Source organism: Clostridium sp. CAG:265 (assembly GCF_000436575.1).
Classification (GTDB): Bacteria; Bacillota; Clostridia; order Clostridiales; family Clostridiaceae; genus Clostridium; species Clostridium lentum.
Map to the genome: position 1 here is coordinate 1 of NZ_FR886594.1, position 52,702 is coordinate 52,702.

The following is a 52,702-nucleotide window of genomic DNA, read 5'->3' on the forward strand; positions in this document are numbered from 1 at the left end:
TTCAGCCATCGAAAATTTTATACTTTCCTGTACTTTAAAAAAAGGACCCTTACGAGTCCTAAACATATTTACGCATGTGCTTTAGAGCTGTTTTCTCCAATCTTGAAACTTGTGCTTGTGAAATACCTATTTCATCTGCTACTTCCATCTGAGTCTTGCCATTAAAAAAACGTAAGGTTAAAATTAATTTTTCCCTATTATTTAACTTTTTCATTGCCTCTCTTATGGATATATTCTCTAGCCAGCTATCATCACTATTCTTAGAATCACTAATTTGATCCATTACATATATAGCATCTCCACCATCATGATAAATAGGTTCAAACAAAGATACTGGATCTTGAATTGCATCTAATGCAAAAACAACTTCCTCTCTAGGAATATTGAGCTCCTTAGCAATTTGCGACATAGTAGGTTCTTGATTATTATCCTTCACTAAACGATCTCTTACTAATAATGCTTTATAAGCAATATCTCTTAATGATCTGCTTACTCTTATAGCATTATTATCTCTAAGATATCTTCTGATTTCACCTATTATCATTGGAACTGCATATGTAGAAAATTTTACATTTTGCTCTAAATCAAAATTATCTATAGCCTTCATTAAGCCTATACATCCCACTTGAAATAAGTCATCTACATTTTCTCCCCTGTTATTAAATCTTTGAATAACACTTAATACTAATCGTAGGTTTCCTTGGATAAAAGTTTCTCTTGCCTTTTTGTCGCCTTCTCTCATCTTAATAATTAACTCTTTTTTTTCCTTTATTACAGGTAATTTTGAAGTATTAACTCCACAAATTTCGACTTTGTTAATGATCAAAATCATCAACTCCTTATGAAGTAATAACATACTGCATTTAAAATTATTCCCTGCATAAAGTTCTTTTATACTAAATTTATTTTAAATCATCTTATTTATTTCTTTTTTAAGTCTACTTATTATCTTTTTTTCTAATCTAGAAATATATGATTGAGAAATACCTAACATATCCGCCACTTCTTTTTGTGTCTTTTCTCGCTTGCCATTAAGTCCAAATCTTAAGCGAACAATTTCCTTTTCTCTCTCATTTAAATTTTTAAGAGCTAAAAATAATAACTGCTTATCTACTTCATCTTCAATTAAATTGTATACAGTATCATTATCTGTTCCTAATATATCTGATAATAATAGTTCATTACCATCCCAATCTATATTTAAAGGTTCATAAAATGATACCTCAGCTTTAATTTTACTATTTCTTCTTAAATACATCAAAATTTCATTTTCAATACATCTTGAAGCATATGTGGCAAGCTTTATCTTTTTTTCAGGATTAAAAGTATTTACAGCCTTTATTAGTCCAATTGTTCCTACAGAAATTAAATCCTCCACGCCAACTCCTGTATTTTCAAACTTTCTAGCTATATATACTACAAGTCTAAGATTTCTTTCTATAAGTATATCTCTTACACCTTCTTTTCCATTTATAAGTTCCTGTACTAATTCTTCTTCCTCGTCCTTTTTTAATGGTGGAGGTAAGGAATCATTTCCTCCTACATAATATACCTTCTTTGAAAATATATTCAACTTAGCAAATATCCTATTTATAAATAAAATCAGTTTTCTCATAAACCCTCCTAAATAATTCCTCTTGATAGTAATACTTGATAATCATTTTCTTTACTTAATGTAGTTTTACAACCACAAACTATCGCATCTATTTCTCTCCAAGCAGAATCATCTTTTCCCTTAATCTTGATAAAGTCACTTCTAAATCCATGTAAGATATCACTACTATCTATGGTCTTATATCTTATAAAATACTCATCTTCTTTCTTTAATTCAAGCTGTAATAAGTATTCATCTTCAATTAAAATGCATGGTAAATTAGTAATTGGTTCTCTTAATTCATTTCCTGTATCTAAAAATCCTTTAAGCATTAATATTTTTTCATCATTTTTAATATAAATATCATAAATAAAGTTATCTATCACTGCACGTTCTTTAATAGTGTCATAAACCCTTATAGCTATAACCCCTACAAATAAAAGAGAAATCATGACCCATCTAATAGAATAATTTGATGTATTCATCCCTCCAGATATTGTATATGTACTGGATGATAATAAACTTATAAACATTACTCCGCACATTGTAAATGATAGCATAAAAAACATTACTGTAGCTTTAAATATATTTCTTAAAACTTTTTCTTTAAGCGATAATACTATCATAACTATAGCAAAAATCACCTTTAAAAAAGCATTACTCAAAACTACTGAATCTACAATAGGTGTCAAACCATATATTCCTCCAATAATGGCCGCAATATAAATTCCACCTTTTCTATATTTTAATCGTAACAATCGTAAAGTAACTAGTATTAGGAATAAGTCAATAATAGCATTTTCTATAAACACAACATCTAAATATACTTCCATATAACCTCCTCCTATGCATTAAATTATACATTCATACCAAAAATTTTTTTGTCATAAATGATACGATAATTCAAAATTTTACTCAACCTTTTTTTACATATACTCCATAAAAAAATCATAATATTTTAAAGCAATAAAAAAACTGCCACTTTTGTGACAGTTTCTCTTATTATACTACTTTCTTGATCTTAAGAAGCTTGGTATATTAACGCTTTCTCTATCTAAATCAAGTAATGGATCAATTTTTTCAGTATTTACTTCTTCTTTAAGCTTTACAGTTTGCTCAATCTTATGTTCTATCTTTTGTTCTGGTGTTGATAAAACACTCTTGTCGCTATCATCTTCAAAACCAGTGGCAATTACTGTTAATCTAATTTCATCATTTAAAGTTTCATCAATAACAGCACCAAAAATTATGTTTGCATCCATATCTGCTGCTTCTCTAACAATTTCTGCAGCTTCATATACTTCGATAGCTCCTAAATCAACTCCACCTGTAAAGTTAATAATAACGCCTGTTGCACCATCTATTGATGTTTCTAGAAGTGGTGATGATATAGCTTGTCTAACTGCATCTTGTGCTTTGTTATCACCTTTACCATATCCAACTCCCATATGAGCTAAACCTTTGTTTTTCATTACCGTTTCAATATCCGCAAAATCGGCATTTACTACCCCAGGAATAGTAATTAAGTCAGAAATAGCTTGAACACCTTGTCTTAAAACATCATCAGCTAATCTAAATGAATCTAAAAGAGTAGTTTTCTTATCAGCCATAGATAATAATCTTTCATTAGGAATTATAACTAAGGTATCAACTTTTTGCTTTAAATTTTCAATTCCCATTTCAGCATGTCTCATTCTTCTCTTTCCTTCAAATGGGAAAGGTTTAGTTACTACACCTACTGTTAATATGTTCATTGATTTTGCTACTTCAGCTACTACTGGTGCTGCACCTGTACCTGTTCCACCGCCCATTCCAGCAGTTATGAATACCATGTTTGCACCTTTAATTGCTTCAGAAATTTCATCTCTACTTTCTTCAGCTGCTTTCTTACCTATTTCTGGATTAGCACCAGCTCCTAATCCTCTTGTTAATTTTTCTCCAATTTGAATCTTCGTATTAGCTTGAGATAATAATAAAGCTTGCTTATCTGTATTCACCACAATAAATTCTACATTCTTTAAGCCTTCTAAAATCATTCTATTAACGGCATTACCACCGCCACCACCGCAACCAATAACTTTTATATTAGTTAACTCTTGCATATCTAATTCAAAATCTAACAAAATAAACTCCTCCTTTAAAATCTCTCTATTTGTAACTTTAATATTCTCATATTACTCTCTTGATTATCTCACAATCCCTCAATTTTCATATAATACATAACAATATAAAATATAGTATATTCTATATTTTACAACATTTTTGCCTTATTTAACAATAGCAAAAATACTAATTATATTAGAATTTTGTAATCAAATCGAAACTTTTGTAAAATATAGGTAAAATATATTATTTTTATAACTTATTAAACTTTACATAATTACTACTATATTGTCGTAATTATGTAGTATCGCTTTATACCTAATATATAATACCATAAATAAATTAAAAATTTAATACTATAATGCCTTTGACTATATTTTTTTATTATAAATAATTATTCCACAAAAATCAAAATTTTCCTTTCTATATATATTTGCTGATTAATTTAAAAGACCAAAATGGCTATGGACATGGCCACTTCGTAGTATTAATTTGACAGTTTTAAATCTTGAAATCCATTGATATACTTAAATTTACAACTAAAAAATTTTATACTTTTCTAACCGTTAAAAAAAGATGCACGAAATGCATCTTTCATATGTTATAACATTAATAATCTTTTTAAAGTTTCTCCATCAACTGCATATGTCATTGCTGTATCTTGAGAAATAACACCTCTCTTACATAGTTCAGCAAGAGACATATCCATGGTTCTCATACCATATTTATTTCCTGTTTGTACAGCTGATTCTATTTGTTGAGTTTTACCTTCTCTAATTAAATTTTGTATTCCTGGAGTAGTAACCATTATCTCCATAGAAGGTACACGTCCATTTCCATCAATAGTTTCCACTAACTGTTGGGATACTACTGCCTTAAGTACAGAAGCTAATTGTATTTTAATTTGTTGTTGTTGATGTGGTGGAAAAACATCAATTATCCTATCAATTGTCTTTGCTGCTCCAATTGTATGCAATGTTGAAAATACTAAATGTCCTGTTTCTGCTGCTGTAATTGCTACAGATATAGTTTCAAAATCTCTCATCTCTCCAACTAAAATTACATCAGGATCTTCTCTTAAAACTGCTCTTAAAGCACTTTGATAGCTTTTTGTATCTTTACCTATTTCTCTTTGATTTACTATACACTTATTGTGCTTATGAAGATATTCTATTGGATCTTCTAAAGTTACTATATGACCTTGTCTTGTATTATTGATTTCATTTATCATAGCAGCTAAAGTAGTACTCTTCCCTGATCCTGTTGGTCCAGTTACTAAAACTAATCCTCTTTGTTCCTTCACAATTTCTTTTAATGTGCCAGGAAGTTTTAATTCATCTATTGTAGGAGCTTTTGCTGCTATTACTCTTATAGCTATGGCGTCACTATTCCTTTGCTTAAATACATTTACTCTGAATCTTCCTATACCTGGTAATGAATAAGAAGTATCAAACTCTCCATTTGCTACATATTCATCATAGCTATCATTTAATATTTCCTTAGCAAATATCTCTATATAATCAGGCAATAATTTCTCGCTACCTATTTGATTAAATTTACCATTAACCCTAATTGTAGGAGGTAACGCAACAGTTAAATGTAAATCTGATGCACCTAGCTCGATTGTTTTTATTAATAAATCTTTTAATAAGTACATTATTATTCCTCCTAATGTAAAAAACATATTCTATTCTATTATTTTATTTCATTCATCTTATAAATTCAACATATTTTAGCAAAAATATACAAAAATGCTATTTAGGGTATAACTCTTTCTTTAACTTTTTTAAAGCTTTCTTCTCTATTCTAGAAACATATGATCTAGAAATTCCTAACATTCCTGCAATCTCTCTTTGTGTTTTACATTTACCATCCTTTAAACCATATCTCATTTTTAAAATTTCACCTTCTCGTTCAGTAAGAGCACTATTTATCTTATTGTAAAGAGCTTTTATCTGTAGCTTCATTTCAACTTTATCTATAACTGAATCCTTTTCACTACTTAATACATCTATTAAACTAATTTCATTACCTTCCTTATCCACACCTATAGGATCCTGCAGGAAAGTTTCACTTTTCTGCTTCTTATTATTTCTAAAAAGCATTAAAATCTCATTTTCTATACACCTTGATGCGTAAGTTGCTAGTCTAGTTCCTTTTGATACATCAAATGAATCAATTGCCTTTATAAGTCCTACAGTACCTATAGAAATCAACTCATCTATATCTTTATTTGGAATTTGATATTTTTTCACAATATGTGCCACTAATCTAAGATTTCTTTCAATCAATATACTCTTAGCTTTCTTATCCCCTGTTTTTAAAAGCTGTAAATATTTTTCCTCTTCTTTTTCATCTAAAGGTTTTGGAAAGGTATTGTTTCCAGATATATATCCTGTTAAGAATATATTACTGCATAAAAACTCCATGAAATTTGATAATAATATCACTTAGAGTTCCTCCTAATAGTGCTTATTATATCATATGAAGCTATACTAAAATATTGCTTATAATAACTAAATTATTTTATCAAAGAATTAATTATATCCCTAAATATAGGAGCTCCTGTATTTCCTCCTCCCAGCTCTCTACCATCAGGATGAGTTTCTCCTATATTAGGTGCCACAACAACTAAAGTATACTTCTCTCCATTATATTCAAAATATCCTGCAAACCATCCATGATTAGTACCTCCTCCTTCTCCTGTTGATGTTCCTGTTTTACCACCTTCATTTATACCTTCCACCCTAGCCTCATAACCTGTTCCTAACCATATGACATCACTCATACTTTTTTGTACTATTTCACTGGTTGTTGTACTAAAAACCCGTCTACTCTCACTTTCTTCCTCAGAAATTAAATTGCCATCATTATCAACAATACTTTCTATTATATATGGCTTAATATATACTCCATCATTTATCACAGCATTAATGGCACCAGCTATTTGTAGTGGTGTAACTGTAACACATTGTCCTATTGAGAAATTGGAAACTCCTTCTTCTAAAGTTGGTTTTGTACCTACTGCCTCATCTTTATTTTTACCACTTAACCCTAATACTTTTTGATATAATCCTAGTTTTTCAGTATATCTAACCATATTATCATATCCCACCATGGTACCTAATTGTGCAAAAATATCATTACAAGATATCTGCAATGCTTCATCAACACTCAATGGTCCATGAGCATATGATTCTCCATTTTTACTGCATATTAAACCAATACAAGAATAAACATCATTGCTATCAGTAAGTCCCATATCAAGAACTATAGCTTCTGTTAAGATCTTAAATATTGAACCTGGCTCGTAACCTATGCTACCTATAGCTAAATCAACATTAGCCATTTTATCATCCTTTTGCACCAATGCTCTTATTTTTCCTGTATCACTCTCTAGAAGCACCACACCTACATTTTCTAAAAAACTATAACTTTCATCATTTAATACATCCTTGATTTTTTCACTCCACTCTTTGTTTATTGTAAGCTGAATATTCTTATTGCCAGAGGTATCACTTTTATTGGTAAGTTCATAGATAGATTTATCATTTAATGAATATTCACCTTCTTCATATTTATTATCCTTTATACAGTTATAAACTTTTTCTTGTAATGAACCTTCAGAAATTTCACTTTCTTCAACTGTTGCCATTATATCCTCTATCTTACCTGCTTCACTAGCCTTTCTTTCAGTATATACATAAGTATAAATTCCTTTAATGCTTTTTAATTTATTAATTTTTTCATAGCTTTCGTAAGTAAGATAATAATACAACTTTCCACTTGAACTCATAACATCTGTATAGGAAAAGTCCCCATATTCTGATTTCATTATAAAATTTAAAGCTAGTAAATCTTCAATAGTATCCTCATAGTTATTTAATCTAAAGGGTTTGGAATCAATAACTAAAACATATTTTTCACTATCATTCACTAAGCTTTCGCCATTGGTATCAAATACCGAATATCTACTCCCATTAAATATTTCTGTTTGATAGTTTTTAAGTTCTCCTTGCACTAACTTTGTAGGATGTACTTGAATATAATATAGTCTTAAAATAAGCATAAAAAGTAAAGCAAAAAATACTATAGCTATAATCTTGCTTCTATATATTATACTTTTCTTAAAAAACAAAAAAACCATCTCCTTCAGCTAAATTCTAGCCTTTGGAAATGGTTTCTATACAATTATTTTAATATATCTCTAATTTTAGCCATTAAAATATCTATTGCCACATAATTATGTCCACCTTCTGGAATAATTATATCTGCATATCTTTTAGTTGGTTCTGTAAACTCCATATGCATTGGTCTAACCATAGTTAAATATTGATCTATAACTGATTCAACTGTTCTTCCTCTTTCATCAATATCCCTTACTAATCTTCGTAATATTCTTATATCTGCATCAGTATCCACATATACCTTAATATCTAAAAGGTTTCTTATTCTTTCATCTTCTAAGATTAAGATACCTTCAACAATTATTATTTCCCTTGGTTCTACAGTTGTAGTATCTTTTGCTCTATTATGAACAGTAAAATCATATCTTGGCTTTTCTATTGATTTGCCCTTAATTAGTTTTTGTAAGTGTTCTACTAAGAGATCATTATCAAAAGCCATTGGATGATCATAATTAGTTTTAACTCTTTCTTCCATTGATAAATTACTTTGATCTTTATAGTACATATCCTGTTGTATCATTGTGATACGCTCATTTGAAAAATTAGAATATAATGCATCTGCAATGGTACTCTTGCCTGAACCTGTCCCTCCAGTAATACCAATTAAAATAGGCTTTTTCATTTATATGATCCTCCTTAGTTATTGTTTATATTAATTGTATTATTTGCTTTTACAAGCATATCATTTACTTTTAATGGCTCACTTACCTTTACCTTAAACATCATATGTGCTCTATTAGCTACGTCCGTTTTCTTATTTTTATCTAAATCATACATATCTTCTAACTTGATTTTGAAATAAGGTACATCTGGTCTAAGTACTTCCACCTCATCACCTTCAAACACTCTATTTTTTTGAAGTATTGTAGCAGTTTTAGTTTCAGCATCATACTCTTTAACCATTCCCACTATTTCATAATCTCTAACATATGATGAATCTTCATAGTTTTGTTCACCGTTTATACCTAAGTAGAATCCTGTATGATATGGTCTATGGCTTACTTTTTTAAGCATATCCATCCATTCTTCTTTAAATCTATAAGCACTTGGGTTGTCCCAGTAACTATCTAATGCTTCCCTATAAGCCTTAACTACAGAAGCAACATAAAACTCACTCTTCATTCTTCCTTCTATTTTAAATGAATATATTCCACTTTTAACTAGCTCAGGAATATAGTGAATCATACATAAATCCTTTGCATTCATTATATATGTACCATTATCATCTTCTACCACTGGATAATATTCACCTGGTCTTGTTTCTTCAACTAAATGATACTTATATCTACATACATTCCCACAAATTCCTTTGTTAGCATCTCTTTTAATCATATAATTAGATATTAAACATCTTCCTGAATAAGCTACACACATTGATCCATGTACGAATGCTTCAATATCACATTCTTTTGGAATCTTAGATGTAATTTCATTTATTTCTTTAAAAGTTAACTCTCTAGCTAATACTATTCTTTTTATCCCTAAGTCATACCAAAACTTTGTTGCTTTCCAGTTTACTGTATTTGCTTGAGTACTTAAATGTATTTCAAGATCTGGTGCTGCTTCTTTACAAATTGCAATTAATGCTGGATCTGCTACAAGAACTGCATCTACACCAATTTCATATAATCCTTTTATGTATTCTTCTGCACCATTTAAGTCATGATTTCTTGCAAAAACATTTAAAGTAACATATACTTTTCTTCCTCTATCATGACAATACTTGATTCCTTCAAGCATTTCTTCATTGCTAAAGTTATTAGAAAATGCTCTTAAATTTAGCTTTGCTCCACCTAAATATACAGCATCTGCACCATAATCGATTGCTATCTTTAATTTTTCTAAATTACCAGCTGGAGCTAGTATTTCCGGTTTTCTCATTAAGTTACCTCCTCTTTGTTACAGCTATGCCATCTCCCATAGGAATAACTGATGTAATTAGATTTTCATCTTCTGAAACTAATTCTAAATATTTTCTCATTCTCTTCACAATTGTAATTTTTCTTCTCTTCACAAGTTCATCACTTGCAACCATCCCTCTAAATAACACATTATCTGCTATTATTATTCCATCTTCCTTTAATAATCTTAAGCAATGGGGTAAAAAGTGATTATAATGTCCTTTTCCAGCATCCATGAATATTAAATCATATGGTTCATCTAAAGATTCTAAAATTTCTAAACAATCTCCTTCTTTAATTTCTATCTTACTTTCTAAATTAAAGCTCTTGATATTTTCCTTTGCTAACTTAATCATTTCTTCACTTCTCTCCACAGTTGTAATATGTGGAGAAGTACCTGCTGCTTTATACATCTTTATGGCAGAATAACCTATAGCAGTTCCTAATTCAAGAATTCTTATGGGCTTTTTCATACTCACCATAAATTCTAAAAACTTTATTGTCTCTTTTTGAGCTATAGGAACGCCTTTTTCCTTAGCAAACTCTTCCAACTCATTGAACTTACCTGTACTATCTGGTATTAAACTTCTAATATATTCTTCCATATAATCATATGTTATTCCACTCATCATATTCCTCCATTAATATCCTAATTCTTCTTTCCTTCTTAGGAAATCATCATAATTATCAGTAAAATAGTGTGTATTTTCACTTTCTAAAAGATAATAAAGATAATCAGTTTCCTTTGGCTTTAAAGCTGCCATTAATGATGCTCTGCCCGGATTTGAAATAGGACCTATAGGAAGTCCATAATACATGTATGTGTTATAAGGAGAATCAATCTCTAAATACTTTTCATACATCTTTTCAATGTGATATCCATACGAATATATCACTGTTGCATCTATTTGAAGAGGCATTCCTATTGCAATTCTGTTATATATTACCGAAGAAATAAAACTTCTTTCACTATCAACTACTGCTTCTTTTTCAATTATAGAAGCAACATTAACTTTTTTTTCAATTTCCTCTTCTGGTATTGATATATTTAAATCTTCAACAATTTCCTGCCAAACTTTCTCAAATCTATTAAGCATTGTCTTTATTATAAAATCTGCATTTTCATTTTTATTAAAACTATATGTATCTGGAAATAAAAATCCTTCAAGGTTATATCTTTTATTAGGATTATTGCTTATATACTTAGGCAACTCATAATTTTTTACTGAATCAATAAATTCTTTGCTATTGCATATATTATTTTCCTCTAATTTTTCTGCAATATCATCAATTGTATATCCTTCTGGAATAGTTATGTATACTTTATCTTTATTTGAATCTGTTAAAAGGTTGACAAATTCATTTAATGTCATACTTTTATTTAATTTATATGTTCCTTCCAAAACCTCTGGTTTTATTCCACATATCTTCAAATATAATTTTACTAAAAACTTATTTTTTATTTTACCTTCTTCTGATAATTTATCAAGAATTCCATAAAAACTATCACCTTCAGCTACCTCAACAATTTCTTCATTGTTTATTTTAAGTGGTGTATCTACTATCTTAAAACATTGCCAAATGGTAATTATGATTATCATTATTACAAAAATTCTTGCAACTCTGATAATTCTTTTATTTTTTTTCATAAATACCCCCTATATATAATTAGTGAATAGCCTTATGACTATTCACTATTATAAACCTTATTGATGAATTTTAAAAGTTTTTTAGCTGATTTTCGATATTATTTTTTTCCTCTACTAATCATTCTCTTTCTTTCAGCAGCATCTAAGTATCTCTTTCTTATTCTGATGCTTTCTGGAGTTACTTCCACTAATTCATCATTTCCTATAAATTCTATTGATTGCTCTAAAGTCATTGGAGTAATTGGAACTAACTTAACTGCATCATCTGATCCTGAAGCTCTAGTATTTGTAAGTTTCTTTCCTTTACAAACATTTATATCTAAATCATCAGCTCTTGAACATTCACCAACAACCATACCTTGGTATACTGGAGTTCCTGGAGTTATGAATAATCTTCCTCTTTCTTGTGCATTGAACAATCCATAAGCAATTGCATCCCCTTGTTCAAATGATACTATTGAACCTCTACTTCTAGATTCTATCTCTCCTTTATATGGAGCATATCCTTCAAACACATGGTTCATGATCCCATTACCTTTTGTATCAGTCATAAATTCATTTCTAAATCCTATAAGTCCTCTTGCTGGAATACTAAATTCAAGTCTTGTATATCCATTAACAGCTGATGTCATATTAACCATCTCACCTTTTCTAGGACCCATTTTTTCCATTACAGCTCCCATGAATTCTTCTGGTACATCAATTGTTAAGTGTTCTATTGGTTCAACCTTCTTACCATTTTCTTCTTTAAAAATAACAGATGGTTTAGAAACTTGTAATTCAAATCCTTCTCTTCTCATTGTTTCAATAAGTACTGATAAGTGAAGTTCCCCTCTTCCTGAAACTTCGAAACAGTCTGGAGTTATTTCTTTAACTCTTAAACTTACATTAGTTTCTAATTCCTTCATTAATCTATCTCTTAAGTGTCTTGAAGTTACAAATTCACCTTCTTTACCAGCGAAAGGTGAGTCATTAACCATGAAGTTCATGCTCAGAGTTGGCTCATCAATCTTGATGAATGGTAAAGCTTCTGGATTTTGAGCATCTGCTATAGTTTCACCTATGTTAGCATCTAAAACACCACTTACAGCTATGATATCTCCAAGTCCTGCTTCTTCAACTTCTTCTCTCTTTAATCCATTATATCCAAATACAGCTGTAATTCTATAATTTGATTTAGTCCCATCTTGTCTTACCAATGCAACACTTTGGTTTTTCTTTACCGTACCTCTATGTATCTTACCTATAGCTATCTTTCCAACATATTCACTGCTATCTAATGTTGTAACTAACATTTGGAAAGGTCCATCTATTTCACCTTTAGGTGGTTCAACATGGTCTACTATTGTTTTAAATAGTGGTTCCATATCTTCATTCGTATCTTCAACATTAAATCTTGCAAATCCTTCTCTAGCTGATGCATATATTATTGGGAAGTCTAATTGTTCATCATCTGCTCCTAATTCTAAGAATAAATCAAATACTTCATCAATAACATTTTCAGGTCTTGCATTTGGCTTATCAATTTTGTTTATTACAACTATTGGTTTTAATTTTAATTCTAATGCCTTCTTAAGAACGAATTTAGTTTGTGGCATTGGGCCTTCATATGAATCAACAACTAATAAAACTGAGTCAACCATTTTAAGTACACGTTCAACTTCTCCACCGAAATCAGCATGTCCTGGTGTATCAACAATGTTAATCTTTATGTCATTGTACATAACTGCTGTATTTTTAGAAAGTATTGTTATTCCTCTTTCCTTTTCTAAGTCGTTAGAGTCCATTACTCTCTCATCCATCTTTTCGTTTGTTCTGAAAACATGACTTGCCTTAAACATAGCATCAACTAAAGTAGTCTTACCATGGTCAACGTGGGCTATTATTGCTATATTTCTAATATCATTTCTAGTAACTAATTCCATTTACTTTCCTCCAATTAATTTAAATCAGTAATTTTATTCTTACTATGTAAACCTATAAATATTTTACCCAAAAATAAAATTGGATACACAAGTACCCAATTTAAAATCTCTTAGATATTTTACTATCATATAGTATTCTTGTCAACTAAGTGTTAAATTTCCATGATTATTGGTAAAATCATAGGCTTTCTCTTAGTTTTTTCATATAGGAATGATCTTAGTTCATCCCTAACTGTTGATTTTAAAGTAGACCAGTCAGTTATTTTTTGCTCTTCACATTTAGCAAAGACATTTCTAACTATATCTCTTGCTTCATCCATTAATTTTTCTGATTCTCTTACATATACAAAACCTCTTGAAATAATATCTGGACCTGCAATTATAGCTTTATTTTCTTTTGATAACGTCACAACAACTGTCAATATCCCATCTTGAGATAAATGTTTTCTATCTCGAATAACTATATTTCCAACATCTCCAACACCAAGACCATCTACAAATATTTGTCCCGAAATTACAGAACCACTCTTCTTAATGCTATTTCTTGTAACTTCAATAACATCACCAATTTCAGGTATTAATATATTTGACTTTGGCACTCCAATACTATTAGCTAATTCACCATGTTGTTTAAGATGTCTATATTCTCCATGAACCGGAATAAAATACTTTGGTCTAACTAAAGTTTGCATTAATTTTAATTCTTCTTGACAAGCATGCCCTGATACATGTACCGCTTCTGAAGAACCATAAACAACTTCAGCACCTTTCTTAAATAACTGATCAATAACTCTAGATACTAATTTTTCATTTCCTGGAATAGGAGTAGCTGAAATAATAATTGTATCTCCTGAAACTATATTGACTTTTCTATGCTCAGAAGTAGCCATTCTCGCTAATGCTGACATAGGCTCTCCTTGACTTCCTGTTGTAATAATAACTATCTCATCATTATTATATTTGTTAATTTGATCAATACTTACTAAGTTTTCTTTTTCGATTTTAATATACCCAAGCTCTATAGCTACTTGTACTATATTCTCCATACTTCTGCCTGAAACAGCTACCTTTCTTCCATACATAGCTGCAGCATCAATTATTTGTTGTATTCTATGAATATTAGATGCAAATGTTGCAACAATAATTCTTCCTTTACTCTTACCAAAAATACGACAAAGACTTTCTCCAACTATTTTTTCAGACATAGTATATCCTGGCCTTTCTACATTAGTGGAATCTGCCATCATTAATAATACTCCTTTTTTGCCTAACTCTGCAAATCTTGCAAAATCCATTGGTTCACCGTCAATTGGTGTATAATCTACTTTAAAATCTCCTGTATGCAGAACAGCACCTAATGGAGTATGAATTGCTATAGCAACAGAATCCGCAATTGAGTGGTTAGTTTTAATGAATTCTACTGATACAGAATTCAATCTTACTACATCTCTTGGTTTTACTGTAATAAGCTCAGTTGTACTTAATAAATTATGTTCTTTTAATTTACTTTGTACAATTCCTAAAGTTAATTTTGTACCATATACCGGTACATTAAGTTGTTTTAAAACATATGGTAACGCACCTATATGATCTTCATGGCCATGAGTTAAGAATATACCTGAAACCTTATCTTTATGCTTTAATAAATATGTTATATCTGGTATAACAACATCTATTCCAAACATATCTTCATCTGGAAATTTCAAACCGCAATCTATGATAACTATATCATTCTTATATTCAATAGCAGTCATGTTCTTTCCTATTTCATTTAGTCCTCCTAATGGAATAATCTTAACCTTGGCTTTTTCTCCTTTCATATGTCCCCTCCTTTTTCTTCTTTAATATGTATATAAAAGGGTTTTTCTCAACACTTTTGAGTTATACCTTTCTTCTTACTTTTCTTCTTTATTTTTACATTCAGAACATATTCCAAAAAATTTCACACTGTGATCTAATATGTCAAAGCCATAGGTATTTCGAATTCTTTCTTCCAATTCCTCTAGAAGATCATCTTGCACTTCAATAACTTTTTTACATTTATTACATATTAAATGATGATGCCTATGTTCTTCATCTTCATGAACTAATTCATATCTGCTACACCCATCATTTAAATCTAATTTGTAAATAACATTTAGTTCCTCAAACAATAAAACAGTTCTATATACTGTTGCTAAACCAATTTCAGGACATACTTTCTTAACTTCGTCATATATTTCTTCAACTGTTAAATGCATTCCTTCTTTTTCAATTATGATATCTAAAATTGATCTTCTTTGAGGCGTTAACTTGTAACCTTTTTGCTTTAAACTTTCCTTTAATGCTTCTATATCAATATTGATAGCACTCACACTAACACCTCTTTCTATTTTAATTATTCTTCATCTATAAAAATAGTGTTATAAGCTTCTTGTACCGCTGCTAACTCTACTTCATTATCTATTGCTTCTAATAATTCTTCGCCATCTTCTCCATTAATAACTTTTAATGCAAATGTATCATCTTCGCTGTATCCTTCTTCATATACAATTACATATTCATTTTTTTCATCTGTTTCTGGATTTACTATATCAAAGAAAGCTACTACGTTAAAACTTACTTCATTTCCTTCCTCATCAAATAATTTAATAATTTTATCGTCTTTTTTCATATTAAATTCTCCTTAGATTTTATTTTATATACAAAACATTATTTGCTTAGTCTTAATTTATCAAGATATCCTTGTAATATATACGTTGCTGCTACCTTATCAACAATCTTCTTTCTCTTTCCTCTCGAAAGATCAGCTTCAAGCATTGCTCTATGTGCTGCAACTGTAGTTAATCTTTCATCCCACATTTCTATAGGCAGATTAGTTTTTTCCTTGATAAGTTCCGCTAATGCTAAAACTCTCTCTCCAGATTCTCCTATAGTTCCATTCATATTTTTAGGAAGCCCTATAACTATCGTTTCAACGCCATAATCCTTACATATCTTATGGACTAATTCTATATCCTGCTCTTTATTCTTTCTTCTTATGGTATCTATACCTTGAGCAGTCCATCCTAAAGGATCGCTTATTGCTACTCCTATTGTCTTAGATCCTACATCTAGCCCTAATATTCTCATATGGTACTCCTTAAACTAAAAGTGCCCGATAAATACGGGCACTTTTCTACTTTATCTCTAAATAAGATTTTATTACTTCTTCAATAATTTCATCTCTCTCAAGCTTTCTTAATAAAGCTCTTGCTCCGTTATAACTAGTAATGTAAGAAGGATCTCCGGAAATTAGATAACCTACCAATTGATTTATAGGATTATATCCTTTCTCCTTTAATGCATTATATACATCATTTAAGATGGCTTTTGTCATATCCTCTTTATTAACATTCAAGTCGAACTGCATAGTTTTATCAATGTTATTATCCATATTCTTTGCTGCCAAAGCAGCTCACCCCCTTACGAAGTTTAATACCTATACTTAATTATCAACATTTATTATATTTTGTATTCACTTATCTTATAATAATTATAACCTATTTTCCTTCAAATGTATACTACTTAACTAATTTTTCTATTATTTCATATGCATTTTCTACAGCTTCATTAATTTTTTCCGGATTCTTACCACCAGCTTGTGCCATGTCTGGTCTTCCTCCTCCGCCACCGCCTACTACAGCTGCAACTTCTTTAATGATTTTTCCGCAGTGAACACCTTTATCAAGAACATCCTTAGTTGACATTGCCACAAGATTTACTTTATCGTTCATCTTGCTTACAAGTACCACTACACCGCTTCCCATCTTATTTCTAATCTTATCTGCTAAATCTCTTAGTGCATTTCCATCAACATCTTCTAAAGCATATGCTACAGCTTTTACACCATTTATATCTTTTGCAGAATTTAAGATATCATCTTCAGCTCCTGAAGTTAATTTTGATTTAAGTTCTGATATTTCTTTATCTTTTTCTTTTAATTCAGCATTTTGTGATGAAATTTTCTTTAATATGTCTTTTTCTGTACATTTTAATCCAGCACAAGCGTCTCTTAAAAGTCTTTGCTTTTCTTCCATAAATTTAATAGCTTGCATTCCTGTTACAGCTTCAATTCTTCTTATACCAGCAGCAACTCCTGTTTCAGCTACAATTTTAAATAATCCTATTTCTCCTACATTTGAAACGTGAGTTCCTCCACAAAGTTCTTTTGAGAATTCCCCTGCTGCTACAACTCTTACCTTATCACCATACTTTTCATCAAATAAAGCTGTTGCTCCACTTTCCTTAGCTTCTTCAATAGTCATAAGATTAGTTTCTACATTTGCAACTTCCATGATTTTTTCATTTACTAAATCTTCAACTTTTTGAAGTTCTTCAGAACTTAAAGCCTGGAAGTGAGTAAAGTCAAATCTTAATCTTTCATTATCTACATATGAACCTGATTGATGAACATGTGAACCTACTATTTCTTTTAAGGCAGCTTGTAACATATGTGTTGCTGTATGGTTCTTAGCTATAAAGCTTCTTCTTTGTTTTTCAACAAATAAATTAACTTCTTCACCAGCACTAAAGCTTCCTTCTTTAACTTCAACATAGTGAATAATTTTTCCAGAAACATTTTTCTTTGTGTTTACAACATAAGCTTTACCATTTCTTCCTTCAATTATACCCTTATCACCGATTTGTCCACCCATTTCAGGATAGAATACAGTCTTATCAATTACTATATAACCCTTGTCTCCTGATTTTAATTCATCTACAAAAGCATCATCTGTTGCAAGTACTAGTATATTACCTTTTCCTTCAGTAGAACCATATCCTACAAACTCTGTTTCAACATCTGCCTTTATTTTATTGATTGGAGTTTCTTCACTTCCCATATAAGAAGTTTCTCCTCTTGCACTTCTTGCTCTTTCTCTTTGTGCTTCCATTTCTTTTTTGAATTCGTCATTATCAACAGACATTCCCTTTTCTTCTAGGATTTCTTCTGTTAATTCAATAGGGAACCCATATGTGTCATATAATTTAAATGCTTTTTCACCAGATAATACTTTTGATTTTTCTGCCTCTAATTCTTCAATATAACCATTTAATATGTTCATTCCACTGTCTATAGTTTCATTGAATCTTTCTTCTTCTAAAGTGATTATCTTAGTGATATAATCTTTATTTTCAACTAATACAGGATAGTTTCCACCATAGTTTTCAACAACAGCATCAACAACTTCCTTTAAGAATAATCCTTTTATTCCAAGTAATCTTCCATGTCTTGCAGCTCTTCTTAGAAGTCTTCTTAAAACATATCCTCTTCCTTCATTACTTGGTTGTACTCCATCAGATATTAGCATAGTTACAGCTTTAACATGGTCTGTTACTATTCTTAATGAAATATCTGAGTTGCTATCTTTTCCGTATTCAACACCAGAAAGACTTGATACCTTATTTAATATGTTCTTAACTGTATCTATTTCAAATATGTTATCAACACCTTGCATTATAGTTGCAATTCTTTCTAATCCCATACCTGTATCTATATTTTTGTTCTTTAATGGACTATAGCTTCCATCTTCTTCTTTATTGAATTGGATAAATACTAAGTTCCAGAACTCAACTATTCTATCAGCATCTGATGCAGCAACAAACTCATCAACATTAATAACTGGAGCTAAACCTTCTCCTCTATCAAAATGTATTTCAGTACATGGACCACATGGACCAACTGTTCCAACTTCCCAAAAGTTATCATCTTTACCTAATCTAAATATTCTATTTGGATCTATATCAGTTTTAGAAGTCCATATATCATACGCTTCATCATCTTCTAGATATATAGTTACATATAATTTTTCCTTTGGAAGTTTTAATACTTCTGTTACAAATTCCCATGACCATGGAATTATATCATCTTTAAAATAATCTCCAAATGAGAAGTTACCTAACATTTCAAAGAATGTACCATGTCTTGAAGTTTTACCTACATTTTCAATATCACCTGTTCTTATACACTTTTGACATGTAGTAACTCTAGTTCTTGGTGGTTTTTGTAAACCTGTGAAATATGGTTTTAATGGTGCCATACCTGCATTTATTAATAATAAACTATTGTCATTCTTAGGTACTAGTGGAAAACTTTCCATTTTTAAGTGACCTTTTTCTTCAAAGAAACCTGTAAATGTGTCTCTTAATTCATTTGCTCCCATGAATTTCATGTAATATTACCTCCAGTATTAATTGATAATTAATAATTTAAGATAAAACCATTTGAAGATTTTTGTCTAAACTATCAATTTCGACTTTTATTTTTTAACTATATTTTATTTTATATAATAAAAAAAGTCTTCATCTCTCACTATATAAACAGCAAGGGACGAAAACAATATTTCCGCGGTACCACCCTAATTATGCATAAATAATATGCATCACTTAAAGTAAAATAAGCTCCAAGGTAGCTTCAATATGAAAAATAAGAAGTTTTCACCATCCACTTCCTCTCTAATATATTCAAGTCATATCTACTCATCCTTATCATAGCTTTAATATATTTTGAACTTTATAAACATTTTCCAAACAATTTATACAATTATTTTATAGGAAAATTATATTGCATTTCTAGAATTATGTCAATTATATGATTAAAATAAATAATAATTAATATCATCATATATGACTTTAATTATTACAGCTATAGGCACGCATAAAACCATACCAGCTACTCCAGCAAGCTTTTCTCCTAAAATCAAAAGCAATATAATAGTTACTGGATGCATACTTATACAATCCCCAGTAATCTTAGGTGCTAAAACATCTCCTTCTACTTGTTGAATGATAAATACTCCTACTAATGCAATTATCCCTTTTGTTACAGAAGAAGTCATAGCAATAAATACAATAGGCACCCCACCTATTATAGGTCCGAAATAAGGTATTATGTTAACTAGTCCATTAACAACTGATAAAACTAATGGCATTTTCAATCTAAGGCTTATCATTAAAATAAATGTAAGTACCCCTATTATTAATGATAATATTATCTGACTTATTATATATCTACTTAAAACTCTATCTATGTGGGAATTAATTTTTCTAACAATTATTCGTTTTTCCGTAGAGAAAATAAGCAATACTTTATTATACAAAACGTTACCATCAGCAAGAAAATAATATGCAGCTACAGGTACTATTGCAAGTCCTATTAAATTTTCTAATATGGCGATAATATTATCAAATAGACTTGTTGCTTCCTTTGAAAGTATTGTATTAATCTTATCACCAATTTGAATATAAACTGTTTCAAATAAAGGTATTTGATCAAGATCAAATTTTTCTGCCGCTAAAATAGCATATGCCTCTAAATTATCCAACATCCCCCCTATATTTCTACTTTCACTTAGCAATGATGGAACCATAAAATACATTATTCCTATAAAAGACGCTATGCAAAACAACACTATAATCATTGCTGCCTTTCTTATAGAAAGCCTATACTTTTCCACAATATAATCTCTTATAGGCTTCAAAGTATACGAAACAATAAATGATATAACCACCAAATTTACCACATCTCTTATCCCTTCTACATATAAATAGCTTAAAAATAATATTAAAAGTATTACTATAATTACTATATTCTTTATTATTTTTTTTCTTTTTTCTCGTCTCATTTATCTACACTCCTAAATATATGAGGTAAAGTCTTAAATACTACACCTTCATTTTCTTTATAAAGAATATATGATTCACATAAGATACAATGTTTTATAAGCAAAATCTCTTTTCCCCTAAACATTCGATCAAATATCCCTGAACACATTATAATACCTTTTATTTCAAAGTTTCTCTCATCAATTATCAAATCTTCTAGTATACCTTTTAGTACATTTTTCTCATTGACAATGTCTATTGCTTGAATTTCCTTTAATCTCATTCCAGAAAAATCACTTACCCTTTTAGCTATTATTACATTTTCTAAAGAAATAACATCTGATATGGCTATATAATTTTTTTTCTTATTTATGCTAAAGCTATTTATAATAACTCCCGTAACCATTCCACTATAAAAATCTATTGCAATGTCCTGCACTGAACCTAGATATTTTCCAGTGACATCATATACCTTCATTAAATTGAAATATCGTGTTTTTATCATCATAAACACCTCTACATTCTTTAAGGTAAAATATAATAACCATAGTATTTGCCAATACTATGGTTATTATTACTATTTTAACAAGAATGTCAAATACTTTATTTAAAAAACTATAACTTTTCTAATTAATATGTTATACTCATTCTAATAAATTAAAAATAGAATAGGTGAAATTTATGGAACAAATATTAAATGAAATACTTAACGGAATTAACAGCTTAAGAAATGATATTAATGCTCTAAAGACAGAACACATTAAAACTAATGAAAGATTAACCACTCTTGAACTTTCTCAAGAAAAACTTTTAAAAAAATTAGATGGTGTTATAGAGCAAACTGATAATTTAATTGAAGTTAATGTGAGCGCAATAACTAAAGAAAATAGCTATGAAATAGCTAATATTACAGCAATGAATAATCTTTCTTGTAAATTAGGTGAAATAGTTAGTAAAGAAGTTAGAAATCTACTTTCTAATCAGTTACAAGAATTGAAATCAGATGTTAAGTTCTTGAATCATAAAGTAGCTGATACAGAAAAAGATGTCTTTGGAATAAAGGAGCATATTAAGTTAATAAAATAATACAAGAAAATTTTTAAAATTGATAATATTGATTATGCTATTAATAGATAAAAATAACTGATATTTTATAGATCATACTTAAATGGACTGCTGATAAAATTGATATTACACAATTATTTCAACAGTCCCTTTAATAATTATTTAGTTAACTCTTCTACTTCTCCAGATACTACATTCAATAAATCATTAGGTGATATCTTTATTTGATATCCAATTTTACCTGCACTTACAATAATGTACTTTAATACTTTACAACTCTTATCTAAATATGTCTTGTAATTCTTTTTTAATCCAATAGGTGAACAACCTCCCCTAATATATCCCGTATATTTAAGCATATCCTTCACATTAATCATTTCTATTTTCTTTTCCCCTGTAATACTAGCTGCTACTTTTAAATTCAGTTCTTCTGCAACTGGTATAACAAATACATATAATTCTTTGCTTGTTCCTTGAGCTACTAAAGTTTTAAATACTTCCTTCTCATCTATACCTATCTTATGAGCTACAGATATACCATCTATCTTCCCATCCTTACTTTCATACATAAGAATCTCATAATTTATTTTATTAGAATCCAAAATCCTCATTGCATTTGTTTTTAACATTTTTTCTTTAGCCATGCTACACCTCACTATTAATATAAATCATTATATATTATACACATATTAATTATTATAGTAATTTTAAAAACACTGATACTTTTAATATAATTCTAATAGAAATTCATCTGAATTGTTAAAAAAGATTAATCGAAAAATTTCAATTAATCTTTTATAATTACTTAATTTTATTGTGTATTCTCTCCATATAGAAAGTAATAATTAAAGTCATTGCATAATCATATAAATAATACACAACTGCTCCAATAGCCCAATACAACACTCCGCTAAGCAGCCTTCCATTAACTGCAATATATTTAGAAATAATCTTTTCAGCAGCTAACAATACATCTATTCCCAAAATAGCTTTTGCTAATATTACTGCCAAAATAAATATTACATTATAATAAATAAACTTTAAAATAATTTCAACTTTCTCTTTTCTTAATCTTTCAATAAAGTATTTTACAATACCATATCCTCCAAAAATAAGAGTATATAAAAGCCATATATTTAATGGAATAAAAAATACTGATATAATACTAGATGCTAAATAAACCATCACTGCAGTCTTAATATCACTCCTGATTATGCATACAGGAACTATTGCTGATGCAATAGTCAACACCGAAATTATGCTTACAGGCAATATAGATGCTGAATATAATATTATTATAGTTAGTGCTATAAGAATTCCACCTAATGTTATATTTCCCGACTTCATTTTATTCCCCCTATTTTTTTCTAACAACAACCAATTAAATCGCCACCCATACATTCACATATGCTATCTAAACACCATAAATTTATACAGCAATCAAATGCATTGGCATTTCCACCAGTAGTTCTATATGTATTAGTATAACTCCTAGCCCTCATTCTTAGATTGTTTAAATTTTGTCTGTACTCAAAATTATTTGGATCCATTCTACAAGCAGTTTCCAAATTATTTATAGCTGCATCAAACCAACCCTTGTTTAACATCACCATTCCATATAGAAAATGCCATTCTGCATTTCTATTACTTATGCTATTTAATCTAGTTTCTGCAGCGATATTATTACCGCTTTGTATCATTCTTCTTATTTCAGCATATTGTGCTGTATCAGAACTATAGCTTTCTCCATTAGTATAGGAATTATTACTACTGCTATTATAAGAACTACTGCTGGTTCCTGAATTGTTCTTAAGCATTTCATAAGCTTGATTTACTTCTGCAAGCTTTTTCTCTGCCAAATCCTTTAATGGATTATCAACGTATTGATCTGGATGATATTGTTTTACTAATTTTCTATATGCCGATTTTATTTCATCCTGGCTGGCTCCAGGTTTAATACCAAGCACTTCATATGGATTCATTTTTACCACTCCTCTTATTACATTCGCATTCATTAGTTATTTTCGTGTACTTGTCCATCATACCTAAGCTTATAATATTTTCTAATATCTCTTTATTACGTTTAATTGGAAGCTTTTCTAAGGCATTTCTACATGTATATCCACAATTAAAAATTGTAAACTCCATTCTATCCCTTATTTCTCCCATTAGCTCTTCATACGTTTTATTATTGGTATTATACAAGTAATTAATAGGATTAAATTTATTTTTTTCCATATCCTCTTTCAAGTCATCTAGCGCATCAATAATATATATCCACTTTCCTAGTGAATATCCTAATTCATATAAATTACCTCTTATTTCTTCACTGTCACCTTCAAACTCCTCAGGATATAAATTTAATATTTTACCTACTATTTCACTAAAAGGATGAGCTATTTCATCGATAGACGAAAATCTCTTTTCAACCTCCAAATATGATAATTTTTTCAAATTTTCTTCTATTATATCATTTATTATTGTAACATTTCTGTTAAATTTACTTTTATATGGTGATAATATTATTGAACTTACTTTACTTTTCATGCTCCTATCATCAGCAACATCATCTAATAATTTATAATATACAAGGGAAACATTCATTGCTGCCGCATAAGCTAAAGCCTTATTATTAACTATCATAGGTTTCTTCTTCAATGGATGTGCTATACATCGCTGTATCTTAAAGCTTCTTTCCTCTTCATGCAATCCATCTAGTAACAACCCAAGAAAAGTCATGTCATAATTTAATGACATTCTTGGTATATTTCCAAAACCATCTTTTATATGCATACATACTCCACAATAATAACTTTTAAAAGATTCATATTCCCTTATCTTTAACTCTGGTTTAAGCGGAGTAACATAACCAAACAAAAAACCACTCCTTACTTTTTATAATATACATTAAATATCCTTAACATATTTTAGATATATTATATACTAAAGAGCCATTTAATAAAATATTTTTATTGTTTATTTACCTCAACGCTTTACAAACAAATCACCACTTTTACTTTTTTACTACAATTATATATTTATTGCTACCAAGCTTCAATATTCTTTAAATATTTTCTACAAAAAATGCTTATCACTCATAACTTTTTTCTAAGTAGGACAATAATATTTCCATTACATATACTATAAATATAAAGAACTCTTATATTTATAGATAAAGGAGTAAAATATATGGAAATTACTTTAAATGATAAAATTTATAATGTAAATCCTGAAGACTACTCCATAGAAAGTATTATAGTTTTTGGATCATTTATTCGTGGTGATAATAATATCCATAGCGACATTGATTTTTTGATAGTAATCGATAACTGTTCCTATAATGAAAAATTAATAACTAAACTTAATATTGCTGAAGAAATGCAAATTCCTCCTTCATGGATATCAATTTATACTACCGATGAAATTTATGATTTATGCTTATATGGCGATAGTTTTCTCTGGAGTGTCAAGCTAGAAGGTTTAATCCTTTATTCTCGTAGCGGTTTTTTCGAATACTGCCTATATAATCTTAGACTATATACCAACATGACTAATGATATTGCTTCAAATTATAAGAAGTTAAGAAACATATCTTATGACTTTAATACTAAGACTGTTTCAAATGCTACCTTAATTAAGCGAGTTGGCTATATAATCCGTAATACCCTAACAATCTTAGCCTATACTGCAGGAGTAATAAACTACAATAAATATGAGGTATATGATATATGTAAAAGCATACCTGGCTTCTATATTCCATTTTCCAAAGAAAGCTACATTAAATTACTTGATATAAAATCATATATTAAAGATAATAGTCTTGATGCTGATTCAATTCCTAATTTCCATCAGTATATCAAATTATGGATAAAAAAAGCTTTCTTACTTGTAAGGTCTTCATATTATAAAATTATTGCGCTGACATCTAGAGGTTTTTCCAGCCCATTTATCGATTACCTATAATATAAAATATAATTATGAACAAAATATATAAATATTTTCAATTGAAAATTAATAAAAAAGACTATCTCAAAAGAAATAGTCTTTTTCATTAATTCATCTTCAATTAAACTGCTTCAACATCATTTTCATATGTTAAAGATTTTTCAGATGATTTCATTATTATCTTTCTTAACATATCTACCGGTATCATTGTCAATGACATAACTATAATAATTAACCATCCTTTAATTCCAAAAGGTGTACATGAGAATATTTCCCCACCTACAAATGTTAAAATTATTTGAACTAAAACAATCGCTAACATTACCTTTATAAAACCTTTATTTTCTTTGATATGATCAAATATATTAATACCTTCACTACGTACATTAAATCCATTGGCTACAGCAGAAAAAACAAACATTGAAAAATATGCTGTTAAATGTTGTCCTTCATTTTCAAAGAACTCTTTAAAGAATGGAAGCTTTAAGAATGCAAAACTTATTACCCCAAGCCATGCCCCTGCACATAAAACTTGAGACATCATGTTTTTATTCACTAAACTTTGAGTTCTTGATTTAGGTTTTTCACTCATATACTTCTTTAAAGCTGGCTCAGCTCCTAAAGCTAAAGCACCTAATCCATCCATAACTAAGTTTATCCATAAGATATGTGTAATCTTTAATGGCTCTTCAACACCAAAGAAAGGCGAAATAGCCGATACTGCAACAGCTGCTACATTTATAGTTAATTGGAATTTAATAAACTTCAATATGTTATTATAAATAGTTCTACCATATAAAATAGCATTTTCTATAGATTTAAAATTATCATCTAAGATAACTATTGAACCAGCTTCTTTTGCAACATCAGTACCTGATCCCATTGCAAAACCAACGTCTGCTCTCTTTAATGCTGGTGCATCATTAACACCATCACCAGTCATACCACAAACTAGATTTAGCTCTTGTGCAATTCTTACCATTCTTGATTTATCTGTTGGTAATGCTCTTGCAATAACTCTTATCTTTGTAATAACAGCTTTTATCTCGTCATCAGTCATTTTATTTAATTCTTCAGAAGTAAATGCTAACTCATCATCTGATTTAATTAACCCACTATCTTTTGCTATAGCTACAGCTGTTTCTTTTCTATCACCTGTAATCATAACAACTTGTACACCAGCGTTTTGTACTTCTTTAATTGCTTGCTTTGCTTCTGGTCTTACATCATCCCTTATACCAACAAAACCTACAATAACTAAATCATCTGGTAATGCATCTTCAATTAATTCACTCTCAGAGTAAGCAAATGATAAAACTCTCATTGCTTTATCAGCTAATGAATCTATTTTAGCATTTAATTTATCTTTATCTATTGGAAGTACTTGTCCATTTTGATTGATATACTTAGTGGCCTTACCAAGCAATCTTTCTGGTGCCCCTTTATATACTGTAACATTTTCAAGCTCAGCAGCTGAATATTTGTTAGCAGAGTTAAAACCTTGACTCTTAACAACTTTTATATCATTTAAAGAGTTCATTTCATTTTTACCTAAGAAATTTAATAAAGCTTTATCTGTAGCATTTCCACCGATAACTTTATCATTATTATCAAACATAGCACCTGTATTTTTTCCAATACAAAGTCCCATATATTCTTTTGTATACTTACTAGATTGATAGCTATCTTTTAAATCTCCATCAAAAAATTCAACTACTTCCAGCTCACCTTTAGTAATTGTTCCTGTCTTATCAGAAAATAATATGTTTAATGAACCAGCTGTTTCAATCCCTATAGGCTTTCTTACCAATACATTATTTTGTAGCATCTTAGATGTATTTTGCATTAAAACTATGGCAATCATTAAAGGAAGTCCTTCTGGAACAGCCATAACTATTATAACAACTGCTAACATTAAAACTTCTAATAAATCTTTAAATACATACATCATACCAAGATCAAAATATGGAGATACTCCACCAGCTACTATAACTTTATGAATCATTAAAGTTATTGCAATAACCACTGCTCCTATATATCCAAACTTTGATATACTATCAGCTAATTTAGAAAGCTTAACTTTTAATGGGCTTTCTACATCATCATCTTGCATGTCCTTAGCCATTTCACCCATCATAGTCATCATGCCCACTTTTTTAACTTCTAGTACACCTTCACCATTTACCACAACAGCACCTCTAAATAAAGAATGCTTGTCTACAAATGTATCTCCAGTAATAGCAACTTCCCTGTAAATAAAATCATTAGGTATAGCATACTTCTTACACTCTTCTGATTCTCCGTTAAGGGCTGAATTATCTACTGCAATTGCTCCTGAACACAATACTCCATCTGCTGGAATTTTATCTCCACTTTGTATGATAATTCTATCACCTACTACAACATCATCTACTTCTATTTCAACTATTTTGCCATTTCTATAAACTTTACAAAGCTCTTTCTTAGCTCCATCTTTTAATTTTCTGTACTCATTATCACTGGACATTTCAGTTTTAGCTGATATAACTGTAACTAATAATACAGAAATAACTATTCCTATAAGCTCTCCCCATTCAGCATAGCCTAAAAAAGCCATAATAGCCATTATACACGCAATGGCTATTAGTAATTTTATCATTGGATCTCCAAAAGCATCTTTAAACTTATCTAAGAATGTTTCTGGCTCTGCTTCAATTATTTTATTATCACCAAATTTCTGCCTATTGTCTAAAACTTCTTGATCATTTAATCCCTGTAACAATTTTCTTCCCCCTAGTTACTAAAAATATATGAAATTTTTTATTATTTTCTTAACTATTTAATAATTATAGTTATCTATAGCTATTATATAGCTCTTGTATAGATGCTTCTATAGCTTCACTTACAACTTTAAATTGCCATTCACCATTTTCTTTACGAAGCTCTGCAAATTTCACACAAGTATTATTACCAGCATCTTCAGTTAAATTATATCTACATATTTCTTGGCATGATTTATCTTCATTTAATAATCTAACATAAGCATTTTTTACTTTTGAAAAAGACTGCTTTCTTGCTTTTCCTTCATATATTGTAACAGCAAACATTATTCTACAACATCTTGTTGGAAGATTATTTAATGAAACTGAAATTCTTTCATCATCGCCATCTCCATGACCTGTTAAGTTATCTCCATGCAGAAATATTCCATTATTTCTTTTATTACCAAAATAGACCATTCCATCTTTAGCTATTAGCTTTCCACTTTCATCTAAAAGTAACGCAACTAAATCTAAATCGAAATCTTTACCTAATCCAAAAAAACCTTTTTTTGCTACATCCCAACCTGCTGCTAAAATCACATTTTTTAAAGAAGGATCCTTTTTAGTTAAATCTAATATATCATTTTTTTGTAAATTTAATAACATCCTCAATTCTCCTTTATCTATTATGCATATAATGCTAAAATACCATTTAAATCAGCTATACGTCCTTCACCAACAGCTTTAAATTCCCATTCTGAACCTGCTTTATACAGCTCAGCAAATATAACTGAAGTACTAGTAGAACCATCTTCCTTTAAATTGAATCTACAAAGTTCTTTTTCATTATTTTCTGCATCCAATAGTCTTACATATGAATTGTCTATCATTCCAAATGTTTGTCTCTTAGCTTGTGCATTATGTATAGTAACTACAAATGCTATCTTTGCTATATTAGAGTCAATTGCTTGTAAGTCTATTAATATTCTTTCATCATCACCATCACCAGCACCTGTTCTATTATCTCCACCTAGTGTAATTCCTTGTCCATTTGGATTGTTAAAGAAAATTACATTAGATACAGTGTTGAACTTATTATTACTATCTAACAAAAATGCTGCAATATCTAAATCAAAATCTGCTCCATTTCTTGATATATCCCAACCAGCACCTAAAATTACTTTCTTTAATCCTGGATTTTTCTTAGTTAAATCTAATATATCATTTTTTTGTAAATTTAAAACTGGCATTGAATCATTATTTGACATACCAAAATTTCCACCTAAATTAATTCCCATAATTTTTTCTCCTATATATATATATTTTTTTACTTATTTATTTACATGTAAAGCGATAAAATACCATTTAAATCTGCCATTTTCCCTTCGCCTACAGCCTTAAACTGCCATTCAAAACCATCTCTAAATAGTTCGGCAAATATTACTGACGTACTAGTAGAACCATCTTCTTTCAAATTAAACCTACATACTTCTTTTTCATTATTTTTAGCATCTAATAATCTTATATATGAGTTTTCTACCATACCAAATGTTTGTCTCTTAGCTTGCGCTTCATGAATTGTAGTTACAAAAACTATTTTTGCTATATCACTTCTAATTTGTGATAAATCTATAGTTATTCTTTCATCATCACCATCACCTGCACCAGTTCTGTTATCTCCTTCAAGGACAATACCTGGAGCTTCCATATTATTAAAGAATATAACATCTTGCGGTATATTCTGTACTTTACCATTGCTATTTAATAAGAAAGCAGCAATATCTAAATCAAAATCATAACCATTCTTTGCTATATCTCAACCTGCTCCTAAAATTACTTTTTCTAAGCCTGGATTTTTCTTAGTTAAATCTAAAATTTGATTTTTTTGCAAATTCAACGCATTAACTACTTCTCCACTTCTGTTTCCCATCATAGATCCTAAATTAATTGCCATATTCAATGCACCTCTTTTCTTTCTCCTCTTTATGTAGTATATATTACCACTTTAAGAATTAATTTTCAACCCTTATAAGGAAATACTTTTTTTCATTGTCATTTTTATACTTTCAAGCTTAGTTGTATTTTCTTTTCTTGCTAATGCATTACTTTGTTGTATAGCTTTTGTTTCTTCAATACCTCTCATTATTGTTTCATATGATTTTTCTAAAGTTTCAATGGCAACAGAGCTACTTGAAGCCATTTTAGCTATTTCTACTGATTGTCTAGAAGTATTAGCTGCATTTCTCATGATAAGTTCATTTGTTTTATCATCTAACTGCTTTAATGACTTAGCTTGAATTTCTTGTCGCTTTAATAAAACTGCTTGTGCAAGGCATTGTTTAAAAATAGGAAGTGTTACAATAAATGAAGAATTTATTTTTCTCATTAAATTAAAATTAGACATTTGCATGCTTTGTAACATTGGAGCGGCTTGTATTGCTACATTTTCAGCAATTCTTAAATCATATATACGTTGGTTTAACATCTCTTTACACATTTCAAGCTTTTGTACCATCATATTCTTTTCCTCTTCACTGATAGTATTATTTAGAGGAATTTGATAAATGTATTGTTCAACTTCTTCTAAAGCTAATTCTCCTGCCACTATATATTTTTCCAATTCTTGATAATAAGCCATGTTGCCATCATATAATCTCTTCAATTTATTATTTGATTCCTTAATATCGCTTTCATATTTCTTTAATAATACATAAACCTTTTCCACTTCATATCCCATGGTGTCATATTTTTGGAATAATCTAGCTATAGTATTTCCTGCACTTTTGAAAATCTTAGAAACAAAACTTTCTTGTTTTATATTTTTAATTTCTTTAACATCAAACTTATCCATTATTTTTGTTAAGTTAACTAACATTTCTGTTGTTTCCTCAGCTTTTATTTCCTTCATAGAATTTAAAAGTTCATCAGAAATTTTTGATATATTTTCACTAGCTTTTTGACCAAATTGAACAATTGAATTTGGATTTTGTACTTCTATTTCACTTGTAAGATCTTGTACTTCCTTAAGAGACCTTAATCTTTCTTTATATTCTTCTAAATTATTAGTGATCTCCGCCATGCTATTTTCAGTAGCAAACATAGTGTTATCAGTCATATCCATCATGCTATTAAAATTATTTCCATTCACTATTATTCTCTCCTTACTTTCTTTTATTAATTACTTATTCATAATCCTTGAAAAAAAGCTTTGCTTATAATTTATTATCTCATCAAATTTACAATCATAGCGTATTTCTTCTAATCTATTAATAACAATCTTATTCTCCTTAATATATTTATTTATATTGAAAGATCCTGATGGATTAAAAATAACTATATCAATACCTATATTATGTAAATAGCATAATAAGATAACCATCCATTCATTAATAGTATCTTCACCATTTAAATAAATAACTATCTTAGGTATAGAAAAAACAAAATCGAAATTATCTATTATTCTTATTATGCTTTCATTTAGATATAAAATTAATGCTAAAAGCTTTAAAGATAGCTTTTTATCAAAACTCATCTTTAATATCTTATTTTCTTTAATAAACTGATTAAACTTATTTAATAGTAAATCTTGCAACTCTTCATTATACTTTCCTAACGTATAAACTCTACTCTTTTTTATTTCTTCCACATCAAATGTACCATCACTTAACTGACAAAACATTAATTCGAACATATCATTAGATACTGATATATCTCTAGAAATATTTCCTCCATTAAAAAACAATGTATTTGGTGCATTTAAACAATGTTTTAGTATTTTCTGATTTTCAGCAATACTGCAATACTGTCCATCAATTTTATAAAAAATGCTTGGAACTGTAACTACCATATCTTCAACTTTAAATCCTGGTCTAAGCTTAGCTGGTTCATTCCAATAAATATATATATCCTCTAAAATAGTATCTAATAATACACTTTTAGTAAATCCTTTTCTAAACTTCCATGGTTTATACATTCCTGTATTAGAAAATAATTCTTCATGAATACTTTTTTCAATTTGCTTTGTTACTGTTTCAACAACTTCTATTTCATGACCTCTATGAGCCTTAATATTAAAACTTTCAAGATCAGTAATGCTACTTTCCACATAACATTTACTTAAATTATCAGTATCAACCTCATTCCAGTATTCTTCTTTTAAAGGATTTAAATATAAAACATCAAATCCCATCTTATAAAGCATTATTAAAAAATATATTTCATGTTTATTTATCTTTCCATAATATATACATTTAGGATTAATGGAATTTTTATAATCAATATTTTTAATCCATGAATATGCCCATACTATAAGTTTAGTTATAAAATTATTTCTTATAGATTCATTAAAAAAACTTTCATTTTTTACTGATAATTCAATTGTATACTGTAAAGCCTCTAAAAAAGCTGTATTTATTGCTAAATCATCAAAAATAACTATATCTTCATTAACTATATTAAATATATTCATAGAGTTAAGTTCATTATAAATGTATTCAATAAGCTCAATTTCACCGTTTAAAGGTATCTCACCATCAAAAATTAATGATACATTACTATTCTCATAACATTTTTTATTTAATGTACTAAGAATATCATCATAATTTTCCTTATTACTTACACCTATAATCCTGTTAAAATATGAAGCAAACTGGCCATTTATATCTTTTCTACTGTATTTATCCATAAACATATTCTGAATTATTCTTAATAAATCAACAGTCATAATTCACCACCTCATAATATTATTTATGCATAATTTTTCATTTATCACTTTTATTATACATTCTTTAACAAACAAAAAAAACAATAATTTACTCTATAAAAGAATTAATTATTGCTTTTTTATTTTAAGCTTCTTTTTCACATTTTTTATCATTTTTTTCATACATCATCATATCGATTATTAACTTCATTTTATTTTGAGATTTGGTGAATTCATCTTCAATCTTGTTAATCGTTTCCATCTTCTTGTAATATTTCTCTATAACCTTTTTATTACTAATCATATCAATCACCTTCTTTAATTCTATCTATTATATATTATTATAAAAAGTTTAATTATATGAATTAATTTATGTATTTAATCAGAAATTTTTACTACAACTATAATTATTTAATTCTTCACCATAACCATATATCCTTCCAAAATATTATCTAAATTTTTTATTGTTTAATTTTTATCTAATTCATTAATTATATCTGCCATTAATTTTAATTTTAAATGCACTCTTGTGTCCTCATCATCTATTTTATTTATTTTATCTATCTTGGTCATATACTTTTCCTTCATTCTCTCACTATATTCCATAATAACCTTCCTCTCTTTTTAAGCATTTACGAATATTATTTGCCATTTGCACTAAAATTTATACACAAAAAATAAAACATACACTATGTATGCTTTATCACTAACTACGTATTTCTTTTAAGAATTTATAACTCTACCAATCAACAGATGTTTTATTTTTACTATTCCTACAAGGAAGCTTAAATTCAAAAAACTTAAGATTTTTTCCTCTTGGCGAAAATCTATCACATACAATATGTAATATATAACCTGTTGTAAAACCGAGAGCCAAATATTTATTACCTATTAAAAATACACTCCAGCAAAAGGATGTTGTACCTAATATTTTATGAGTAAACATTCTATGGGGAGAAAGCTTTCCAAGAACAGTATTGACACAGAAAAAAACTAATCCCAAATAATTTTCACTAGTATATTTAAAAATATTTAATATATCATCCACACTAAGAGCTAAGCCAAAACTATATCCTACTACTAAAGCAACCATTAATATCATAATTATCTTATTAAATACCTGACTTGCTTTAGATTTATGAGAATCTATATCTGGCATATATGAGCCTATAAAGCCACCGGCTATTAAAGGAACTAAATGTACTACATCGCCAATATTATTGTTCATTAAAAAACCAATACCCATGGTAGCTGTAGCGGTAGTCCCTATCATCATGTGTTCCTTACCTTTCATTTAACAACTCCATACTTTTTCTTTTTTATTTTAATTATACTATATTTTTTTCTTACTCGAAAGTATGTTCTTAATGATTTTAAAAAAAACATGCCTTTGATATGCTCCCTTTCAAGAAATTGCCTATAAACTTAATGCTATTCTTATTGATAGTAAATATCTTATGGAATATGATAAATATAATACTCTAGTATTCTCTAAAAAAAATCTCTAATTTGATTACTAGAAAAGCTTTAGTTGCTATCTTAAATTCGCATTCTTTAATTAATCTTCTAATCTTTTTAAGATTTTTACTGGCATTGGAGTCAACCATTGACCCTCTAATACTTCTGAGTATGGAGTTTTTGCTACCATACTCATACCTTTCTAATCATTTACTACTTCATAAATTATACCTGAAAAAGGCTTTAAATTAATACTCAAATTATATAAATAATTATCTTCTTTTGTTGTAGTAACATCACTTCTAATTCCCCATGTGCTTCCACCATAAATGTCACTATCGCTATTTACTATTTCTCTCAACCTCAGCTCCTCTTCAACTTTAAATGTAAATGGAGCATATTCATTATCTGAAAAATTAAGTGCTACTATGATTCTATGATCACTACGCCCACGTTCGTATATATATACTGACTTTTCTGGTGCATTTACTTCTAGCCATTTAAAATAACTGCTATCATATTCATTTTTATATAGAGCTTCATAATTATCATAAACTTCATTTAATCTCTTTATATATTTATTAAAAGCATAATGTAACGGCATCTTAATTAATTGCCAATCCTGCTCTCTCTTTTCATCCCATTCTCTAAATTGTGCTATTTCATTACCCATAAAGTTAAGCTTCTTTCCTGGATGAGTATACATATACATATATAGTGCTCTGCATTGTTTAAATTTATCTTCATAGTCTCCCCACATCTTTTGAATGATAGTAGCTTTTCCATGAACCACCTCATCATGTGAAAAAGGTAATAAAAATAACTCATTATAAAAATATTCCATTGAAAAAGTTAACTTGTAATAATGATTTGGTCTCTCTTTCGGTGATATCTTAAAATATTCCAATGTATCGTTCATCCAACCTAAATCCCATTTATAGTCAAAGCCTAATCCGTTATATTCTACAGGTGCAGTTACTTTAGGATATGCAGTAGAATCCTCTGCTATTATCATAGCAGTAGGATGAAGTTTATGAAGTCCAACATTCATATTTCTAATAAAATTAATTGCACAAGAGTTTACCCCCCTTGCAGGATTTCCTTGCCAATATATAGCTCTACTTATAGCATCCATTCTTAAACCATCAAAATGATATTCCTTAAGCCAATAATTTGCTGCTGATTGAAGAAATGAGCATACTTCTCCTCTAGAATGAATAAAATTGCAAGTTCCCCACTCACTAGCGCCTACATCTTTATGTGGATATTCATAAAGTTCCGTACCATCAAATTTTGCTAATCCATAATCATCTACTGCAAAATGTATTGGAACAAAATCTAATATTACGCCTACATTGGCCTTATGACATTTATCTATAAGCTCTTTAAGTTCCTTATTGGTACCATACCTTGATGTTGGACTAAAGAATCCCGTATTTTGATATCCCCAAGAACAATCTACAGGATGTTCACATAAAGGCATTATCTCTATATGAGTAAAACCATTTTCCTTTACATAATTTATAAGTCTATCAGCAATTTCATTATAACGATACCATCCATTATTATAAGTTTCGTCATTTTTTTTCATCCATGATCCCATATGAATCTCATAAATATTTAATGGCTTATTATAACACTTATCTCTTTTATTCATCCACTCATCATCACTAAACTTATATTCTTCTAAATCCACTATATATGAAGCACTATTAGGTCTTAATTCCATAGCAAATCCATAAGGATCACAATGATAAACCACTTGTCCATCTCGTGTATGAATACAATACTTATACATCATACCTACACGTGCATTTTCAGAGGTAATACTATATATTCCACTTTGATACTGTTGTTCCATTTCTTCTTCTTGCCAATCATTGAATTCGCCTACTAATGATACTTTTGCTGCATTTGGTGCATATACTCTAAATAAAATTTTATTACCTATTTTATGTGCTCCAAAAAATTCATATGCATCAAAAGACTTACCTATATAGAAATCTTGAATATTCATATTGATTCCTCCCAATTATTAAACATACTCCTTTTAACCTACTAATATCCTTCACTGGTATCTTTTTAAACTTTTCTGAAGTTATATTACTGACCTTATAAGTCTTCTCTTATAAATCTTATTTCTACATTAAAAAAAGAGGCCTTTGTCCTCTATTCTTGCTTTCTCCTATGTATATCCATATGTACAATTCCTATGATAAATCTTATATATTAGTTTTCCTTTCTATTATCTGAATCATTTCCACCTTTCAATTTTACCATAAAATGTATATACATTCAATAAGCCTGTTCTATATATATTTCTAAATTATAAATTTTAAATTTCTTTTGAAATATCGGACTTGTATAATGAGCTCCTTGATCTAAATGTATAAATGAATCATCTCTAAGAAGACTAATATTATTTTTAGTTAATATATCCACTACTTTATACTAACACAAATCCTTTAACAAACCTCACTTTGTTATTATTTCATACCTGTTTCTTTATGAATAATATCCCAAAATTCATCTTCAGTAACTATTTCTATACTAAGCTGCTTAGCTTTTTCTAATTTACTTTTTCCTGCCTCTTCCCCTATAACAAGAATATTTGTTTTTCCACTTATGCTTGTTGGAGAATCTGCCCCATATCTTATAGTTGTAGCTCTCATCTCAGCTCTACTTTTAGACATATCACCAGTAAAAACTATTTTCTTTTTATTAAATATATCCTTTATTAAATTATTTTTAGCAAACTCAATCATTTCTTTTTCTTCTGCAACTTTTTCCTTATCCTTTGCAAACTTTCTAAAACTATTAGACTTTGCTGAGCTTTTAGTACCATCTTTTCCTTGTTTATTATCATTCTTTGAAACTGATCTTGATATACTTAAAGCACACCATCTTTCTGGCTTTATAACTTTTAATAAATCTAATAGATCCAAAACATCTTGTAATGCATTGTGTGATTATCCTTTTTTGATATTATAATGCTCTAATAACATGTATATGAATCTTTGTAATATAATTCCTTAATTTCATTTACTTTTGGACTTATCATAAATTTATAACTCTATTTCAACTTTATAAAATATTAATACACTTTTGTATATTCCCATTTATCTCTACAAACACTTTTCTGATAAATAGTATTATATTAAGCTTTTTTTATATTTTAACATAGTTTAAGGGTATATAGTGATTTTCTGTGAACTATTCTCCACTTATAGAAGTGGGGGCTTCTTGGTCAATATACCTAACGGTACAAGTTCACCCAAGCTTATAAGGTAGTTCCTACCTCAAGATAATACTAAAATTATATTACTAATTTTAATAAGTTTTTACTTGCATTTATATCTCTATCGTGTTTTGTACCACATTCTGGACAAGTCCACTCTCTCAATGCTAAGTTTTTTACATCAATGTTCTTATATCCACATTCTGAACATAATTGACTACTTGCATAATTAGCTGGAGCAACTACAATATTTCTTCCATACCAATCAGCCTTGTATTCTAACATTGTTCTAAATTCACTCCATGCTACTTCGCTAATCACTTTTGATAATTTATTATTTTTAAGCATATTTTTTACTTTCAAATCTTCTATAGCTATAGATTGGTTTTCTCTTATTAGCTTAGTAGATAATTTGTGTAAAAAATTTTTACGTTGATTAGTTATCTTCTCATGTAATTTAGCAACCTTCAATCTTGCTTTGTATCTATTGTTACTTCCCTTTTGTTTTCTTGACAAATCCTTTTGTAGTTTAATTAATCTCTTTTCTGACTTTTTTAGATATTTTGGATTTGATACCCTGTACCCATCACTACATATTGCAAACTCTTTAAGTCCAACATCTACACCTATTTTCTTATCAACTTTAGGTAATGTTTTATTTTCAGTATCTACTAATATAGATATAAAATATTTATTACTTGGAGTTTTAGATACTGTGCAACTTTTTATAGTCCCAGTAAATTCTCTATGATATTTTATTTTTATCATAGTTTTTAGTTTTGGTATTTTTACATGATTATTTTCAATATATACAGTTCCTTTTTGATTATTAGTAGTATAACTATAGTAATTAGTTTTCTTGGATTTGAATTTAGGAAATCCTATAGACTTATCTCTAAAAAAATTTTTATAAGCTTTTTCTAAGTTTTGTTGAGCATTTGCTAGTGCTAATGAATCAATTTCTTTTAGCCATTCAAATTCTTTTTTATATTGTGCAGGTGTATTTTTTAACATTTCGCCAGTTTCTTTATAATACTCAATTTTATCAGCTAACATTTTATTATATATAAATCTAGTACACCCAAATGTTTTAACTAAATATTCTCTTTGTTCTAAATTAGGATATAATCTATATTTATAAGCTTTAAGCATTATTTTCCCCTTGATTCTCAATGTATTTTCTCATCACTTCAATAGGTGCTCCACCAGTAGTTAATTACTATTTATTACAACATACTACTCTTGTTGACTATAGTCAAGTGCTATCCATCTCCCACTTATAAAAGATGGGAGAATTTCGCACATTAATGTTAAAAATCATTATATACCCATTTTTATAACTTTAATTTATTTTCAACAATACATTTAGCCACTGTAAGTTATTTCTTCCACCAATTGTATCTTCTGATTTATATATCTTAATTATTTCTAATTTGGGAACTGCTAATATCATTTCTTTAAATGTTTTTTCTGTATAGCAGTTAAAATATCTTCCCTTTTCATCAATATATTCATCTTCTCCATATTTAAATGACATATAAAATACTCCATTGTCTTCTAAATTAGATGATATATTTTTTATTACATTAATTAGATATCTTTTGTTTATATGAAGCAATGAAGCACATGCCCATATTCCATGAAATTTTTCTGTTAATTGTAAGTCTTCAAATTTATTGCAAATTACTTCTTGTCCTATAACTTTACTTGCAGCAATTGATAATTCTTTTGATCCATCAACTGCTGTAATATTGTATCCTCTTTTTATAAATTCAAGACTATCTCTTCCTGAACCACATCCTAAGTCAAGTATATGACCATCTTTAGGTATGTGTTTTAGGAAATCTTTATATAAATGGCTCATATCTATTGATAGTGTACTTTCTATATATGATTTTGAATTGTTATTGTAAAAATCTAATGTGTTATTTATCATTTGGCTTATTTCCTTTAAACTAATTTAAATAATTCTTCTTTACTTTTTTCATAACTTTCTAAGCTAATTTCAGAAATTAAAATTTTCTTATCTCCTATATTCTGATTTAATTTCCAATATGAATGACTAATATCTTCAAACTTAGGATATAACAAAATACACTCTTCACATTCTGCATATGTTGTAATATAAGCATACATTTGATAAATATCACTTTGAGAATAAATCTCTATATTATTAATAGATGAGCTCTTCCACTTTGTATCAATTATAACCTTAGGTTTATTATCTTTATATATAACAATATCAGGCTTTAATGCTATTTCATTTCTTTCTTTTAAAGTATTCCATAATAAATATCTAGATTTTTCCTGAGTATTTATACTTATATTAGTATCATTAAAAACTTCCTTTAATAAAACTCCAATGTATTCCTCATATAAATAATTCATTTCAAATAAAATTGAAAATCCATTTTCCTTACCTAATGATTTATCCATACTAGAATTTAATAATATTAATTTTGCTAATGTAAAACACTCTAAAAATCTATTGTTCATTCTATTTAATTTATAATTTAAAATAATATTATTAGGAATATAAATATCTGAAATATCATTTAAAACATTATTTATGATATTTAATTCCTTCTTTACGTCATCATTCTTTATTGAAAATAAAATAACACTAATAGCCCTTTTTAAAATAGCATTGAATAAATTGTCCTCAGTGAATTCATCATATTTACAATTCATTTTATTTTTATTAATGGTATTTTCTTTTATACTTTTAGATATTAGAGTTTTTCCTTTTATCGTGCTTAAAGCTTCTTCTTTAGAAACATATTCTCTATATAATCCCTTTTGTAATTCATTTAAAAGCTTTTTTGAAAACACTTTTGCCAAAATATCTAGCAATGAATTATTTAAAATATTGCTATTTAATAATTCATTTATATCTACAGATAATTTATTACATTTAGAAAGCATAAACACAAGAATTTCCCTATCTTTGATTATGTCATTGCTTAAAGATATCTTAGGCAATATCTCAATAATTAAATTATTTATCTTTATTATTCCAACATAATTAATAAATTTAATTTTATTATAATCATATACTATTGATTTATTACCTATATTTTTCTTTAAATATACACAAATATTTTTATATTCAGAAATCGATATTTCATTTTTTCCTTCACCTATATTTAACCAGTCATATCCTTCCCTTAAGACAATATATTTACTATTCATAAATATTTTTAAGCTCCTCTATTCCGATTTCTGTTTTTACTCTGAAAACCTCTTTAGAACCTAAATCACTAATATTTTTAAAGCCTTTAAATATTTTTTCTGCTGATTTTTCCTCTCTATAAACAATAGATTTATCATTTTTAGATAGTCCTATTCCCCCTAGAATCATTCCTACTCTTTCGTTGTCTCCATAAAAATATTCTTGTAATAAAGGAATTATTTTATTAATAACTACATTGATAATATCTAAATATGAATTACAGTTAACAAAATATGCATGACCTATTAAATGATCTCTATCTAATAAGAATTCTATCCTTTCATTAATTTCAATTAATAATTTATCTAGCTCTATGCCATCAATTTCATCTAATACATCATAATCTGGCATCATTTCTTCAAATATAAATCTTCTTCTTAATGCAATATCAATTTGAGCTATAGATTTATCAGATGTATTCATTGTTCCTATAATATATAAATTATTTGGAAGGCTAAACTTTTCTTTTGTATATGGTAAGTTAGCGACAATTTGATTACTTGTACCTATTCTTTTATCCTCTTCTAATAAGGTAATAAGCTCACCAAATATTTTTGATATATTACCTCTGTTAATCTCATCAATAATAAGTACAAACTTCTTTGCTTCTTTAAAAGCTCTTTCCTTATTAATATAATTATTAACTTTAACCTTCTTATCATCATAACTTACTTCATCTTCTTTATATTCATCTTTTAATCCTTCATAAGCTGCATTATAAGCTATTCTTTTTAAAATACCATCTTCTGTTACAAAATTACCTTTTCCATCTGACTTTAAACCTTCTATAAATTCCTCATATCCATAACTTTGATGGAATGTACAAAAATCAATTTGACCTTTATCAACAAGCTCCTTATATTTATTTAGTATAGCCTCTCTATTATTCTCCTCAGCTATTTCTGAATATCCTTCATGGTCAATTATTTCTAATGCTTTATTTATAACATTATAAGTCTTTCCTGTTCCTGGAGGGCCATATAAGATAAAGTTTTTATTATCTTCATTTAATTCATCTTCTTCATTAGATATACTTTCGTGTAACTCATCTGATAAATTAGTATTATTTAAAATTATATTTAAATTTTTATCATTTTTTATTTTAGTAAGTGTACCTAAATAATTTATCCCCTCAAATTCTCTAACTTCTTTTGATATCCATTCCACAGGAAGAGTATGATGTAACTTTTCATCATATTCGTACCCACTAGTAACATCTTCAAGTACCTCAGCTATTGCTGATACTTTAAACACAGAAATATTTCTTTTTTCGCCTTTAGTGTAAGAACTTTTTAATATAACAATATCACCTTTTTTTATTTCACTAAAATTAGTTAAGGTTTTAATTGTATTATTATCATAATTATGTTCCTTTAAATACTCTTTCAAAGCTCTTTTATTTATAATTACATCACTTAAATCTTCTTCAAAATATCCTACTGCTATTTTATTCTTCTCTATTAAATCTGGAAGTATATTATTTCCATCATAATTATGACCTAAAGCCCAATAAGTTATTTTTCTTGGAACTTTCCTAATGGTTTCCCACACAAAATTTGATAGCTTAAACATCTCCCATTCTTTAAACTCATCCATTGCCTTAAGTTTTTTAGTAGCTAAATAATTTATTGCTATAATATTTTCTGGTGATTTATCTGTATCTAAATTTAATATTTCTGCTAATGGAACTAATACTGCTGATGAATAAATATCTATAAACTTATCTGGCATATAAATTGATAATATTTTAAGTAATACCATATTCCATAATGGTGGATTTAACTCTTTTATTTCTTCTATATTATCTTCCTTTGCAAACTCTATTGATTTTACTATTTTAGAGATAAGCTCATGATATTCATACTTTAACTCATCACCTTCAATATATCTTTTTTTATCTCCATATCCTATACAATATTTTCCAGAGGCATCCATATAAATATAAAACTTAGAAGAATTACCTCCACCAATAGCTCCACCTATTTCCTCTTTTCTCTCTAGCCAATAAGTAAATGTATCATTATATGTCTCTGGATAATTGGCCTTTAAAACTATATATTCCTCTATAGGTATATCTAATAGCTTATCTAAAGGAAATCTTTTAACAAATTTACTCTTATTTTCTGCTAAAGTTTGAAAAAATTTATCTTTACTAATGTAATCCTTTGATGCCCCTATAAAATTTTTTAACTTTTCATCTATTATTGTTTCTTGTATTTCATGATTTTTCACTACTGATTCCATATTCATTTCTGATCTATCTCCATATCTAAGATTTTCTACTCTCCAATAATACCCTCTACTTGGCTTTCCACTTTCACTTGCTCTTTCTAAACTATCTCCAACAGCTTGTACATTTAAAAACTTTCTTACCTCTGGAAAACTTTTAAATTCTGCTACTAAATCAGTTCTTTCTTTATCCCTATAACATTTTATATCTGCTAATGTTACTAATCCACCATACTTTCCCATTTATACCTTTCCCATCTCATCTTATATATTAATTTGATAAAATTTTTCTTTCCGATAACTATAAGCATCTTATTTATTTTTAACAAACCTATTTCTATAGTAACTTTGTACTCTTATATCAATTGCATCTTTCATATGCTTTTTAAACTCTTCTTTGTTTATAAATTCTCTTAAATCATCAGTTAAAGATAAAACATATCCTTCGTTTTCTTTAAAGAAATCACTATGAGTTTGTAATAAATATTTCACTGGATTACTTTTAGCTAATCTAATATATTTTTTACTATCCCATTCCATAAAGTCCTTTGTACTCTTGTCCTTTAGCATATCAACTTTATTGGATCCCTGGTGATAAAATTCATAAAAGCTCTTATAAACATCCTCTTCATCAATATCCATCTTTATATCACCATTATTATAAAAGGCTAATAGCACTGGCATTTTATATGTTTTACTCATACTTGTAGTTTCTATCATATTAATAAATTCTCTAGCTCTTGTGTTATATAAAACACTTTCTTCTTTATTTAACTCATTAATATTATTTAAAAACTCCATATAATTAGCAAAAGGACTTAACCCCTTCTTAGTCTTAATATTATCATATATGTCATCATCCATATTATTAAAGAATTCCACTCTTGAAGGAACATGCCCTAAGTCTTCTTTTATACCATAATATTCTTCTCTAATTTTATCCCTAATGGTCATTTCTTTTTCTGCTTGCTTTTTAAATATATCTACCAGCTTAAAATCAAAATCTACAAAACAATCATCTGGAAACTCATAATCACTTTGACTATTTCTCTTACTGGCTTCTTTTGAATAACTTTGTCCACTTAATAAGAATGGTATTAAATTAGCTTTTTTATAATTTCCTATGAAATCAAGTACGTTTAAGTATTGCTTATCTTTATATTTTCTTAAACCTCTTCCCAACTGTTGTAAAAATACTGTTGGAGATTGTGTAGGTCTTAAAAACATTACCATATCTATTGCTGGAATATCTAATCCTTCATTAAACATATCTACTGAAAATAGTACTTGTACTTCTCCCTTAGCTAAAGCACTTAATGCTTCATTTCTATTAGAAGAATATTCTCCACCTTCACCACTATATACAGCTACAGCTTTTATTCCATTTTCACTAAATACTTTTGCCATATATTCTGCATGATGTCTTGAAGTACAAAATCCTATAGCTCTAGATGACTTATATTTTCTATAATGGTTTATTATAAGCTCTGCTCTTTTATTAAGCATTAATGCATCTTCTAATTCCTTATCATTGTACTTACCATTTTTATATTCAATATTATCATAATTTACTGTTTCATCATAAATACCATAATATCTAAAAGGAACAAGCCATCCCTTTTCAATAGCTTCCTTTAATCTTACTTCATAAACCATATTATAATCACAAAGAGCAAATACATCTTTAGAATCTAGTCTTTCAGGTGTTGCTGTAAGCCCTAGTAAAAACTTAGGTTTAAAATACTCCATAATCTTTTTATAATTATTAGACACTGCATGATGGAATTCATCTACCACAATATAATCAAAATAATCTTTTGAGAAATAATTTTCATTTAAATACTCATCTTTTCCTAATGTTTGAACTAATGAGAAAATAAATTTATTTTTAGTATCCTTTTGATTTCCATAGAAAAATCCTATATCATCAGAATTTCTAACATTTTTAAAGCTAATGGCTGCTTGCTTTAATATTTCTTCCCTATGAGCTATAAATAAAACTCTTTCATATTCTCTAGAATCAAAAGCTGCTAAGTAAGTCTTTCCTATACCAGTAGCAGCTACAACTAAACCTTTATCATATCCTTCTTCTCTACTTTGCTTTAATCCATATAAAGCTTCAATTTGAGCTCCTCTTGGCTCAAAAATATTAAGCACATTATTTTCTTCACTATTTTCCTCTTTTTCAATATCACTTTGAACTTTTGGTTTCTTCCAAGACTTTGAATAATCTTTTAAAACTTCATCAGTTATTTCATATGAATGATTATAAAATAAGTCTTCAAAAGTTTCATAAAACACATTAAAATCACTTATATTTGAACTTTTATTAAATCTATAATTCCATTCAATTGAAGAGGTCAATGCTCCTCTAGAAATATTAGATGATCCTATATATATTTCACTATCTAATTCATTATGAAACATATAGGCTTTAGGATGAAATGATTTCTTTGGATTATTATAAAACCTTAAATCAACTTTATTTTTCAATTCATCTTTTAAAAGATATAAAGCCGATGGCTGAGTTATGTTAAGATAGTTTCCTGTTAGTATTCTTATGTTAACTCCTCTATCTAATGCATCTTTTAAATCATTAAGAAGCATCTTTACTCCTGATTCCATAAGAAAGGACACTATTATATCTATACTTTTTGCATTTTTAATGCTTGTTCTTAATCTATTAATTAAATAATTTTTGTTGCCTGTAATTGCATTACTGATTTCTTCTGTAATGCTTATCTCTTTTTCTACTATTGTTTCTTTAGTTATTTTATCAATCATACTTTAATTACTCCATTTATACTTTTTATATTTCTTTAAATATAAGTGAATATTTTTATAATTTTTACCACTAATCTAATTTTATTATAATATTAAAAGCTAGTAAATTAATACTAGCTTTCAATATGTAAATCATTTAAAATATTTTCTAATTCCCTTTTAAATTCTTCAACTATTCTATCTATTTAATTATCATTTGCTATATTTATAATTCTACTAATTTAATATCTACGATTAGAATTATTGATTTTAATATTTATTTTTACCAAGTAAAATAGTTGCACTCAATTCCATAAATTAAAGTATTATAATTTTATATTTGTACTATTTCCAGAAGCTAGTATTCTTTCTTGTAAATTACTTATCATATTCTTACTAAACTCAAAATCCTCAACATATGTTCCAGTTTCTTGTCTAAATCCTCTATTTTTATCTCCCTTAAAAGAAAGCCAATTAAAACTTGTTACAACTGTAAATACTTCATCACAAATTAGCACCTTTTCATGTGTATTACCTAATAATACTAAAGATAAATATTTACCATATGTTTTATCCTCTTTTAACTTTTTCAGCAGATTAACTGCATAATTAACGTCAGATTCTATTTTTTTAGAAATACCATAACAAATTACTACTTTAACTTTTCTCTCCATAGCTTTTTGTATTGCACCTCTTAATTCAAAATCAGTTGCTGTTTCTTTTATCCATGGTGATACTATTACAACCTGTTTTTTCGCTTCATTCAAGGCTCTTATCAATATTGGTCTATGTTCATAAGTGTTTATTAGTTTAGGAATTGCCTTTTCCTTTAGTTTTTCTTTTTCTAATTCCTTTCTTAATTGATCTATCTGCATAGTTTTCGTTAAATAATCTTCTTCCGTATTAACTTCCATTTTTTCTGCTTCTTCAACTCTTCTTTCTAGAGTGTCTATAACATCAATTAAATTATCTTTTTCATTTGCTAATATTTCTACCTTATCTTTATCAATTAATGAATTCGAAGTATCATACATTTCAATATCAAACTCAACTGTAGGTATAATTTTAAAATTTTTTCTAAGCATCACCATTAATTTTGCTTCATACTTTTGATTACGCTTATTAACATCATATACTTGCAACTCATAATTTCCACAATCATTCATAAACACTAATATATTTAATTTTCTATAAAACTTTTCTATTTTTTCTATATTTTTTACTGCAAGTATATCAGCCTCTAAATAACTGCTATTATTTAAATGTTTCTGAATATTCACAATATTTTTTACTGACTTAATATCTATAACATCTATATCAGGTTTGGATTCTAAAAACGGTATTATATGAGAATTGTTTTTAATTTTTTCTGCCCTATCTAAACTTTGATTAATTTGATAATCTCCTGTAATTCCATCAATTAAAAATGTATAATCTATAATTTCAGGAACAACAAAATTATTTTTTTCTAGTGCCTCTATTCCTTTTGGAGTTAAAATTACCTCTTGAGTTGCAAATCTATAATTTACCATATCTAACTGATGTAAAGTTAACAAATTTGAAGTAACTACTTTCTCATCTAACCCTAAAAAATTTTTTAGATTATTTACATTTTTAGCACCTGCTCTAAGATATTTTAAGCAAAATTCTTGAATTAAACCAAGTTCCTTCTTCCTCTGTATGACAAGCTCACTACTAATTCTATATACAGGAAATGCAGCTTTATAGTAACTAACTAGTTTATATCCCTTCATTGAATTTGCATAATGTCCGGCTAATTCTTCAATTGTTGTTATTCTTTCTGTTGAATTCACCTATATCACCTCTACTTTACACCTTGGATTTTCATTGATATAACTATAAACTTTTGAAAAGGAATTTTCTTTTCCTTTAGTAACACATTCACTATCACCAATTAGTACAAGTAACTCTCTAGCTCTAGAAAGAGATACGTTTAATCTTCTTTGATCACTCAAAAAGCCAATTTCTCCTTTTGAATTACTTCTTACTATACTATAAATAACTATATCAGTCTCTCTACCTTGAAATGCGTCTACTGTATCAATTTCAATCTTTATATGTTTAAACACTATATTTTCCATTTCAATTAACCTTGCAATTAGATTCTTTTGTGCCTTATATCCAGTAATAACTGCAACTTCTTTATAGATATTTAAAGTTGAATAATTTTCTTCTAACTCTATTAATAATTTTATAATATTCCTTGCTTCAAAAGAGTTTTGTTTAGTTGTTCCAATTGTCTCTTCTATCTTATCCAAATCATTTTTTGTATCAAGCCAAACAATTGCTTTCCCATTTAATTTTTTGTATTGGTGATTTCTATCCTCTAAGCTTACCATTGAAATTATTTTATCATTATAAAATACCGAGCTTATTAAATCACCTATAACTGGACTCATTCTATATTGCTGCTTTAATATATTTCTACAATCACTATTTAAATTTTTTTCTAAGTACGAGAACAAGCTTTCTTCTAAATCTCTTTTATTATAGTTTTCTCTTACTTTAATCTCATCAGCTAACATTTTATCAATTACAGGTGGTAATTGCTTATGATCACCTACTAATATTATCTTTTTTCCTAATACCATAGGAACGAGTATTTCCGGTGGTGTTGCCCTTCCGGCTTCATCAACAATTACTAAATCAAATTTCAAATCAAAATTTGTAGTATAATTTGCTATTCCAATGCACGTTGCACCTATTACACTCACTTGCTCCATTAAAATTTTTTCAATCTCCTCTGATTGAGTAATCTTTTTTAACCATTCATTTTTAATTTTCTCATATTTTGAAAGCTGTTCTAGTTTCTTCTTTTGTTTTTCAAGTTTTACTTCTACTTCTTTTTTATATTCAATAATTTCTTTAATATTTTTTACTTCTAATATTTCAAATCCAGAAACCAAATTATTCTCTTCGCTTATTAGCTGAGACTCTTTATTTATTATCAACTCATCAATAACCTCTAATTCTTTTTCTAGTTTTATTATTACTTCATAATTTTTAATGAAATCTTCTCCTAATTTTACATAATCATATATAAAGCTATCTATAAGGTCATTTTCACTAATTAAGCTAATATTATTAAAGCTTTCTTTTAAGCTTTCTATTCTTTTTATAATTTCTTTTTTTTCTAAATAAGTGATATATTTTTTATCTCTAAATTCTTTATCATAATATATTTCCTTTTGTAATTTTTCTATTTTTTGGCTTATTTCAATAACTTCTAAAGCTAAGTTATATTTATCAAATAACTCTCTATCAAAATTTCTATTTTTAATATGTTCAAAATATCGTTCAACTTTTCTTTTTATTGCATTTGTAACATCTTCAGCCTGTGCATCAATGGTATAATTCTCCATACCATTAGATATCATTTCATCTCTTCCTAATCTAACTACTTTTATTTCTGAATTTTCTTGCTTTATTTTATTCATTGCATGATTTACAGCTACATTTGACTGCGATGATACTAAAATTTTAGCATTTGGATTTAATTTTAACTGCTGTATTACTAATTCACTAATTACAGTTGTCTTTCCTGTTCCAGGAGGCCCTTGTAGTAAATATATATCCTTAGAACATAATGCTTGTTCAATTATATCTTTTTTGTTCTCATCTAACAATTCATTTTTAAAGCTTAATTCTTTTAGAGTGTAATTAATTCTAGCATCCTCTGGATGTGATAATATATGTGGTAAATTTCTACATGCACATTCTTTATTTTTCACTTTCTTCAATGCAGATTCTTGCTTGCTTATTATATTATCCATAAATCCAGTATCAATAGAAACTTCTCCACTTTTTGCAAAAATTTCAATATCTATCCCTCTAATAATATCTATTGATAAATTGCCATCTTTAAAATCGCTAAAATGACCTATTTTAGCTGTTTTAAACCCCTTTGAATTCTTAAGAGTTACTACTAACATCTGGTCTTGAGTAAACTCTACATCTTCTATATTATTCTTAATCTTTAAATACACTCGTCCATCTTTTGTGTTATATGATAAACTACTATATCTTAAAGTATTTTTATTATTTTGACATATTTCTTTTTGAATTTCTAATACACTTGTCCATTTATTTATTAATTCTTCACTTCTATTATTTTTTTCTTTTGAATTTTCTACTGACTTTTGTTTCTCATTATACAAAGTTATTAGTTTATTTACATCTATTCTTTTTTCTTTATTAGCATCTATATATATTTTTTTATCAACAATCATTCCATAATTATCTTTTTTCATTTCTAAAACAAATGTTTCTGGTACACTAATTGAAATTACTGTAAATGAATTTTTACTTTTTATATCTAATACACAGGTGTATTCTATTTGATTCCCCCACAATATATAATTTTTACTTTTTATATCATTATAGGCCACTTTACAGGATGCTATATAAATATCATTACTTAAATCATCCAATACAAAAGCCTTAGCTATATCTCTATTAATTGAATCTATCATACCTAGTTCATATAATTTATTAATTGCGTTATTAGATAGACTAATTGAGTAACCTTCCTGTTTTTTAGTGCTACAATCATTCCATCGCTTTATAACCTTGTAAATATTAGTAAATCTTTTTTCTGTAGATTCTTCTGTCATTTTTAATAATATTTCTTTTCTATTATTTGGTATAACACCACATTGTAATATTTGCCTTTTTACATTTTCTACATCAGATATCTCTTCTTGTAACACTTCAAAACAAACTAATCCCAATGAGAAAATATCTGATTGAAAAGTCAATGATTTCTTTAATAGTTGTTCTGGTGATGCATATTTATATGTCACTGATTGAATAGTAAAGTTATCACCATCAGTTCTTAATGAATCAATTATTTTACTTATTCCAAAGTCTATTAATTTAACTTTACCCTCATTTGTAATCATTATATTTCCTGGCTTTATATCTCTATGTAATATATTTTGACTATGTGCATAGTTAATAGCATCAAAAATCTGTTTTATAATATCTTCTTTATCATATGCCTTTAACAACTTTTCCTTAATTATACTCTCCAGTGTCTTTCCTTCTATATACTCTAAAACAATATAAAATAATTCATTTTTCCTATCGTATCCCTGATCTAATATATTAACAATATTTTCATGCCTTAATAAACTTAAAACATCACACTCTCTTTTGAAGTACATTTCTACCATATTATTATCTTGATTAAATCTAAATACTTTTATAGCTACTAATGTTGCACCTTCTTCTGTTAAATCTCTCCCTAAATATACTTCTGAATTATTAGTTTGTGCCAATCTTCTCATTATTTGATACTTTTCACCAATAAATTTTATCATATCTAACTCCTATCTAAGATTATCCTTGAATAAAATAACAAAGCGGTTTCTAAGGATTTCCTTTCCATTACTTTCTTAATAACCATACTCTTCCTACAACCCTCTATAACGTGTTTTTATGAATATTTGAACTCCTTTTTCTATACTTAAACATATTAATATATATATATTTATTTACTTCAAAGCTCTATTTTTACATAAAATTTTAAGTTTTACTTAAGCTTTTTCTCAAATGTTACATTATTAGTAAGTCTCACTGTTACTATATTAAAAGCTAAAGTATTATTTAAAATTTTCTTTTTTTAATCCATAAGATAATTTAATACTCATTTTTATTATAAATAACTTAATTTAATTTCTGAATATAAGTATAATTTTGTTTTTAAATAATTATATCAAATACGCTTTAAACTATATGTTATAATTTGTCGATACTTTTTTTATTTAAGTTTACTTTAAATTAAAGAGGGGATGCCTCATAAATGATTTTTAAATTATTTATATCAGACTGCTGACAAAGTGTCAGCAATCTTTAATTTATACAAATATATAATATAATCTTAAATATATAAATTTATTGCATAAAGGTTTTGTTAATTATAAACGAAAGAAAAGATGTGCAAAGTGAAATAGAAATGGTAATGTTAGAGCAATTAGTTCCGCAAGACCATTTATTAAAAAAATTGATAAATACATACATTTTTCATTTATTAGAGAATTAACTAAGGATTTGTATTGTCATACAAATGGTCGACCAGCTGTTGATCCAGTAGTATTATTTAAAATGCTATTTATAGGATATCTTTATGGCATACGCTCCGAAAGGCAATTAGTTAAAGATATGGAAGTAAATTTAGCATATAAATGGTTTTTAGGATATTCAATTACCGAAAAAATTCCAGATTCATCTACAATAAGTCAAAATAGAATTTGGTGTTAGTATAAAGTAGTGGACACATTAAATCGAACTAAGTAAAATAATATTTAGTTAAGAAAGGATGTGTC

General features: G+C 28.0%; 45 protein-coding genes, 1 pseudogene and 1 other annotated feature. Of the genes and pseudogenes, 3 read left to right on the plus strand and 43 right to left on the minus strand.

Going from position 1 to position 52,702, the window contains the following annotated elements:
- Nucleotides 1–58: 58 nt before the first annotated feature.
- The 20 genes from sigG to Q5O29_RS03330 all read right to left on the minus strand — a co-directional run bounded on the left by sigG (nt 59) and on the right by Q5O29_RS03330 (nt 21,487).
- Nucleotides 59–826 carry an RNA polymerase sporulation sigma factor SigG gene (gene sigG / locus Q5O29_RS03235; protein WP_022167998.1) on the minus strand — a complete coding sequence of 256 codons (768 nt, stop codon included), beginning with the start codon at nt 824–826 and terminating at the stop codon, nt 59–61.
- A gap of 81 nt (nt 827–907) precedes the next feature.
- Nucleotides 908–1,615, minus strand: a complete 708-nt coding sequence (gene sigE / locus Q5O29_RS03240) for an RNA polymerase sporulation sigma factor SigE (RefSeq protein ID WP_022211569.1) — start codon at nt 1,613–1,615, stop codon at nt 908–910.
- Between the two features lie 8 nt (nt 1,616–1,623).
- Nucleotides 1,624–2,427, minus strand: a complete 804-nt coding sequence (locus Q5O29_RS03245; RefSeq protein ID WP_022211570.1) for a sigma-E processing peptidase SpoIIGA — start codon at nt 2,425–2,427, stop codon at nt 1,624–1,626.
- 174 nt (nt 2,428–2,601) lie between these two features.
- A complete protein-coding gene (gene ftsZ / locus Q5O29_RS03250; protein ID WP_022211571.1) occupies nt 2,602–3,717 on the minus strand; it encodes a cell division protein FtsZ in 1,116 nt (371 codons plus the stop codon).
- 581 nt (nt 3,718–4,298) lie between these two features.
- Nucleotides 4,299–5,354 carry a type IV pilus twitching motility protein PilT gene (locus Q5O29_RS03255; RefSeq protein ID WP_022211572.1) on the minus strand — a complete coding sequence of 352 codons (1,056 nt, stop codon included), beginning with the start codon at nt 5,352–5,354 and terminating at the stop codon, nt 4,299–4,301.
- 97 nt (nt 5,355–5,451) lie between these two features.
- The gene (gene sigK, locus Q5O29_RS03260; RefSeq protein WP_022211573.1) at nt 5,452–6,147 is read right to left on the minus strand and encodes an RNA polymerase sporulation sigma factor SigK; all 696 of its coding nucleotides are present in this window, start codon (nt 6,145–6,147) and stop codon (nt 5,452–5,454) included.
- Between the two features lie 71 nt (nt 6,148–6,218).
- Complete coding sequence (locus tag Q5O29_RS03265) at nt 6,219–7,835, minus strand: penicillin-binding transpeptidase domain-containing protein (protein ID WP_022211574.1); 1,617 nt, start codon at nt 7,833–7,835, stop codon at nt 6,219–6,221.
- Between the two features lie 53 nt (nt 7,836–7,888).
- A complete protein-coding gene (gene udk, locus Q5O29_RS03270) occupies nt 7,889–8,506 on the minus strand; it encodes a uridine kinase (protein ID WP_022211575.1) in 618 nt (205 codons plus the stop codon).
- A gap of 14 nt (nt 8,507–8,520) precedes the next feature.
- On the minus strand, nt 8,521–9,765 hold the full coding sequence (locus Q5O29_RS03275; RefSeq protein WP_022211576.1) for a U32 family peptidase: 1,245 nt from the start codon (nt 9,763–9,765) through the stop codon (nt 8,521–8,523).
- 4 nt (nt 9,766–9,769) lie between these two features.
- Complete coding sequence (locus Q5O29_RS03280) at nt 9,770–10,414, minus strand: O-methyltransferase (RefSeq protein WP_022211577.1); 645 nt, start codon at nt 10,412–10,414, stop codon at nt 9,770–9,772.
- 12 nt (nt 10,415–10,426) lie between these two features.
- The gene (gene mltG / locus Q5O29_RS03285) at nt 10,427–11,434 is read right to left on the minus strand and encodes an endolytic transglycosylase MltG (RefSeq protein WP_022211578.1); all 1,008 of its coding nucleotides are present in this window, start codon (nt 11,432–11,434) and stop codon (nt 10,427–10,429) included.
- A gap of 98 nt (nt 11,435–11,532) precedes the next feature.
- Nucleotides 11,533–13,359 (minus strand): translational GTPase TypA, encoded by a 1,827-nt coding sequence (gene typA, locus Q5O29_RS03290; RefSeq protein WP_022211579.1) that lies wholly within the window; start codon nt 13,357–13,359, stop codon nt 11,533–11,535.
- 152 nt (nt 13,360–13,511) lie between these two features.
- Complete coding sequence (locus Q5O29_RS03295; protein WP_022211580.1) at nt 13,512–15,179, minus strand: ribonuclease J; 1,668 nt, start codon at nt 15,177–15,179, stop codon at nt 13,512–13,514.
- A 75-nt stretch (nt 15,180–15,254) separates the two neighbouring features.
- Nucleotides 15,255–15,713, minus strand: coding sequence for a Fur family transcriptional regulator (locus Q5O29_RS03300; protein WP_022211581.1), 459 nt, complete (start codon nt 15,711–15,713; stop codon nt 15,255–15,257).
- A 23-nt stretch (nt 15,714–15,736) separates the two neighbouring features.
- On the minus strand, nt 15,737–16,012 hold the full coding sequence (locus Q5O29_RS03305) for a DUF1292 domain-containing protein (protein WP_022211582.1): 276 nt from the start codon (nt 16,010–16,012) through the stop codon (nt 15,737–15,739).
- Nucleotides 16,013–16,050: 38 nt separating this feature from the next.
- Nucleotides 16,051–16,470, minus strand: coding sequence for a Holliday junction resolvase RuvX (ruvX, locus tag Q5O29_RS03310; RefSeq protein WP_022167983.1), 420 nt, complete (start codon nt 16,468–16,470; stop codon nt 16,051–16,053).
- Nucleotides 16,471–16,516: 46 nt separating this feature from the next.
- On the minus strand, nt 16,517–16,774 hold the full coding sequence (locus Q5O29_RS03315; RefSeq protein WP_022167982.1) for an IreB family regulatory phosphoprotein: 258 nt from the start codon (nt 16,772–16,774) through the stop codon (nt 16,517–16,519).
- A gap of 127 nt (nt 16,775–16,901) precedes the next feature.
- The gene (gene alaS, locus Q5O29_RS03320) at nt 16,902–19,550 is read right to left on the minus strand and encodes an alanine--tRNA ligase (RefSeq protein WP_022211584.1); all 2,649 of its coding nucleotides are present in this window, start codon (nt 19,548–19,550) and stop codon (nt 16,902–16,904) included.
- A gap of 151 nt (nt 19,551–19,701) precedes the next feature.
- Nucleotides 19,702–19,879 (minus strand) — a binding site (T-box leader).
- A gap of 94 nt (nt 19,880–19,973) precedes the next feature.
- The gene (locus tag Q5O29_RS03325) at nt 19,974–21,002 is read right to left on the minus strand and encodes an AI-2E family transporter (RefSeq protein ID WP_022211585.1); all 1,029 of its coding nucleotides are present in this window, start codon (nt 21,000–21,002) and stop codon (nt 19,974–19,976) included.
- Complete coding sequence (locus tag Q5O29_RS03330; protein ID WP_022211586.1) at nt 20,999–21,487, minus strand: PRC-barrel domain-containing protein; 489 nt, start codon at nt 21,485–21,487, stop codon at nt 20,999–21,001. Before Q5O29_RS03330 ends, Q5O29_RS03325 begins: the two co-directional genes overlap by 4 nt.
- Nucleotides 21,488–21,663: 176 nt before the next feature.
- Between Q5O29_RS03330 and Q5O29_RS03335 the strand changes: the two genes are divergently transcribed.
- A complete protein-coding gene (locus Q5O29_RS03335) occupies nt 21,664–22,068 on the plus strand; it encodes a hypothetical protein (RefSeq protein WP_022211587.1) in 405 nt (134 codons plus the stop codon).
- Nucleotides 22,069–22,205: 137 nt separating this feature from the next.
- On the opposite strand, the gene ybaK is transcribed toward Q5O29_RS03335, so the two are convergent.
- From ybaK to Q5O29_RS03355, 4 genes are all read right to left on the minus strand, one after another.
- Nucleotides 22,206–22,691, minus strand: a complete 486-nt coding sequence (gene ybaK / locus Q5O29_RS03340) for a Cys-tRNA(Pro) deacylase (protein ID WP_022211588.1) — start codon at nt 22,689–22,691, stop codon at nt 22,206–22,208.
- Between the two features lie 157 nt (nt 22,692–22,848).
- A complete protein-coding gene (locus tag Q5O29_RS03345; protein ID WP_022211589.1) occupies nt 22,849–23,394 on the minus strand; it encodes a hypothetical protein in 546 nt (181 codons plus the stop codon).
- 20 nt (nt 23,395–23,414) lie between these two features.
- Nucleotides 23,415–24,029: a J domain-containing protein gene (locus Q5O29_RS03350; protein ID WP_022211590.1), complete on the minus strand. Its 615-nt coding sequence runs from the start codon at nt 24,027–24,029 to the stop codon at nt 23,415–23,417.
- Entirely contained in the window at nt 24,016–24,924 is a 909-nt protein-coding gene (locus Q5O29_RS03355; protein ID WP_022211591.1) for a DUF5685 family protein, read from the minus strand. The genes Q5O29_RS03350 and Q5O29_RS03355 overlap by 14 nt, the downstream gene beginning before the upstream one ends.
- Nucleotides 24,925–25,236: 312 nt before the next feature.
- Here Q5O29_RS03355 and Q5O29_RS03360 point away from each other — a divergent pair, with 312 nt between their 5' ends.
- Entirely contained in the window at nt 25,237–26,010 is a 774-nt protein-coding gene (locus Q5O29_RS03360) for a nucleotidyltransferase domain-containing protein (protein ID WP_022211592.1), read from the plus strand.
- Nucleotides 26,011–26,113: 103 nt separating this feature from the next.
- Here Q5O29_RS03360 and Q5O29_RS03365 read toward each other — a convergent pair whose 3' ends face one another.
- The 19 genes from Q5O29_RS03365 to Q5O29_RS03450 form a co-directional block, all read right to left on the minus strand.
- Nucleotides 26,114–28,753 carry a calcium-translocating P-type ATPase, PMCA-type gene (locus Q5O29_RS03365; protein ID WP_022211593.1) on the minus strand — a complete coding sequence of 880 codons (2,640 nt, stop codon included), beginning with the start codon at nt 28,751–28,753 and terminating at the stop codon, nt 26,114–26,116.
- A gap of 70 nt (nt 28,754–28,823) precedes the next feature.
- On the minus strand, nt 28,824–29,399 hold the full coding sequence (locus Q5O29_RS03370; protein ID WP_022211594.1) for a TerD family protein: 576 nt from the start codon (nt 29,397–29,399) through the stop codon (nt 28,824–28,826).
- 20 nt (nt 29,400–29,419) lie between these two features.
- On the minus strand, nt 29,420–30,031 hold the full coding sequence (locus Q5O29_RS03375) for a TerD family protein (RefSeq protein ID WP_022167968.1): 612 nt from the start codon (nt 30,029–30,031) through the stop codon (nt 29,420–29,422).
- 41 nt (nt 30,032–30,072) lie between these two features.
- The gene (locus Q5O29_RS03380) at nt 30,073–30,546 is read right to left on the minus strand and encodes a TerD family protein (protein WP_368073576.1); all 474 of its coding nucleotides are present in this window, start codon (nt 30,544–30,546) and stop codon (nt 30,073–30,075) included.
- Between the two features lie 3 nt (nt 30,547–30,549).
- Nucleotides 30,550–30,687: a hypothetical protein gene (locus Q5O29_RS12040; protein ID WP_022211596.1), complete on the minus strand. Its 138-nt coding sequence runs from the start codon at nt 30,685–30,687 to the stop codon at nt 30,550–30,552.
- A gap of 72 nt (nt 30,688–30,759) precedes the next feature.
- On the minus strand, nt 30,760–31,881 hold the full coding sequence (locus Q5O29_RS03385) for a toxic anion resistance protein (RefSeq protein ID WP_022211597.1): 1,122 nt from the start codon (nt 31,879–31,881) through the stop codon (nt 30,760–30,762).
- Between the two features lie 30 nt (nt 31,882–31,911).
- Nucleotides 31,912–33,456 carry a YceG family protein gene (locus Q5O29_RS03390; protein ID WP_022211598.1) on the minus strand — a complete coding sequence of 515 codons (1,545 nt, stop codon included), beginning with the start codon at nt 33,454–33,456 and terminating at the stop codon, nt 31,912–31,914.
- A gap of 124 nt (nt 33,457–33,580) precedes the next feature.
- Nucleotides 33,581–33,739, minus strand: a complete 159-nt coding sequence (locus Q5O29_RS03395; protein ID WP_022211599.1) for a hypothetical protein — start codon at nt 33,737–33,739, stop codon at nt 33,581–33,583.
- 164 nt (nt 33,740–33,903) lie between these two features.
- Complete coding sequence (locus Q5O29_RS03400) at nt 33,904–34,041, minus strand: hypothetical protein (protein WP_022211600.1); 138 nt, start codon at nt 34,039–34,041, stop codon at nt 33,904–33,906.
- A 133-nt stretch (nt 34,042–34,174) separates the two neighbouring features.
- Nucleotides 34,175–34,729 (minus strand): metal-dependent hydrolase, encoded by a 555-nt coding sequence (locus tag Q5O29_RS03405; protein ID WP_022211601.1) that lies wholly within the window; start codon nt 34,727–34,729, stop codon nt 34,175–34,177.
- A gap of 366 nt (nt 34,730–35,095) precedes the next feature.
- Nucleotides 35,096–36,910, minus strand: coding sequence for a 1,4-alpha-glucan branching protein GlgB (gene glgB, locus Q5O29_RS03410; RefSeq protein ID WP_022211603.1), 1,815 nt, complete (start codon nt 36,908–36,910; stop codon nt 35,096–35,098).
- Nucleotides 36,911–37,379: 469 nt separating this feature from the next.
- On the minus strand, nt 37,380–37,838 hold the full coding sequence (locus Q5O29_RS03415) for a BRCT domain-containing protein (RefSeq protein ID WP_022211604.1): 459 nt from the start codon (nt 37,836–37,838) through the stop codon (nt 37,380–37,382).
- 371 nt (nt 37,839–38,209) lie between these two features.
- Complete coding sequence (gene tnpB / locus Q5O29_RS03420; RefSeq protein ID WP_022211605.1) at nt 38,210–39,283, minus strand: IS200/IS605 family element RNA-guided endonuclease TnpB; 1,074 nt, start codon at nt 39,281–39,283, stop codon at nt 38,210–38,212.
- 190 nt (nt 39,284–39,473) lie between these two features.
- Nucleotides 39,474–40,067, minus strand: coding sequence for a class I SAM-dependent methyltransferase (locus Q5O29_RS03425; protein ID WP_022211606.1), 594 nt, complete (start codon nt 40,065–40,067; stop codon nt 39,474–39,476).
- Nucleotides 40,068–40,081: 14 nt separating this feature from the next.
- Nucleotides 40,082–41,323, minus strand: coding sequence for an McrC family protein (locus Q5O29_RS03430; protein ID WP_022211607.1), 1,242 nt, complete (start codon nt 41,321–41,323; stop codon nt 40,082–40,084).
- Nucleotides 41,316–43,835, minus strand: a complete 2,520-nt coding sequence (locus Q5O29_RS03435; protein ID WP_022211608.1) for an McrB family protein — start codon at nt 43,833–43,835, stop codon at nt 41,316–41,318. The genes Q5O29_RS03430 and Q5O29_RS03435 overlap by 8 nt, the downstream gene beginning before the upstream one ends.
- Nucleotides 43,836–43,904: 69 nt before the next feature.
- A complete protein-coding gene (locus Q5O29_RS03440) occupies nt 43,905–46,376 on the minus strand; it encodes a DEAD/DEAH box helicase family protein (RefSeq protein ID WP_022211609.1) in 2,472 nt (823 codons plus the stop codon).
- 305 nt (nt 46,377–46,681) lie between these two features.
- Nucleotides 46,682–48,169 (minus strand): phospholipase D-like domain-containing protein, encoded by a 1,488-nt coding sequence (locus Q5O29_RS03445; RefSeq protein WP_022211610.1) that lies wholly within the window; start codon nt 48,167–48,169, stop codon nt 46,682–46,684.
- Complete coding sequence (locus tag Q5O29_RS03450) at nt 48,170–51,697, minus strand: serine/threonine-protein kinase (RefSeq protein ID WP_022211611.1); 3,528 nt, start codon at nt 51,695–51,697, stop codon at nt 48,170–48,172.
- 590 nt (nt 51,698–52,287) lie between these two features.
- On the opposite strand from Q5O29_RS03450, the pseudogene Q5O29_RS03455 reads away from it, so the two are divergent.
- Nucleotides 52,288–52,625 (plus strand): annotated as a pseudogene (locus Q5O29_RS03455) (transposase); the annotation flags it as partial.
- Nucleotides 52,626–52,702 lie beyond the last annotated feature (77 nt).

Excerpts from the sequence above, each read along its gene's own strand:
- Q5O29_RS03305 (WP_022211582.1), bottom strand. The coding sequence starts at position 16,012 with ATGAAAAAAGACGATAAAATTATTAAATTATTTGATGAGGAAGGAAAT.
- alaS (WP_022211584.1), bottom strand. The coding sequence starts at position 19,550 with ATGAAATTCATGGGAGCAAATGAATTAAGAGACACATTTACAGGTTTC.
- Q5O29_RS03315 (WP_022167982.1), bottom strand. The coding sequence starts at position 16,774 with ATGGATAATAACATTGATAAAACTATGCAGTTCGACTTGAATGTTAAT.
- Q5O29_RS03390 (WP_022211598.1), bottom strand. The coding sequence starts at position 33,456 with ATGACTGTTGATTTATTAAGAATAATTCAGAATATGTTTATGGATAAA.
- Q5O29_RS03325 (WP_022211585.1), bottom strand. The coding sequence starts at position 21,002 with ATGAGACGAGAAAAAAGAAAAAAAATAATAAAGAATATAGTAATTATA.
- sigE (WP_022211569.1), bottom strand. The coding sequence starts at position 1,615 with ATGAGAAAACTGATTTTATTTATAAATAGGATATTTGCTAAGTTGAAT.
- Q5O29_RS03335 (WP_022211587.1), top strand. The coding sequence starts at position 21,664 with ATGGAACAAATATTAAATGAAATACTTAACGGAATTAACAGCTTAAGA.
- Q5O29_RS03360 (WP_022211592.1), top strand. The coding sequence starts at position 25,237 with ATGGAAATTACTTTAAATGATAAAATTTATAATGTAAATCCTGAAGAC.
- ybaK (WP_022211588.1), bottom strand. The coding sequence starts at position 22,691 with ATGGCTAAAGAAAAAATGTTAAAAACAAATGCAATGAGGATTTTGGAT.
- glgB (WP_022211603.1), bottom strand. The coding sequence starts at position 36,910 with ATGAATATTCAAGATTTCTATATAGGTAAGTCTTTTGATGCATATGAA.
- Q5O29_RS12040 (WP_022211596.1), bottom strand. The coding sequence starts at position 30,687 with ATGGCAATTAATTTAGGATCTATGATGGGAAACAGAAGTGGAGAAGTA.
- Q5O29_RS03375 (WP_022167968.1), bottom strand. The coding sequence starts at position 30,031 with ATGGGAATTAATTTAGGTGGAAATTTTGGTATGTCAAATAATGATTCA.
- Q5O29_RS03395 (WP_022211599.1), bottom strand. The coding sequence starts at position 33,739 with ATGATTAGTAATAAAAAGGTTATAGAGAAATATTACAAGAAGATGGAA.
- Q5O29_RS03435 (WP_022211608.1), bottom strand. The coding sequence starts at position 43,835 with ATGGGAAAGTATGGTGGATTAGTAACATTAGCAGATATAAAATGTTAT.
- Q5O29_RS03370 (WP_022211594.1), bottom strand. The coding sequence starts at position 29,399 with ATGTTATTAAATTTACAAAAAAATGATATATTAGATTTAACTAAAAAG.
- Q5O29_RS03255 (WP_022211572.1), bottom strand. The coding sequence starts at position 5,354 with ATGTACTTATTAAAAGATTTATTAATAAAAACAATCGAGCTAGGTGCA.
- Q5O29_RS03280 (WP_022211577.1), bottom strand. The coding sequence starts at position 10,414 with ATGAGTGGAATAACATATGATTATATGGAAGAATATATTAGAAGTTTA.
- Q5O29_RS03400 (WP_022211600.1), bottom strand. The coding sequence starts at position 34,041 with ATGGAATATAGTGAGAGAATGAAGGAAAAGTATATGACCAAGATAGAT.
- tnpB (WP_022211605.1), bottom strand. The coding sequence starts at position 39,283 with ATGCTTAAAGCTTATAAATATAGATTATATCCTAATTTAGAACAAAGA.
- Q5O29_RS03450 (WP_022211611.1), bottom strand. The coding sequence starts at position 51,697 with ATGATAAAATTTATTGGTGAAAAGTATCAAATAATGAGAAGATTGGCA.
- typA (WP_022211579.1), bottom strand. The coding sequence starts at position 13,359 with ATGGAATTAGTTACTAGAAATGATATTAGAAATATAGCAATAATAGCC.
- Q5O29_RS03330 (WP_022211586.1), bottom strand. The coding sequence starts at position 21,487 with ATGATAAAAACACGATATTTCAATTTAATGAAGGTATATGATGTCACT.
- mltG (WP_022211578.1), bottom strand. The coding sequence starts at position 11,434 with ATGAAAAAAAATAAAAGAATTATCAGAGTTGCAAGAATTTTTGTAATA.
- udk (WP_022211575.1), bottom strand. The coding sequence starts at position 8,506 with ATGAAAAAGCCTATTTTAATTGGTATTACTGGAGGGACAGGTTCAGGC.
- Q5O29_RS03245 (WP_022211570.1), bottom strand. The coding sequence starts at position 2,427 with ATGGAAGTATATTTAGATGTTGTGTTTATAGAAAATGCTATTATTGAC.
- Q5O29_RS03405 (WP_022211601.1), bottom strand. The coding sequence starts at position 34,729 with ATGAAAGGTAAGGAACACATGATGATAGGGACTACCGCTACAGCTACC.
- Q5O29_RS03295 (WP_022211580.1), bottom strand. The coding sequence starts at position 15,179 with ATGAAAGGAGAAAAAGCCAAGGTTAAGATTATTCCATTAGGAGGACTA.
- Q5O29_RS03430 (WP_022211607.1), bottom strand. The coding sequence starts at position 41,323 with ATGAATAGTAAATATATTGTCTTAAGGGAAGGATATGACTGGTTAAAT.
- ruvX (WP_022167983.1), bottom strand. The coding sequence starts at position 16,470 with ATGAGAATATTAGGGCTAGATGTAGGATCTAAGACAATAGGAGTAGCA.
- Q5O29_RS03275 (WP_022211576.1), bottom strand. The coding sequence starts at position 9,765 with ATGAGAAAACCGGAAATACTAGCTCCAGCTGGTAATTTAGAAAAATTA.
- Q5O29_RS03440 (WP_022211609.1), bottom strand. The coding sequence starts at position 46,376 with ATGATTGATAAAATAACTAAAGAAACAATAGTAGAAAAAGAGATAAGC.
- Q5O29_RS03425 (WP_022211606.1), bottom strand. The coding sequence starts at position 40,067 with ATGATAAATAACACATTAGATTTTTACAATAACAATTCAAAATCATAT.
- Q5O29_RS03350 (WP_022211590.1), bottom strand. The coding sequence starts at position 24,029 with ATGAATCCATATGAAGTGCTTGGTATTAAACCTGGAGCCAGCCAGGAT.
- Q5O29_RS03345 (WP_022211589.1), bottom strand. The coding sequence starts at position 23,394 with ATGAAGTCGGGAAATATAACATTAGGTGGAATTCTTATAGCACTAACT.